The following is a 56,959-nucleotide window of genomic DNA, read 5'->3' on the forward strand; positions in this document are numbered from 1 at the left end:
GCCGCTTTCAAAGCGCTTCACCGCACGTACCGCCGCGCACTGTTCCTCGACGGTCAGATTGCGGTGCAGCACGCCGATGCCGCCCATCTGCGCCATGGCAATCGCCATGTCCGCTTCGGTCACGGTATCCATGGCCGAGGAAATGACCGGAATGTTGAGGGCAATCTCGCGGGTCAGGAAGGTCCGGGTATCCGCCTGAGTCGGCACGATGTCGGACTTGGCCGGACGCAGCAAGACGTCGTCGAAAGTGAGTCCGATCTGGATATCCATATATGCCACCAATGCCTTTGCGGGGAGAATCGTGGCGGCCCATGTAATCAAGCGGAGCGGATTGGGCTAGGGGGGAGTTTTCTTAGGCCACAGGCAGGCTGCAATCGGATGCAGCGGCGTCCGTCATAGCCCCGCTTTGAATGGCACCTTGCGCGGATCGGCAAACCAGCGCCCCAGTGCCGTCAGCATTTTCACGTCGTCCATGGCGCCGCCAAGCTGCAGCGGGTGCGAGAGATGTTCGAGATCGTCGCTCGGCCGGTGATAATCCCCTTCGAAGAAATCGCGCATAAGCTCGATCTTGCCGTAAGCCGTCGTAACCATGACGGCGGGAATGTCGTGCTGCAGCAATGCCCAGCCATCCTGACGCCGCACATATTCGTTGGCCTCGTCGTTTACGAGCAGCTTGAAATGCCCGGCCCTGGCCACTTTGGCGATTTCCGAATCGAGCCCGGTCATGCCACGCCCGACAATGGTGAAAGGTGTGCCGGCCGGAGCGATCGCGTCGGAATCGATATTGAAGGCGGCCACGATATGGTCGAGCGGCAGCGGCGGGTTTTCCGCAAAGGCATGGGCGCCCAGCAGCCCCAGTTCCTCGGCCGTGGTGGACAGGAAATAGACGTCGCGGTCCAGCTGCGGTCCCCTGGCCAGACGGCGGGCGACTTCCGTCAGTGCGGCGACACCGCTGGCATTGTCGATGGCTCCGTTGCAGATCCGGTCCTCGGCCGTCTCGTCGCCGCATTCACCGAAATGGTCCCAATGCGCCAGAAACAGCACAGCTCCTGCCTCGGGATGCTTGCCGGGAAGCTTGGCGATCAGGTTGTGCGTGTGGATTGTCGTTTCGCGCGTGGTCGCCTCCAGCGAAGCGCTCACGTCTAGCGTAAACGGTGCGAAGCCCGGTTCTGCGGCCGCTTTCTCAAGATCATCAAGCGAATGCGCCGTCCCCTTGAGCAGCATTTCCATGGAATCGCGGCTTATGAACGCTTCGAGATCGCCTCCGAGCGAATCGTCGGCCAGAGCATAGCCGGACCGCTGCCGCCGTGCGGCGACTTCCTCCATGTTGCGATCGCCGTCGAGCACGGTCAGCACCGCCGAAGCGCCCATCGCCAGCAGTTCGTTCTGGCGTTTGCTGTCGGGTGTATCCCCATCGAGCAGGACTGCGATCCGGCCTGCCAGTTCGTTGCGGGTAAACTCCGCCCCTTCAGCCCGGCCAAGGAACAGCAGCGGCGCATTGCGCACCAGACTGCGCTTGCCGGAGGTCAGCACCAGCACGTCCTGCGGCGCGATTGGCGTGCGGTAGCCCTTGCGGAGGAACCGCGCCGACGAAGCCGCCGGTTCACGCGCAACCAGCGTCACCGGCGCAAACCATTCGTTCCCCGGGTCGTTGGTCCCTGAAACAAGCCCGATATTGTACCATTCGCGGCCGAGGTAGCGCAGCGTCCTGGCCTCGCCATCCGTACCCGGCTCGCGGCCGTCGAAATCATCGCTGGCGAGAACTTCGATATGCGCGCGCAGCCGCGCCTCGAGCTCGCGGTCCGCACGGTTGGGCCTGGCAGGAGATGGACCGGACAGCGTAATCAGGAGCACGGCGAACGACGCCAGCACCACCTTCCTTCCCATGCCTGCCAATGAACCCGGACCCATCGCGGCCAGTCTATACGAGGAATTTCCCAAGCAGGTGTGAAAATTGCAGCTGAATGCGGGCGTTTTATCGCTTTTTCGGAAACCCTGCGCGGCATGGCTGCTCGCCCCTCGCTTCCGTCTCCACACGATAGGCATTGATCCGCCATTGGCTGCCCGGCTACCCAGATGGCAAGAGGCGCACCTGGCGCCGGCGATCAAGGATGCATTCCCATGCGTTTGAAGAGGTTCGATCCCGCCAACATCCGCGTCAGCCGGGGCGGTGGCGGTGGCCGGATACCCGGCGGCGGCGGCACTTTGGGATGCGGCACACTCGTGATCGTGCTGATCGGTGCGCTCGTGTTCGGCGTCGATCCCGGCCAGATGCTCGGCACGCTGGAGAACGTGCAGCAGCAAGCCCCGGCATCCGCACCGCAGGCGGCGTCCACGGACGCCACGACCATCTGCAGTGAAAACGCCTATTCGCTCGAGGCCTGCAATGCACTCGATTCGCTCAACAGCACATGGGAGCCCCTGTTCCGGCAAGCCAGCATCGCTTACGAACAGCCGGTACTGCACTTCTACAATGGCACCGGCCAATCGGGCTGCGGTGTGGCCCAGAGCGCGATGGGACCGTTCTACTGCCCGGCGGACCAGGGCATCTACATCGACACCAGCTTCTACGACCAGCTCGACAGGCAGCTTGGCGCCAGAGGAGACTTCGCCCGCTACTACGTCGTGGCGCACGAATATGGCCATCACATCCAGCACCTGCTCGGGCTCGACAGTCAGGTCCGAAGCGCCCAGCAGAAAAGCCCGTCGCAGGCCAATGCCCTGCAGGTACGGATGGAACTGCAAGCCGACTGCTACGCCGGCGTCTGGGCCGGCAAGAACCGCGATCTGATCGAGCCGGGCGACATGGAGGAAGGCCTCACCGCCGCCAGCGCCATCGGCGACGATACGCTGATGAAGAACGCCAGGCAGCGTGTCACCCCGGAAAGCTTTACCCACGGCACCAGCGCGCAGCGGATGAAATGGCTGAAAACGGGCCTTGAAACTGGGAACGAGGATGCCTGCGACACGTTCAAGGACATGGGCTGACCCAACAGTGCCGCGCACGGAGAAGTGCGGGCGAGCCATTGAGAGGAAAGGCAATGCGTCAATTGTTGTTGACCGCGGGCACGGCGGCAGCGCTGCTCGCCTCCCCTGTCTTCGCCGAGCAACAGGCCAAACCCGTGACCGATCGCGATCCGGATGTCGAGGATGTCGCCAAGACCCCGATTGACGATCTCAATGTCGGACGAGACGGCGAAATCCCGCCGCTGCTGATAGCAGCGGTGGCCGATCCTTATGCGCTCAAGGGGCTTGGCAAGTGCCGCCAGCTGTCCACTGCCATTACGGATCTGGACGCAGTGCTCGGCCCTGACATAGACTTGCCCAAGGAAGAGCGTGATCGCATCAGCAGCGGCCGGGTGGCCAAATGGCTGGTCTCGTCCTTCATCCCGTTTCGCGGCCTGATCCGCGAAATTTCGGGCGCCAACGATCAGGACCGCAAAGTCAGCGCGGCGATCCAGGCGGGTGTCGCGCGCCGGGGCTTCCTTAAAGGCGTGGGCGAAGCGCGCGGGTGCAAATATCCCGCACGCCCCGCACCTCCCTCGATTGCCGAAGCACACCGCGATGCACTTCAGGCCAGCGACGGCAAAGACAGCAAGCCTGACAAGAAGACCAAAGGCAGCGATACAAAGTTCACGTCAGAGCCGGTCGTGCAGTCCGTCCCATAACGCCAATTGCCCGGCGGAGCTGGCGTGCTAGACCCTCTTCATGCGCCTGTCCGACTGCCATAACATCGCCGATTTCCGCTTGCTGGCCAAACAACGCCTGCCCTGGCCGGTGTTCGACTACATCGACGGCGCGGCTGACGACGAACTGACCAAAGCCCGCAACACGGCCGCGTTCGACAGCGCCGATCTTGTGCCCGACGTGCTCGCAGGTGTGCAAGAGATCGACACCACGATCACGATCATGGGCCGCAAGAGTGCCCTGCCCCTGATCCTGTCGCCCACCGCCCTGCAGCGCGTGTTCCACTGGCAGGGCGAGCGCGCCGTCGCGCGCGCCGCGCAGAAGTTCGGTCTGTGGTTCGGGATATCCAGCCTCGCGACCGTGTCGATCGAGGAGATCGGCGCGATGGGCAGCAATCCCAAGATGTTCCAGCTTTATGTTCACAAGGACAAGGGGCTCAACCGCTCGATGATCGAGCGCTGCCAGGCCGCGAAGTTCGATGCCATCGCGCTGACCGTCGACACCATCGTCGGGGGCAAGCGTGAACGCTGCCTGCGCTCGGGCTTTTCCTCGCCGCCGCGCTTCACGCCATCCTCGCTGCTGTCCTACGCCACGAAACCGCGCTGGACACTGGACTACGTTTTTCGTGAGAAGTTCTCGCTGCCCAACCTCGATACCCACGTCAGCGCGGGCACCGGCGAGGCGATGAGTATCCAGCGCTATTTCACCGAGATGCTCGACCAGTCGATGGACTGGAGGATGGCCGCGCAGATCCGCGAGCAGTGGGGCGGCACCTTCTGCCTCAAGGGCGTGATGAGCGTGGCCGACGCGCGCCGCGCGGTCGAGATCGGCGCCGATGCGATCATGGTCTCCAACCACGGCGGCCGCCAGCTCGACGGCAGCCGCGCGCCTTTCGACCAGATTCGCGAGATCGCCGATACCGTGGGCGGCGAGATCGAGATCATCTGCGACGGCGGCGTGCGGCGCGGCACCCATGTGCTCAAGGCGCTGGCGGCGGGGGCCACCTGCGCCTCGGGCGGGCGGCTCTACCTCTATGCACTCGCCGCAGCCGGACAGCCCGGCGTCGAACGCGCCGTGGGCATCCTCAAGGAAGAGATCGAGCGCAACATGAAGCTGATGGGCGTGACCAGCGTCAGCCAGCTCACCGCTGACCGGCTGCGCTGGCGCTAACCATGGGCCTCGGCACGTCTGCCGGGAACGGCATCACGTCCAGGGAGTCGGGCGCGAACCAGGCTTCGGCAAAACTGGAGGGCGCGCCGGGCTCGCCGATCAGGCGCGCGAACTTCTGCCCTTCGTAAGGCGCCGCCGCCAGCATCCGCGCCGCCAGCGCATCACCGATGGTGAAGAGCTGCGCCACTTTGCCTTCCAACGCCCGTGCCAGAGCGTCCTGCGGCACACGGCCGGTCGCGAGCACCACGGCATCGGCAGGCTCGGTGCGTTCCTCGCCTGTGTGGACATCGTAGAGCGTGACGCTGTCCGGCCCGATCGAGCGCAGCCAAGTCGAGGGCATCAATTCCACCCCGGCCCGTTTCATCCGCGCGACGATATAGCTCTCTTCCCAGTTATCGGTGTTGCGCGCTGAGACCGGCGAACAACCCGCGCTAACGAACCGCACATCGGCCCCGGCATCGGCCAGCATTTCGGCAATGCCTGTACCGGTGTGATAGCCTTCCGCATCGAAGATCCACACGTGTCCACCGGGCTTCGCGCCTCCAGAGAGTACGTCCTCCGGCCGCAGGACATGCGGCTGGTCCCAGCCCGGAATATCACCGTCGAAAGTGATCGAGCGGCCGCCCGGGCTGTACGCGGCTCCTGTGGCGACAATCACCGCATCGGGCGCCTCGGCCAATATGGTGGCCTCATCTGCAGGGGTGCCAAGCCGCACATTGATCTTCAGCCGGTCCATCTCGCGCACCCACCAGTCGATGGCTGCAACATAGTGCCCGCGTCCGGGCAGCCCTGCCCAGAGTGCCAAGGCACCGCCCAGCGCATCGCGCGCTTCGAACAGGGTGACGCGATGCCCCTTTTCCGCCGCGACGCGTGCCGCCTCCATGCCGCCCGGACCGCCGCCCACCACGACGACGTGCTTCGGGTCCTCAGCTGGTTCATAGGAGTGCCGCCCCCACAGGCGATCCCGGTAGGACGCCGGGTTGATCGCGCATCCCTGCGCGCCCTCACCGCCCGCCGCCGTGCACCAGTTACAGGCGATGCAGGTGCGGCTGCGGTCCTCGCGCCCCTCCCGCGCGTTCTGAACAAATTCGGGCTCGGCAATGAGCTGCCGCGCCGAGCCGATCACATCGCACACACCCGCCTGCAATGCCGCCTCGGCATCGGCCATGTCCGTGATATTGCCGAGGACCGAAAGCACCGGCACATGGCCCGCCGCACCGCGCACGGCTTCCACCCAGGGGCGGTAGTACTGTGCCTTCTCGAACCCGGTCGGCATTCCGTGGCGGAACTGCTGCGGTTCCAGCCCGACATCGAGATCAATGTAGTCGATCAGCCCCTGCGCCACGAGCGTGGCCACAACCTCACGCGCCGTGTCGGGGCCATAGCCGCCCGCGAGCTGCTCATCGCAATTGAGCCGCAGCCCCACCGCGAACTGCCCCCCACCGCCCTCGCGGGCCGCGCGCAGGCTCTCGACGAGGAAGCGCATCCGGTTTTCCAGCGAACCGCCGTATTCATCATCGCGCTCGTTGAACCAGGGCGAGAGAAACTGCTGGATCAGCGCCGCGTGGCTGACGTGCAGCATGATCCCGTCGAAACCGGCCGCCGCCATGTTCGCCGCGGTCTCGCGCGTTGCCTCGATCATGCGGGCAATCTCGTCACGCGCCATCGCGCGCGTCGAATGGGCCCGGCCGCCATGTCCGAACTGCCGCACCGACGGCGCCATGGCCGGCGCCGGCGGACTGAAAAGCTGCCAGTACCCTGCCCCGATCCAGTGATAGAACGGCTCGCCGAAGATCTTGCCCCCCGCCTCGTGGATGGCATCGGTCAGCACGCGGAAGGCCGGGATGTTCACCGCCTCGTGCGGACTCGGCTGCCGGGTGCGCCCCCGCTCGTGCATGGCCAGCGCCACCACCACGAGTCCGCATCCTCCCCCGCGCACCCGCTCGGCACTGTAGGCAACCAGATCGTCGGCCGGCTTGGTGCCCGCCGAAAGTGCACTGCCGTGCGGCGCGAAGAAGAACCGGTTCGGCAGTTCCACCGGCCCCAGCCGGATAGATGAGAACACACCGGGGTATTTTTCATGCATCGCCACATCCCTCCCGAATTTTCGGGAACGATATGGCGGCCAAAACACCAGTGCAACCGGTAAAAAGGAAAGCACCGGAGCGATGAAACGCATCCGGTGCTATATTCCCCTTCAACGCAGTAGAATCAGCGACCCTGCTTCATCTCACGAAACGCATCGGCGGTTTCGCGGTCGAGGTCGCCAAGGGCTTCGGCGCGAGTCTGTTCGTCCAGATTGCGGTTTGAAACGATCGCCTGACGGGCCGACTTCAGTGCCGAGACGGTCGCCGTCATCGCCACCCTTGGCACACCCGTGCAGATCACGACCGAGGTGGTCCCGTCCTTGGCCTCCGTCCGCTTTTCGCGGCGCTGGTCGGCGGAGCAATCCTCGTCGAGGATCATTTGCTGTGTGATCCGCGGCTTGCCGCTCTCGTCCTTGCGCGTGATGCGGATGACCTTCTTGCCGTCTCGCGTCACCGATTCCTCGACCTGCGGGGCACGGGCAGCCGCGTCGGCAGCCATGCGCTCAGCCTCTGCGGCGCGGCGTCCAGCTTCTGCTGCGCGGCGCCCGGCTTCAGCGGCCCGACGCTCGGCCTCCTGCTCACGGGCCTTGCTGATCCAGACGTTGCGCTCAATCGCAGGCGGAGCCGGAGGCTCAGGCGGGGCTACAGGGGCCGGGGGAACCGGCGCAACGGCAGCCTCCTCATCACACGTCAACGGCGCCGGTCCGCCATGGACGTGCGGCACTGCAGCCACAGTGCGATGCGCCGCAACTGGCGTCAGCGCCGGAACTGCAGGAACTGCCGGAACCGCAGGCGCGGCCTGCACCGCCCCGGTATCCGTTGCATCTGCATCGTCCATAGCGGCATAGCTGACCGTGGCGGTAGCCGGCACCGCGACCACAGCCATGGCAAACAAGCTCCGGCCCAGCACCCGGCGGGCGGGGCTAATATCGCTGCAAGCCAGTGCCTTGAGCCGGTGGATAATCGGCTTGCCGCCCCTGAGCGGGCCCGCCATCGGCGCGGCGAGGGCAAGCCGGGTTCCCGCCGCGTAGGAAGCGATCAGGCGGCCATAGCGCGCCCTCACGGCACGATCGCGCCCGGCCATGACGCGGGCATCACAGGCAGCTTCCTGGTCGCCGCGCAACGCGCGCCATGCCGCCCATGCCAGCGGATTGAACCAGTGCAGCGCGAAGAGCGGTTGCATGACGATGATCGCCAGCAGGTCGTTGCCCGCGTGGTGCTCCAGTTCATGTGCGATGGCAAAGTCGGAGTTCTCCGAGTCGGTATCAGCCAGAAATCCCGAAGGCAGAGCCACCACCTTGTCGAACACGCCGAATGCGAGCGGCGCGGCGGCCACCGGACTTTCGATTATGCGCACGCCGCCAGCCGTCGCGACCTGCCGCGCCCCCGCAAGCAACTCGCGGCGCATGGTGACGTAGTTCCAGCACCGCCATGCCAGGAAAGCCGCAGCACCAGCCAGCCAGAAGGCGAGGAGCAACTGGGCCCATGGGACCTGTGCCAGAAAACCGGGATCAGCGGCCGCCGACATAACGTCAGTTGCCGGAACATCAGCCGGACCGGTCCGGACCACTGGCGCGATCACTTCGGCCGGAATGTGCGCGGAAGCCGTGATCTGCTGCACGCCGACCTCGAAATGCGGCACCAGACCGCGCGGCAAGGCAAGCGGCGGCAGGACCAGCCGGAGCATCGGCAGCGCCCACAGTGCGTAGGCCGCAGACGGTCCGAACCACCGGCCTACCGGCCTGCGGACAAGCAGCACCAGCGCCATCAGCGCGCCGGTCATCACGAGCGTATCGGTCAGCCATTCGATCATGACTTCAGCTCCTTCAACAGGGCCTCGATTTCGGCGATGTCATCCGGGGTAAGCGCCTCGGCCTGGGCCAGATGCGCAAAGAGCGGCGCCGCACGACCGCCGAACAGCCGGTCGACCAGACGGCGGCTTTCGGTGCCGACATAGTCGGACCGCGCAATACGTGGTGTGTAAAGAAAGCGCTTGCCGTCCGGCTCGGTGGCGACGGCCTGCTTGGCAACGAGGCGCGAAAGCAGCGTCTTGACCGTATTGAGGCTCCAGCCGCGCGGCCCGCAGACTTCCTCGCAGACTTCCTGCGCGGTCAGTGGCGAACGCTGCCAGAGCGCCTCCATGACGGCCTGTTCGGCCTCGGAAATACGCTCCGGCTGATCGGGCTTCTCCGCCACATCCCACTCCATCGTTTACACTCGTAATCGACTACGGTTGTAAACATGAATGCCAAGTGAACGTGGCTGCGGTCAATCCTCCGTTCTGCGGAATGCCACGTCCCGTCCATAGCGCTGGATCATGAAGGCCCCCTCACGCTCGGGCAGGATGGCATGATCGAAGATCTTGAAGCCGAGGGCATTGGGCTGAAACACGAACTCCAGACGCTTCCCCGCTGGCCTAGCGACAAGGACTGTCTCTCCCTGCACTTCGAATATCGGCAGGGCGAGCATGATCGAGACGGGCTCCTTTCCGTTCTCAAGCGGGATGATCAACCCGCCATCGCTGAAGTCCGAGGCAAAAGTGCTGCCGTCGGCCAATGTGACTACGGCGCTGAACAGCGACAGGGGAAGCGCCTCCGGTACTTCCAGTTGGACCGCAAGCGCCCCCTTGGGCGCTGCCCGCGCCTTTTCACCAAGGAAATCGAAGCGAGGCGCTTCCACCGGGTCGCTGGTCAGGACAATCGAACTGCCGGTACTCGTCCATGTCCCCTGCGAATATTCATCGACCGCGCCGTAACTCAGGGCATAGCGATAGCGCCCGTCCTCGCCGAGTTCGAGGTGCGCCGCCATTTCCGTCTGACTGCCGTCATATTGCCCGGCAATCGTGGCCGGCGCCGACTCGGCCACGGCAGAGCCCGGCCAGACGACGCTGGATACAAGAAGGGCGGCAATCCCGAGTTTCCGGATCGCCGCCCTCTTTGTCATCGGATCAAGCCGCCGCGCTTAGTACACGCGGGCCTTGGGCTTGATGTACTCGACATCGTCGGTGAGCGTGTATTCGTGCACCGGGCGGTAGTCGAGGCGAACCTCGCCGCCCTGGCCGCCCCAGCCGTTGAACCAGGCTGCGGTGTGCTTCATCCAGTTCGCGTCGTCGCGGTTGGGGAAGTCCTCGTGCGCGTGGGCGCCGCGGCTTTCCTTGCGCGCGTGGGCGCCGTGCAAGGTGACGGTGGCCGCACCGATCAGGTTGTCCAGTTCCATCGTCTCGACGAGGTCGGAGTTCCAGATCAGGCCGCGGTCCGAAACCTTGATGTCCTGCATCTTCTTGTAGACTTCGGCCATGGCAACCTTGCCTTCGGCCATGACTTCGTCGGTGCGGAACACGGCGGCGTGGCCCGACATGGTCTGCTGCATCTCGGTGCGGATCTGCGCGGTCGGCGTGCTGCCGTCGGCGTTGCGGAAGTGATCGAGACGGGTCAGCGCGAGGTCGGCCGAGTCCTTCGGCAGCTCGGGCTGCTTGGCCATCGGCGTCAGCAGTTCCTTGAGGCGGTGGCCGGTCGCGCGGCCGAACACGACAAGGTCGGTCAACGAGTTGGAGCCAAGGCGGTTCGCGCCGTGGACCGACACGCAGGCCGCCTCGCCCACCGCGAACAGGCCGGGGACGACCGTTTCGGGGTTGCCATCGGCACCGATGGTCATGACTTCGCCGTGGTAGTTCGTCGGAATGCCGCCCATGTTGTAGTGGACGGTGGGAACCACCGGCAGCGGCTGACGGGTCAGGTCGACGCCCGCGAAGATCTTGCCCGATTCGGTGATGCCCGGCAGGCGCTGCGCCAGCACCTTGGGATCGATGTGATCGAGGTGCAGGTAGATGTGGTCCTTGTTCGGGCCCACGCCGCGGCCTTCGCGGATTTCGAGCGCCATCGAACGCGAGACGACGTCACGCGAGGCAAGGTCCTTCGCCGACGGGGCATAGCGTTCCATGAAACGCTCACCCTCGGAGTTGGTGAGGTAACCACCCTCGCCGCGCGCGCCCTCGGTGATGAGCACGCCCGCACCGTAGATGCCGGTGGGGTGGAACTGCACGAATTCCATGTCCTGCAGCGGCAGGCCGGCGCGCAGGACCATGCCCGCGCCGTCGCCGGTGCAGGTGTGCGCGGACGTCGCGGTGAAGTAGCTGCGACCGTAACCGCCGGTCGCCAGCACCACGGCCTGCGCGCGGAAGCGGTGGATCGAACCGTCATCGAGGCACAGCGCGATCACGCCGACGCACTTGCCGCCGTCCATGATCAGGTCGATGGCGAAGTATTCGATGAAGAAGTCCGCGTCGTACTTCAGCGACTGCTGGTACAGCGTGTGCAGCATGGCGTGGCCGGTACGGTCGGCCGCGGCGCAGGTGCGCTGCACCGGCGGACCGTCGCCCATGTTCTGCATGTGGCCGCCGAACGGACGCTGGTAGATCGTCCCGTCCTCGTTGCGGCTGAAGGGCATGCCCGCGTGCTCAAGCTCAAGGATCGCGTCGGGCGCTTCGCGCACCATGTATTCGATGGCGTCCTGGTCACCCAGCCAGTCCGACCCCTTGACGGTGTCGTACATGTGCCAGGTCCAGTGGTCCGGCGTATTGTTCTGCAGCGAAGCGGCGATGCCGCCCTGTGCCGCAACGGTGTGCGAGCGGGTCGGGAACACCTTGGTGATGCACGCGGTCTTGAGGCCGGCTTCGGCCGAGCCCATCGTGGCGCGCAGGCCCGAACCGCCGGCGCCGACGACGACGGTGTCATAAGTGTGGTCGATGATCTTGTAAGCAGGGGCGGACATCAATGGGCTCCCAGCGCGAGGCGGACGACGCAGAAGACGCCGAAAGCGGCGCCAGCGAATGCGGCGAAGTTGAGGGCGACGAGGCAGGCGAACTTGCTGCCGTCTTCATGCACGTAGTCCTCGACCACCACCTGCATGCCGAGGCGGGCGTGCCAGAAGGTCGAGACGGCGAGCAGGATCATGGCGACCGCCGGGACCGGCTTCGACAGCCATTCCGCGACCGAGGCGTAGCTGTAGTCCTGCAGCAGCACCAGCGAGACCGCCAGCCACAGCAGCAGGAAGAGGTTGCCGATGGCGGTGAAGCGCTGCACCAGCCAGTGGTGCGAGCCGCTCTTGGCCGAGCCGAGACCGCGAACGCGGCCGATGGAAGTTCCGTTACCCATTGTGCCTGTCCCTCAGCGAAGCAGCAGGAGCGCCCAGAAGGCGGCGGTGAAGACGACACCCAGGACCGGCGAGAGAATCGACCAGGTCCGGTTGGTCTTGAGCTCGAAGCCAGCGCCGACATCGAGGAAGAAGTGGCGGATGCCGCTCATCATGTGGGTGATGACCGACCAGGAGACGCCTACCATGACGATGTAGCCGATGGGGGTCGTCATCGCCCACGAGAAGGTCTCGTAGGCCTTGGGGCCGCTGGCCAGAGCACCCAGGAACCACAGCAGCATGCCAAGCCCGGCGACGGCTGCGCCATTGCCCGTGACACGGTGCATGATCGAAACGAACATGTGCGGGCCCCAGCGCCAGATCTGGAGATGGGGCGATAGCGGTCGGTTTCTGGTGCCGGCGTTGGCCATGGCGTAACGAATCCCCTTGCCTTCGGCAGCGCAGCACGCTGCCCTCTTGCAAGTCCCCTTAGCCAAATCGCGGGCCGGTGCAAGTTCTGCAACGCAAGATCGCGTGCGGTTCTGGCATATCGGACAGGTGCAGCCTAAAGCACGGGCATGACTCGCCTGCTCAAGACCATGCTGTCCACCGCCCTGCTCGCGGCTGCTCCCGCAACCGTCCACGCGGCTCCGGCCGCCCCCGCGCCGCGCACGATGGCCGCGCTGGCTGAGGCTTGTGCCGGGCACGATGGCTGGACCGACCCGGCTCCGCCCGCGCATGTCTTCGGCAATACCTGGTATGTCGGCACGTGCGGCATTGCAGCGATCCTGATCACCGGCCCCGATGGCCACGTGCTGATCGACGGCGGCATGGCCGAAGCCGCACCGCTCGTCCTCGCCAACATCGCTACACTGGGGTTTGAGCCGAAGGATGTGCGCTGGATCATGATCAGCCACGAGCATTTCGACCATGCGGGTGCGCTGGCGGCCCTGCAGCGCGCAACCGGCGCCAAAGTGGCTGCTATTGCCCCGGCCGCGATGGTGCTGGAATCAGGCGAACCGGCCGCCGACGACCCGCAGTTTGGCGACCTGAAGGGCATGCCCCATGTCAAAGTGGATCGCGTGCTGGCCGATGGAGACAGCATCGTAGCCGGCAACATCGCGGCGACAGCCCACGCCACCCCTGCCCATTCGCCCGGCTCAACCAGCTGGACCTGGCAATCCTGCGACGAGGCTTTCACTTGCCGCATGATCGCCTATGCCGACAGCGCAACCGCAATTTCGGCGGACGGTTACCGCTTCACCGCTCACCCGGACCGCGTGGCGCAGGTTCGCGAGGGACTGACCCGAATCGCGACCCTGCCCTGCGATATCCTGCTGACCCCGCATCCGGCCGCGAGCGCGATGATGGCGCGTTTTGCAGGTAACGCCCCGCTTGCCGATCCGGCAGCTTGCCGTGTCTATGCTGACGCAGCGATGCAGCGGTTCGAAAATCGGCTTGCCAGCGAAGCCAAGGACTGACCTCCGTGAGCTGGAAATTGACCGCATTCGCACCCCGACTGGTGATCGAGGCGGCGCTGGTCGCCCACGAAGATGCCTTCGACTGGGATCCGGACATCGTCCTGTCCGGCAGCGAAGTGGCCGAGGACAAGCCCGACGACTGGCAACTCGAAGCCTGGCTGCCGCGCAAACCGGGCCGCACCGAAAAGGCCGCACTTGCGGCGCTGTTCGCGGGAACAGCCCCCAAATTCGCAGTCGAGAAGCTACCCGACACAGACTGGCTCGTCGCCAGCCAGCAGGATCTCCAGCCGATCCGCGCCGGGCGTTTTCATGTCCATACACCCGATCATCCGGCAATCCGCGAACCGGGCCTTTTGGATTTCACGATTCCCGCAAGCCAGGCTTTCGGCACCGGCCAGCACGCGACGACGGCCGGGTGCCTTGCCATGCTCACGCACATGAAGGCGCAAGGGCTCGTCGTGCGCAATTGCGCCGACATCGGCACCGGAACCGGCCTCCTTGCCTTCGCCGCGTTGTCGCTGTGGCCCGGTGCGCTGGCGACTGCCAGCGATATCGACGCCGTGTGCGTGGACGTGGTGGAAGCCAATGCGCGGACCAACGATATGCCGATGGGGCCGGGCCCGGGCGAACTGACGATGACAGTAGCGGACGGCATGAACCACCGGCTGCTCGCCGCCCGCGGACCCTATGATCTCATCATGGCGAATATCCTGGCCGGCCCGCTCGTGTCACTCGCGCCGGATTTCGGCACTGCGCTCGTGCCCGGCGGCCATCTGCTGCTGGCAGGACTGCTGGAAACCCAAGAGCGGGCCGTGAGAGCCGCCTGCCGCAAGGCCGGGCTGCGACTGGCAGCAAGGCTCGTCAACGGCGACTGGTCGATTCTCTGGATGCGCAAGCGCCGGCGCTAGGTCGGCCTCGCGTCAGGCGAGAAAGAGATCCAGCCCCAGCACGGAGCGGCAATAGCCGGTCAGCACGTCCTGGCTCCCGCGGGACAGCGGCCGGTCGAACGCAAAACCTACACGGTCCCCCACAACCCACCGTACACTGCCGATCACCGGATCAAGGCCTTCGAGATTGAACCGAAAACGCTGGCCCGCCTCGATGTTGTCGGGGCGCACGATGAACTGGCAACCTTCAGCCGAGACATGCTTTGCCACAGCCTTGCAGGCAGCGCGCTTGTGCGCAGACGAAACCATGTCCCTGACCGATACCCCCTAGCCGTCGCGGCGTTCCCCAGCAGAAGTAATTAGGACAGGTTAACGCTGTCTAAATAAATCTGAATCTTTTGATTTCCAATTTTCCACATGTTTTTCAAACAATTGACGGATATCCTCTAAATTCACATTAACTATCTTCGGATATTGGACATTAACGGTTTTCGCCAAGAATTGAGCATCAAGGGGGGTTGGTACTGATACAAAGGACCAGCCATGCTTCAATCTGATCTCGACCGGCCCGAGAAGGTTATCGGTCCACTGGGAGAGGCGCTTGGGAAGGAAAACCTGCCTCCACCCAACACGTCCCGGTGGGTCGTGAGACGCAAAGCCGAAGTTGTCGCGGCCGTCAATGGCGGGCTTCTGACCATCGCCGAAGCCTGCGAGCGCTACAATCTCACTCTGGAAGAACTTGCATCCTGGCAACGTGCCATCGACCGCGAGGGCATGGCCGGCCTGCGCGCCACCCGCGTGCAGCACTACCGCCAGGTTCACGAGCGGCAAGGACGCTATTCCTGACCTTTCCCGAAGAGGAGAGAACGGGCGGAAATTGCAGGAAGGCGGCTGAAGGCTCCCGTCAGCCAGCAGCCTTCACGATTTCCGCCCAAGCCGCTTCGTCGATCACCGCGATGCCGAGTTCCGCCGCCTTCTTGAGCTTCGATCCGGCGCCCGGCCCGGCCACGACCAGATCGGTTTTTGGCGAGACGGAGCCGGCAGCCTTGGCACCCAGCCGTTCGGCCTGCGCCTTGGCCTCGTCGCGGCTCATCGTTTCGAGCTTTCCGGTGAAGACCACCGTCTTGCCCGCCACCTCACTGTCCTTCGTCTCCACGACATAGGGCGGTGGCGTCACTTCCGAGAGCAGGTCGTCCCAGACGCGCTTATTGTGATCCTCGTGGAAGAAGTCGCCGAGCGCTTCCACCACGACCGGACCGATCCCGTCTATCGAGATCAGTTCGGCATAGGCATCGCTGGCGGCTTTGGCCTCTTCCTCGCCATGCTTCTGGTGCGCGAGTTCGGCAATCTGGCGGAGCGCGGGAAGCGTCTCGAACCGCTTCATCAGATCACGCGCAGTGACTGCGCCGACATGGCGAATGCCAAGGCCGAACAGCAGCCGTGCCGCATCGGGCGCGCGCTTGCTTTCCACAGCACTCAACAGGTTTTCCACAGACTTGTCCTTCCAGCCTTCGAGCGCGAGAATCTCGTCTTTTCGGGCTTTCAGGCGGAAGATATCGGCAGGGCTTTCGAGCCAGCCCTTGGCGAAGAACTCGTCGATGGTCTTCTCGCCCAGCCCCTCGATGTCGAGCGCTGCGCGGCTGACGAAATGCTTGAGGCGCTCGGTGCGCTGGGCCGGGCAGATCAGGCCGCCGGTGCAGCGAACATCGACTTCGCCTTCCTCGGCCACGGCCTCGGAATGGCATTCGGGGCAGTGATCGGGGAAGACGAACGCGGGACGCTCTTCCTCGCGCGAGAGGTTGTTGACGACCTGGGGAATCACGTCCCCGGCCCGCTGCAAAACCACCCGGTCGCCCGGCCGCACGCCGAGGCGCGCAATCTCGTCACGGTTGTGCAGCGTGACATTGGTGACGGTGACGCCGCCCACCAGGACAGGCTTGAGGCGTCCCACGGGCGTCAGCTTGCCGGTACGGCCGACCTGTATGTCGATCGATTCGAGCACGGTCTCGGCCTGTTCGGCCGGGAACTTGTGCGCCAGCGCCCAGCGCGGCGCCTTGGCGACGAAGCCCAGCCGCTGCTGCCAGTCGAGCCGGTCAACCTTGTAGACCACGCCGTCGATCTCGAACGGAAGCCCCGGCCGCCCGTCGCGGATGGCGCGGTAGGCTTCCAGCATCTCCTCCACCGAGCCGCACTGACGGAACTGCGGCGAGACCGGCAGGCCCCAGCTCTCGATCCGCCGGATCACCTCGTGCTGCGTCTCGCCCGGCACATGCGAGGCGGCGCCCCAACCATGCGCCCAAAACCGCAGCGGGCGCTTCGCGGTAACGCTCGCATCCTTCTGACGCAGCGATCCGGCGGCGGCATTGCGCGGATTGGCGAACTGGCGGACCTTGCTGTCATCGAAAGCCTCGCCCTTCGCCTCGGCCTGCGCGCGTGCCTCGTCCATCAGGTGGGCGTTGAGCGCATGGAACGCCGCCTTCTCCATGTAGACTTCGCCGCGCACCTCGAAGACTTCGGGCACATCGTCACCACGCAATTCCTGCACGATATCGGCGATATGCGCGACATTGGGCGTGACATCCTCGCCCACCTGCCCGTCGCCGCGCGTGGCCGCCCGCACCAGCTTGCCGTTCTCGTAGCGCAGCGAGCAGGACAGACCGTCGATCTTGTCCTCGGCGGTCATCACCACCGGCTCGTCCGCCGCAAGCGAGAGGAACCGGCGGATGCGCGCGATGAACTCGGCCACTTCCTCGTCAGAAAAGGCATTGTCGAGGCTCATCATGCGAACCTCGTGCGTCACCTTGCCGAGCGGCGAGGCGGCAACTTCGTGCCCCACCGCCTGCGACGGACTGTCGGGGCGGATCAGGTGCGGAAACGCCGCTTCCAGCTCCGCGTTGCGCCGCATCAGCGCATCGTATTCCGCATCGGAGATCTCCGGTGCGTCCTCTGCGTGGTAGAGACGGTTGTGATGCGCGATGGCCTTGGCGAGGCGCATCAGTTCATTGGCGGCGTCAGCTTCACTGATGGGTTCGATGTCAGAGGCCACGTCGAGGTCCGTTTCCTTGTTCGCGCCTGCCCATGTTACCCTCTGGACGGGCAACAGGGAGATAATCGTGATCGACAGGCTTCTGAAAGCGCTAGTCGCGCTTGTTCTGGGCGCAATGGCTATTCTCTACGTCATCCACAACATAGCCAATTTCGGGGCAGCACAGGCGTTCTTCGCCTACGTTACCAGCCACGCCGATCAGGAGGCCTATCCGGTCACGCTGCTGCCGATCCCGCCCTCGCCTCTGGTCCTTGCCGCCATGGCGCTGGTCTTCGCGCTGGAGATCGCAACCGGCGTGCTGCTGCTTTGGGCCGGAGCCAGCATGATCAAGGGGCGTGACGGAACGGCCCCTTTCGAAAAGGGCGTGTGTCTTGCCAAGATCGGCATCGGCTGCGCGCTGGCGAACTGGTGGGGGCTGTTTCAGGCCATTGCCGGCGCCGGATACCAGATGTGGCAGATCGAGGCCGGGCGCGATCCGTTTTACAGCTCGCTGCTGTTCGGCACCATGTACATGCTGTTTCTGATCGTCCTCAATCAGCGATCCGAGCCCGCCGGGGGCTGACAGGTCACGCGCGTCAGGCGCGCTGCAGAATCGTCGCCATCATTTCGCTGCGAATCTCGAAGCCCAGCGACTGGTAAAGCCGGATCGCCCCTTCATTGGCGGCGTAGCTGTGCAGGAAGGGCACCTCGCCCTGCGCGGTGATGCCCGCCATGACGCGACGAATCAGCGTGGCGGCCATGCCCTGCCCGCGATACTCCGGCCAGGTGCACACCCCGCTGACTTCACAAAAGCCGGGTGCCGGGCGCATTCGCACGCCCGCCATGGCCGCCAGCCTGCCCTCGCGGAGAATTCCGTAGTAGGCGCCGTAGCTCTGGGTGTTCGTGCTCCACGGGCCGGGCTGCGTAGCCAGGGCCAGATCGGACATCTGTGCAACGTAGTCGTCGCCCAGCAGCACTACCGGTTCGTCACCGGGATGCACCGGCGCCGGGTTGGCCGCAACCATCTGCACCAGTGCTGCCTTCTTCACCACCCGCGTTCCGGGCGGCACCGGCCAATCGAGACTATCGACGAGCCAGATCTGGTCGTCAGGTCCGGTCAGAAGGGCCGCCAGCGCCGCCTGTGCCTCATCGCTGATGTCGCGCGCAGCGGCGAAGGGGCCATAGCCCGGATCGATCCGCACCGCCGCGCCGCTGGCCACCGCCAGAGAAGCCTGCCGTCCATTGAGCATGTTCCAGACCGGCCGGTCGAGCGGGTGCGCGCTCACACGCCCTCCAGCAGCCGGTTCGCCTGCGCGCGCGCCTCGTCGGTCACTTCGGCACCCGAGAGCATGCGTGCGATCTCTTCCTTGCGTTCGGCAGAATCGAGCGGCGTCACCGAAGTGCGCGTGACCGTTCCTTCGCTGGACTTGGCGATCATGTAATGCCGGTTCCCCCGCGCCGCGACTTGCGGGCTATGCGTGACAGCCAGCAATTGCCCGGCGCTGGCTAGCCGCGCCAGACGTTCACCGATGGCGCTGGCGACCGCACCGCCCACGCCCCGGTCGATCTCGTCGAAGATCACGGTTGCGGCGCCTCCCTCTTCGGCGAGGGCCACCTTGAGCGCGAGGATGAAGCGCGAAAGCTCGCCGCCCGAGGCGATCTTGGCGAGCGGGGCGAAATCGGCGCCGGGATTGGTGCTGATGAGGAATTCCACCGCATCCATGCCCTGCGCGCCCCAGCGCTCCTCGGGCAGGCGCACCATAGACGTCTGGAAACGCGCGGCATCGAGCTTGAGCGGTGCCAGTTCGCCCGCCACGGCCGCATCAAGCCGCCTGGCTGCGGCCCGCCGAAGGTCGTGCAGCGCCTCGGCCTGCTCCCGATAGACCAGCGCCGCCTTGTCTGCTGCCTTTTCCAGCGCGGCGAGGTGCTCGGTTCCGCCCTCGATCGCATCGAGCGCAGCGCGCATCTCGTGCATTTTCGCGGGCAGATCGTCGACCTGGCAGCCGTGCTTGCGCGCCGCCGCGCGCAGATCGAACAGGCGCGTTTCAATACGGTCGAGTTCGGACGGATCGAAGGCCAGCGCCTCGGCGGCACGTTCCAGCTTGTCCTCGGCCTCGCTCGCCTCGATCACCGCGCGGTCCAGCGCAGCCAGCGCCTCGGCCAGCAATTCATGCTCGCCCGCGATCCGGTCGAGACGCCGCGCAGCACTGCGCAGATTCGCCAGCGCCGAATCGGAACCGGTCCACACGTGCTGCAGTGCGGAGAGATCGTCGGCGAGCTTCTCCCCCTTCTGCATCGCCGCACGGGCGAGCGCGAGTTGCTCTTCCTCGCCCTCCTCCGGCGCCAGCGTGGTGAGTTCGGCCAGATGCGCCAGCAGAAGGTCCTGATCCTCGGCCGCCCTGGCAACTTGCGCGCGTGCGGCGTCAAGCTCGTCGCGCGCTGCGCGCCAAGCTTTCCATGCCGTTTCCACGCCAGCAACGTCACCGCCCGCGAACCGGTCGAGCAAAGCCCGGTGCCCGCGCGAATTCACGAGACCGCGATCGTCGTGCTGGCCATGGATCTCGACCAGTGCCGGGGCAATTTCACGCAACAGCGCCACGCCCACCGGCTGATCGTTGAGGAAGGCCTTCGAGCCGCCATCGGCCTTGAGCTGGCGCTTGAGAATCAGCGCTTCGCCCGGCTCGATCTCAAGCTCAGCCGCCTCTATGACGCCGCGTACGGCATCCGGCAGCGCGGAAAAATCGAAGCTGGCGGTCACGCTCGCACGGTCCTCGCCGCCGCGCACGAGACCACTATCGGCCCGGTTTCCAAGCACGAGTCCCAGAGCGTCGAGCAGGATCGACTTGCCCGCGCCGGTCTCACCGGTGAGGACGCCCAGTCCCCCGGCAAAATCAAGGTCGAGCGCCTCGATCAGAACAATGTTTCGGATGGAAAGACGGCTGAGCATGTTCGCGAAGCGTTCTAGCGAAGAGCAAGGCCGCCGTCACCCCGCTTCGCACGCTTCCTTTTGCCGCCCGGCACCGGGCGGCAGGGTCGTTCAGATCAAGTAATCGGCAAACCGGACTACGCCAGCACCATGACAGCGCCAGTCGTAACCAGGCCCTGATCCATCAGATCCCGGTGCACCTCGGGAGGCGAGCCTCGATTTCAGGTCAGGCCGCGGCAGCTTCCGGTGCGTACTTCTTCATGAGCTTGTACGCGCGGGCATACCACTTGCTGCCCGGATAGTTCCTTTCCAGCACCGCCGCCGCTTTCTGGGCTTCCTCGGGAACGCCCAGCGAGAGATAGCTTTCGACCAGCCGGAACAGCGCCTCGGGCGTGTGGCTGGTCGTCTGGAAGTTATCGACCACGTTGCGGAATCGCAGCGTCGCCGCCAGCCACTTGCCACTGTTCTCGTAGGAGCGGCCGATGGTCATTTCCTTGCCGGCCAGGTGATCGTTCACAAGGTCGAGCTTCAGCTTGGCATCGGAGGCATAGCTGGTGGTGGGGTAACGGCGGATGATGTCGGTCAGCGCCTGCTTGGCCTGCTCTGTCGTCTTCTGGTCGCGCGTAACGTCGCTGATCTGCTCGTAATAGCACATCGCGACGAGGTAATAGGCGTAAGGCGCATCCTTGTTGCCCGGATGGATCGACAGAAAACGCTGCGCGGACTGGATCGCCTTGTTGTAATCGCGCGCGGCGTAATAGCTGAACGCGCTCATCAGCTGCGCACGGCGGGCCCAGGGCGAATAGGGATGCTGGCGCTCGACCTCGTCGAACAGCGCGGCTGCCTGCTTGGTCCGTCCCTGGTTCAGGCGCTCCTTCGCGGCCGCATAAAGCGTATCAACGTCGCGCGCGACGTAGGCAGTATCCTTGTTCTTCCCTCCCGCTCCGGCACAGCCGGCGGTAAGAACGAGTGCCCCGGTAGCGGCGGCAAGCAGGGCGGTCTTCAATCGCGAACGTTCGAGCATGGCGGGGTCTATAGCCAGCAGGATGCTGAACGCCAAGTGAAGTTCGGCACCCTCTCCGCCGCTATCTCATGCGGACACCGGCCCGGCGACACGATTTGAAAGACTATTGGGCATTGTCTGTCCGACTCGCCATGCCATAGTGGCAGGACATGGCCGGCAGCACTGATCTCTATTCTCCCGTCCTGTCAGACGCCCTGGTGATTCTGGGCGCTGCGGGAATCGTCATCCCGGTGTTCAACCGGTACCGCATCACCCCGGTTATCGGGTTCATCCTGGTGGGGCTTCTGGTGGGGCCGTTCGGTCTGGGCCGGCACGTGTTCGACCATCCCTGGCTGTCCTATGTGACGATCACCGATCCGGACGGGCTGGAAGTCTTTGCCGAGTTCGGCATCATACTGCTGCTGTTCTCGATCGGACTGGAACTGTCCTTCGCGCGCCTGTGGCAGATGCGGCGCATGGTATTCGGGCTCGGTTCGCTGGAACTGATCGTCATCGGCGCCTCGCTGACCTTCATTCTCGCAGCAATCGGCCAGGGCTTCGCCGGTGCCATGGCACTGGGTCTCGCGCTGGCGCTGTCGTCGACCGCGCTGGTGCTGAAAATCACCAATACCGCCACGCCTGTCGGCCGCGCCGCGCTCGCCATGCTGCTGTTCGAGGATATCGCGCTGGTGCCGATCATTTTCCTGCTCGGCGCTCTCGCCCCCCATGCCGACAGCAACAGCATGGGCAACCTGCTCCATACCCTGCTGTGGGGCAGCGGCGCGGTGATCGCCCTGCTGGTCTTCGGCCGCTACCTCCTGCCCCCGCTTTTCGCACAGGCCGCGCGCACCAAGAGCCCCGAACTGTTCCTCGCCGCCAGCCTGCTGGTGGTCATCCTCGCTTCGCTGGCCACCGCCGCCACCGGCCTTTCACCCATCGTCGGCGCGCTGGTGGCAGGCCTGCTGATCGCCGAGACCGAATACCATTCGGAAGTCGAGCAGATCACCGAGCCGTTCAAGGGTCTCGCCCTCGGGGTATTCCTGATCACCATCGGCATGAGCATCGATATCGAGGTCGTCTGGGAGAACCTCGGCTCGATCCTCGTCGCCACGGTGGGCGTGATCTGCCTCAAGGCAGTCGTCACCGGCGTGCTGCTGCGGCTGATGGGCGCGCGGCGCGGCACCGCGACCGAAACCGGCATCCTGATGTCGAGCCCGTCCGAAACGACGCTGATCGTGCTCAGTGCAGCCGCTTCGGCGCAGTTGATCCAGCCGGGCACCGCGCAGTTCTGGCAGATCGTCACTGCCATAGGGCTCACCGTCACGCCCCTCCTCTCGCTGACAGGCAAGATCATGGCGCGCCGCGTGGATACGGTGGAAGCGCCGCACCAGCCCGCCGGAGACGACAGCCAGCCGCGTACCATCATCGTCGGTTTCGGGCGTGTCGGCCGTCTCGTCGCGGACATGCTCACCAAGCACGGCCGCCCCTACGTGGCCGTCGACAGCGACACGGATTTCGTCAGCGAAGGACGGCGGCAGGGCTACGCCGTCACCTTCGGCGATGCCGGGCGCGGCGACGCCATGCTGCGAATGGGTGCAGCCCATGCCGCCGCCGTGATCCTGACCATGGACGAACCCGTCACCGCCCAGCGCATCGTGCGCAAGCTGCGCGTGCAGTTCCCGGACCTGCCGATCATCACCCGCGCCCGCGACGCCAGCCACGCCGCGCAGCTCTACCGCGCCGGAGCTACCCATGCCGTGCCCGAAACGCTGGAAAGTTCGCTGCAACTGTCCGAGGCCGTGCTGGTGGAAACCGGCGTGGCGATGGGCCCGGTAATCGCCTCGATCCACGAAAAGCGCGACGAATTCCGCGAGATGATCATGCAGGAAGGTGGATTGAAGGAAAAACCGGCGCTGCGCTCAGGCCAGTTGCGGGAGCCGGAACGGACGTAATCCGGCTGCGTGCAGCTAGCCGTAGCGCGGCTCGAACACCGACCAGCCGGTCTTGTGCACCAGCCGCTCCAGCGCGAGCTGCCCGAGATGCGAATTGCCGCTGGGATTGAGCCCCGGTGACCACACCGCAATGCTCGCAATCCCCGGCGCGACAGCCAGGATGCCGCCGCCCACGCCCGATTTTCCCGGCAGGCCTGTGCGATAGGCGAAATCGCCCGAATTGTCGTAGTGCCCGCAGCTCATCATCAGCGCATTGATACGCCGCGCCCGCCGGGGCGAGACGACCGAATGCCCATCCGAGCGCCCGCCATCCATCAGGTAACGCCCGGCCATGGCCAGCTGGCGGCAACTCATCGCCAGCGCGCAGAAATGAAAATAGGTGCCCAGCACCAGTTCCACCGGCGCATGGACATTTCCAAAGGCCCGCATGTAATTGGCGAGCGCCATGTTGCGAAAGCCGGTATCCTGCTCTGCGCGCGCCACGGCCTCGTCGATGACCACGTCCTCGTCTCCCGCCACCATGCGCACGAAGCGCAACAGCTGCCCGATCGCCTCGCGCGGCTGCGAGCGGCCAAGCAGCACGTCGCACACGACGATGGCCCCGGCATTGATGAAGGGATTGCGCGGAATACCGTGCTCACTTTCGAGCTGGACGATCGAATTGAACGCAGAGCCCGAAGGCTCGCGACCGACCCGCTGCCAGAGTTGATCCCCCACTGCCCCCAGCGCCAGCGTCAGTGCGAAGACCTTGGAGATCGACTGGATCGAGAACGGCTCTTCGGCGTCACCGGCGGTGTGGACCGTGCCATCGTGCAGCACGACGGCGAGACCGAACTTGGTATCCGGCACGGCGGCCAGAGGCGGGATGTAGTCCGCCACCTTGCCGCGATGCTCATGTGTGCGCATCTCTTCGGCGATTTCGGCGACGATGGTGGCGATGCCCGTCATTCATCACCTCGGGCAACAGCCTGCCAGGCTGACCAGCCTCCCATGACAAACCACAAAGCAAAGATGAGCCAAAATGCAAGAAATGGCAGAGTTACGACATCCAAAGGATAGAGGCCTGCTCGCCAAAGCGCCCAACCGGTCCCAAAAGCTGCAAGAACTGGCATGTTAGGGTGATAGACGGCTACCCCCGCGCGTGCTGCCAAGCGCCGGCGCATGCGCCTTTCGCTCGGCTCCGGAGCCCACAACGAAAATGCAAATCTGGCGAAAAAATACAGCAAGCACAGCGCGACAAGCGGTGCCAAAAGTTCCAAGAGTGGAATGTAGTCGTTGAAGCAGTCGTCGAAGTTCCCGGCAAACACACGCCCTCGACAGACCACCGCGTGCTTTGCCGCCCCTCCGAACAAGGGCATGAACGAGGACACCAGCCAGAGGACGCAGCCCGTCAGAGCTCCGGCCTTCCGAGCGCCCTCGCCCAACCTCATCCCGCCAGCACGCCCTTCACCGCCGCAATAGCCTCAGCGGCCTTGTCGCCGTCCGGCCCGCCGCCCTGCGCCATGTCAGGACGGCCACCGCCGCCCTTGCCGCCGAGCGCAGCCACGCCCGCACGGACCAGATCGACGGCGCTGGCCTTGTCCTTCAGGTCGTCGGTCACGGCAACCGCGATCGAGGCCTTGCCTTCGTTCACCGCGACGATCGCCGCGACGCCCGAACCCATGCGCTGCTTGGCCTGATCGAGCAACCCGCGCAGGTCCTTGGGATCCAGGCCGTCGAGCACCTGACCGGAGAAGGTCATGCCGTTCACCGTCTCGTCCGCCGGGCCGGAGGCGGCGCTGCCGCCGCCCAACGCCAGCGCTTTCTTCGCCTCGGCCAGTTCACGTTCGAGCTTCTTGCGCTCGTCCAGCAGTGCGGCGATGCGAGCTTCGACCTCTTCGGGATTGGTGCGCAGCAGGCCCGCGGCGTTCTTGAGCGCATCCTCGCGGCCGGTGAGCCACTGGCGCGCACCTTCGCCGGTCAGCGCCTCGACGCGGCGCACGCCCGAACTGACCGCGCTTTCCGAGACGATGCGGAACACGCCAATGTCACCCGTGGCGCGCACGTGAGTGCCGCCGCACAGTTCGACCGAATAGGCGTGATCGCCTGCCTGACGGCCCATCGACAACACGCGGACTTCGTCGCCGTACTTCTCGCCGAAAAGCGCCATGGCGCCTGCCGCGATGGCGTCTTCCGGCGTCATCAGACGAGTGAGCACCGGCTCGTTGGCGCGCACTTCGGCGTTCACTTCCGCCTCGATCGCGGCGATATCCTCGGCGGAAAGCGCGGTGGGCTGAGAGAAGTCGAAGCGCAGGCGATCGGCCGAGACCATCGAGCCCTTCTGGGTGACGTGATCGCCCAGCCGGTTGCGCAGCGCCGCGTGCAGCAGGTGCGTAGCCGAGTGGTTGGCGCGGATCGCATCGCGGCGTTCGACGTCAACCACCAGATTGACCACATCGCCCGTCTTGATCGTGCCCTCTTCGACCGTGCCGCTCATTGCGTGCAGGCGGCCGAGCGGCTTGGCGGTGTCGGCAATGGTGATTTTGAGGCCCTTGCCGGTAATCGTGCCGGCATCGCCGACCTGACCGCCCGATTCGCCATAGAACGGGGTCTGGTTGGTAAGCACGGTCACGGCGTCGCCAGCCTTGGCGCTCTCGACTTCCTTGCCGTCCACGACCAGCGCCACGACGCGACCTTCGCCGCTGGTCGAGGTGTAGCCGGTGAACTCGCTGGCACCTTCGCGCTCGGCGATGTCGAACCAGACTTCGCTGTCGGCGGCCTGCCCCGACCCCTTCCACGCGGCGCGCGCGGCAGCCTTCTGCTGAGCCATGGCAGCGTCGAAGCCGTCCTTGTCGACCGAAATGCCGCGCGGGCGCAGGGCATCTTCGGTGAGGTCGTAAGGGAACCCGTAAGTGTCGTAGAGCTTGAACGCGGTCTCGCCGGGAAGCCGGGCGCCCTCGCCCATCTCGGCGGTCGCTTCATCAAGCAGTTTGAGGCCATTCGAGAGTGTGCGGCGGAACTGAACTTCCTCGCGCTCCAGCGTTTCCTCGATCAGCGGCTGCGCGCGGCCGAGCTCGGGATAGGCCTGCCCCATCTCGGCGACCAGCGCGGGCACCAGGCGGTGCATCAGCGGGTCCTTCGCGCCCAAGAGGTGCGCGTGGCGCATCGCGCGGCGCATGATGCGGCGCAGGACGTAGCCGCGGCCCTCGTTCGAGGGGAGCACGCCATCGGCGAGCAGGAAGCTGGTCGAGCGCAAATGGTCGGCAATGACACGGTGGCTGGCCTGCGTCGCACCCTCGGCCTTGACGCCGGTGAGGCTTTCCGAGGCCGCGATCAGCGCCTTGAAGGTGTCGATGTCGTAGTTTTCATGCACGCCCTGCATGACTGCCGAGATACGCTCGAGGCCCATTCCGGTATCGATCGAGGGCTTGGGCAGTTCGCCGATAATCTCGCCCGCGGCCTGCTCGAACTGCATGAACACGAGGTTCCAGATCTCGATGAAGCGGTCGCCGTCCTCTTCCGGCGATCCCGGAGGGCCGCCCCAGATGTGATCCCCGTGATCGAAGAAGATTTCCGAGCACGGGCCGCACGGGCCGTCATCACCCATCGCCCAGAAGTTGTCCTTGGTCGGAATGCGGATGATCTTCTCGTCGGGGAGCCCCGCGATCTTCTTCCACAGGTCGAAGGCTTCATCATCGGTGTGATAGACGGTGACGAGCAGCTTTTCGACCGGGAGCGCCCACTCCTTCGTCAGCAGGGTCCAGGCATGGGTGATCGCCTGTTCCTTGAAGTAGTCGCCGAAGGAGAAATTCCCCAGCATCTCGAAGAAGGTGTGGTGGCGCGCGGTATAGCCGACGTTGTCGAGATCGTTATGCTTGCCGCCCGCGCGCACGCACTTCTGCGAGGAGGTGGCGCGCGGTGTGGCAGGGGTCTCGAGGCCCGTGAAGACGTTCTTGAACGGGACCATCCCCGCGTTCACGAACATCAGCGTCGGATCGTTATAGGGCACGAGCGGCGCGGACTGCACCACGTCATGGCCCTGCGAGCCGAAGTAATCGAGGAAGGACCGGCGGATCTCGTTCGTCGTCTGCATTCTGGCGCCGATAAGGCACGCGCGCGAGGTCGGCAAGCTACAAGCTGCGGTCAGAGTGTTCGGGAATTGCGATGGATCGTGTCACGCCCGCACGAGCTGCGACATTTCGGCACTGGCATGTCATCCCAACCTCATGCACGACGACCATCATGAGGGGAGCGCGCGCTTGAGTACGGACATCATCCTGTGGTCCCGCAGAGACCTGATCGGCGCTGTCGCACTGGCCCTGGCCGGATCACCCGCCGCTGCTGCCGACAGTCTTGAAGGGCTGGAACAGCGGCACGGCATTCGGCTCGGCGCGATGATGCGTGCCGCGGACGGTCGGGTCGTCATGGCCCATCGTGCGGACGAGCGGTTCCTGTTCTGCTCCACCTTCAAGGTTTTTCTGGCTGCCGCCCTGTTCAGGAAGGCGCGGACACAGCCCGGCCTGATGGATCGCCGGATCGCAATGGGCGGCATCCCGAAGGTCGGAAATTCGCCCGTTACCGGGTCCCTCCCGGCGGGCTCCATGCTGTCCGTCAGGGAACTCTGCGCAGCGGTCGTCGAATACAGCGACAACATAGCCGCCAATCATCTCCTCAGCGTAGCCGGCGGTCCGAAGGCTGTGACGCAGGTCTTCCGGGACCTGGGGGACCGCGTGTCCCGGCTGGACCGCATCGAACCCGCGCTCAACACTGGCTCGCCGGCGGACCTGCGCGATACGACGACGCCCTCTGCGATAACCGCGTCACTCGGCGGCTTGCTTCTGGGGAACGGGTATCTGGACTGGAAGGACCGCCAGCAGTTGCTCGGTTGGATGGCGCAGGAACGCAATGGAACACGGCGCATTCGTGCAGGGATGCCCGCGGGATGGACCGTATCCAACAAGCCGGGGACGAACATGACCGGTGCCGTCAACGACATCGCTGTCGTGCGCACACCAAACGGAAAGGCCTTTCTCCTGGCGGTGTATGTCGATTCGCCTTCGGCGGACATTGCCGGAAACGAAGCCATCATTGCCCGAACGGCGCACATGGGAGCCGTGGCTGCCACAAGAACAGCAAGCCGATAACACAAAACAAAAACCCCGGCGCAAGGGCCGGGGTTCTGTCATCGCGAACAGCGCGCGCTTATTCGTCGTCTTCCGCCGAAGGGCCGACCATCATTTCCTCTGCAAGGCCTTCGGTCTGCGCACGGATCGCCTTTTCGAGACGGTCGCAGACTTCGGGGTTTTCCTTCAGGTAGGTCTTGGCGTTCTCACGCCCCTGCCCGATGCGGATCGAATCGTAGCTGAACCAGGCGCCCGACTTCTCGACAATGCCCGCCTTGACGCCGAGATCGAGGATTTCGCCGATCTTGGAAATGCCTTCGCCATACATGATGTCGAATTCGACCTGCTTGAACGGCGGGGCTACCTTGTTCTTTACCACCTTCACACGCGTGGCGTTGCCGATGATGTCGTCACGGTCCTTGATCTGGCCAGTGCGACGAATGTCGAGGCGGACCGAGGCGTAGAACTTGAGTGCGTTGCCGCCCGTGGTCGTCTCCGGGTTGCCGTACATCACGCCGATCTTCATGCGCAGCTGGTTGATGAAGATCACCATGCACTTGGAACGGTTGATCGAGCCGGTCAGTTTGCGCAGCGACTGGCTCATCAGACGGGCCTGAAGGCCGACGTGGCTGTCGCCCATCTCGCCCTCGATCTCGGCCCGGGGCACCAGCGCGGCAACCGAGTCCACCACCAGCACGTCGATCGCGTTCGAACGAACCAGTGTGTCGGTGATTTCCAGCGCCTGCTCGCCGGTATCGGGCTGCGAGACGATCAGTTCGTCAATGTCTACGCCCAGCTTCTTGGCGTAAACCGGATCGAGCGCGTGCTCGGCGTCGATGAAGGCAGCCGTGCCTCCCTTCTTCTGCGCCTCGGCGATAACGTGAAGCGCGAGCGTGGTCTTGCCCGAGCTTTCCGGACCGTAGACCTCGATCACGCGCCCCTTGGGAAGACCGCCAACGCCGAGCGCGATGTCGAGCCCGAGCGAACCGGTGGAGATCGCCTCGACCTGCATCGTCTCCTTGGAGCCCAGCTTCATCGCGCTGCCCTTGCCGAACGCGCGGTCAATCTGGGCGAGCGCCGCCTCGAGCGCCTTTTGACGGTCCATCGAATCCTTGTCCTTGCCTTCCTGGATCAGCTTGAGCTGAGCAGCCATTACACTTCCCCTTTGCTACCGGTCTGACCGGAAAGGTCAACGTCACGGGGAACGATGTATCGCATTTGTTCACGGTGAACAAGAGGGGAACAACGGGAGTTTTCCCAAATTTAATGCCAAGAGCTACTTCGCCGTGCGCGCCAGCACTTCGCCCACCTTCTCGCCCAGTTGCTGGACCGAGAACGGCTTGGGCATGAACCAGGCATTGGCGAGGCCGATTTCCTTGCGCAGCTGTTCCTCGGCGTAGCCGGACATGAACAGCACTGGCAGGTGCGGGGCAATCTTGCGGATTTCGCGCGCCATGGCCGGGCCGTCCATCGAGGGCATCACCACGTCCGACACGACGAGGTCGAACTCTCCGCCCTCTTCCACCAGAACCAGGCCTTCCTCGCCATCGCGCGCACTGGTCACTTCATAACCCTGCCGCGTGAGCGAGCGCTCCGCGACGAGACGCACGGGGTCCTCATCCTCGACGAGCAGGATGCGTCCGCCGCCCGCCCACTGGCTGACCGGCGCCTCTTCCTTCGCGGGCGCGGCATCGGACAGACTGCCGGGGACCATATGGTAGACCGGCAGGTAGACGATGAAGCGCGTGCCCCTGCCCACTTCGCTTTCGGCAAAGATGAAGCCGCCCGACTGCTTGACGATGCCGTAGACAGTCGAGAGGCCAAGGCCGGTGCCCTTGCCTTGCTCCTTGGTGGTAAAGAAGGGCTCGAAGATCTTGCCGAGGTGCTCGGGCGCGATGCCGCCACCGGTGTCCTCGACGATCAGCGCGGTATACTCGCCTGCCGGGATAATCTCGCTGCGCATGGCGCGCACATCGGTCGTGCTGACCTTGCGCGTGGCGAGCGTCAGCTTGCCTGCACCGTCCCCCCGAGACTGCATCGCGTCGCGCGCGTTCACCGCAAGATTGACGATGACCTGTTCGAGCTGGGTCGGGTCGGCGCGTACCGGGCCGAGATCACGGTCGTGGCTGACCACGAACTGGATCTTCTCGCCGATCAGGCGGCGCAGCATCTGCGAGACGTCGGCGACGACATCGGGAAGCTGCAGCACTTCAGGGCGCAATGTCTGCTGGCGCGAAAAAGCGAGAAGCTGACGGGTCAGCGAGGCCGCACGATTCGAATTGGCGCGGATCTGCTGGATATCGTCATAGTCCGAATCGCCCGGCGTATGGCGCATCAGCATGAGATCGCAGGTGCCGAGAATCGCGGTCAGCACATTGTTGAAATCGTGCGCGACGCCGCCCGCAAGCTGGCCGACTGCCTGCATCTTGGTAGCTTGTGCCACCTGCCGCTTGAGGCGTGTTTCCTCGGACGTATCAGTCAGGCCCAGCAGCACCGCCGCCTCGCCGAGCCCGCGCACCCCGGCGAGACTGAGAGAAACCGGATCATCAGGCTGGGCAGTGAGACGGATGGCGATGTCACCCGCAGTGGCAGGGCCTTGCGCGAAGCGGCGGATCGCCTCGGAAAGGGCACGCTTGTCCTCGCGCACGACGAGATCAGTCGGATAAGTCGGCGGATCCTGCCTTTCCCGTCCTGCCGCACGCATGAAGGCGGGGTTGGCGAACAACAGGCGCCCGTCGCGATCACCCATGGCAAGGCCCAGCGGCAGCTGGCTGAGCAGCGCCTCGAGATGCGGCACGGCGGCGTTACCGCCTGCGCTGGCTCCGATGCCCTGCCCGGCTTCCACCACCAGCATCAGCGAAGGGGTAGTGTTGGGATCCGGTTCGACTGCCAGATCGGGATCGGCGACCGGCAGGTGGTAGAGCACCAGCGCACCGCCGCGCCCGCCTTCGCGCGCCCAGCCGATGCGCTCGCCCTCGTCCTGGCTGAGCAGCGAGACGAAGTCCTGCCCGGTCATGTCGGCCAGCGCATCGCCCGCCGCACGTTCGGCAAGACCGGTGCTGGCGGCGCGGATCATGCCGTCGGGATCGACCAGTGCAGCGACAATGCCTGCCTTGGCCAGCGCACGGCCGAGCTTGCCGTCGAGCTGACGAACGAGATCGCCAACCAGATCGGCCGCGCTCATCGGCGTTATGCGCCAGACGAGAAAATCGTCCCCACGACCGGCCCGGCGAGCTTCCACCCACCAGCGTTCGCCGTGGCGTCCGGCAATCTCGGCCTCCGCCGCCCCGTCGCGCCAGACGAGCCGCGTGGCGTCCGCCAGACATTCGAGCGAAGCATCGTCCACCGGCAGGCGCGGCGGCGCACTGGCGGCACCGAACCAGGCTTCGTGACAGGCATTGGCGCACACCAGCCGTCCGGCCCGGTCGGTCACCGAAACCGCCGTGTCGGGCCGATCGATCGCCGCCACTGTCACCGACCAGTCGGGCTGCGCGAACTCCGGCTCGGCGGCCGGGGTCGGACGGTGTGAGATCATCCAGGCCAGCGCAGCGAACACCGCCATCGCGGCAACGAAAACCGCCACCAGAACCCCATCACCGGAAACCAGCCAGACCAGTCCGGCGCTCAGGATCAGGGCCAGAGCGACGATCAGCGCATCAGGCAGACGCCGGGTCCGGTCCGGCATGGACTTCATGCAGAGGGATCCGGCGTCACGGGGGTTTTCGGAGAGTCCGGCGCGGTCCCGTGCATCCGGTGGTGCCAGCGCATCCGGCGGGCATGGTGCTTGCGACCGATCCAGAAGCGCCAGAACCACGCCGAGGCCACGTAGCCGATCGAGGCCGCCACGGTGGAAATCACGAAAAGCCCCACCAGCAGCGCGGGCGCTGCATCGGACACCAGCCAGTGCGTCCAGTCACCGATCCCGGCGCCGCGTTCATAGAGCGCATAGAAAGTCGAAACATCGGCGTGATAGCCCAGCAGGTTCCCGATCCAGATCGAACCCGCAAGGATCAGCGGTGTCGTGGCCGGATTGGACAGGAACGTCATCGCGGCGGCGAGCGGGATGTTCCCCCGGCACGGCACACACATCAGCGCCGCCCCGACGATCTGCACGCCGGGAATCAGCGCAAAGATGCCCACCAGCAAGCCCACTGCCACGCCGCGAGGGACGGAGCGGCGGGTGAACCGGAACAGTTCCTGGCGGCGCGCGAAGGGCGCGGTGAAGCGATTCGCTTCAAGCTGCTCGTGCGTCGGCATCTGACTGTGCAGCCAGCGGCCCATGCGGGAGAAAAAGGTGCTCATCGGTTGTCCCGCAAAATCCTGGCCTGATCGCGCTTCCAGTCGCGTTCCTTGATCGTATGGCGCTTGTCCGCCGCGTTCTTGCCCTTGGCAAGCGCCAGTTCGACTTTCGCCCGCCCGCGACTGTTGAAATAGACCGAGAGCGGCACCAGCGTCATGCCCTTGCGCTCGACCGCGCCCTGCAGGCGGGCAATCTCGCGTTCGTGCAACAGCAGTTTGCGCGGGCGCTTGGGCTCGTGATTGAAGCGGTTGCCGTGGCTGAATTCGGGCACATTGGCATTCACCAGCCAGCATTCGCCGTTCCTGATCTCGGCATAGGATTCGGCGATCGAGCCCTCGCCGAAGCGCAGGCTCTTCACCTCGGTTCCGGTGAGCGCGATGCCGGCCTCGAACTTGTCCTCGATATGATAGTCGAACCGCGCCTTGCGGTTCTCCGCTACGGTCTTGACCTTGTCGAATGTGGAATGCTGCGGACGTGCCATGGTGGAGCGCCATGTAGGGATATGCGCACAAAAAGAAAACGGGCCATTCGGCGAATACTGCCTGCAACGAGCCGCCGTGTCACTCGCCCTGCAGATAGACCCCGAGATGCACCAGCCTGTCCGCCTCGTCGAACTCATAGGCCGTGCAGGTCCTGACTATCGTTTCCGAGCCGCCGCGCGGGTGATTGTACTCGGTCAGTTCCATGTAGACGTGATTGCCCGCTTGGCTGATGCGATGGAATTCAGCCCGGAAATCCGACGATGTTGCCCACATCGTCAGCAGATTGCGGTAGATGTCCCAGTCCATCACCCCCATGTCATGGCCAGTGCGGCGGAACTTGTCCGTATCGAGCATGGCGGCCAGTTCATCCCAGTCCGACTTGTCGAGCCCGCCTTCCCGCGCCTGCCTGGCAATGCGCATCAGGCAGTCGCCGTAGTCCAGCACCTTGCGCGCAAATTTGCCCGTCACGGCATCACGGTCCGTCCACGTCAGTGCCGCATCCGAGTTCGCCATGCCGCTTCGTTCCCCTGTGGTTCTACTCTTTTCGATTCACTTCTTTCTGCGAGGGCGCGCACGGGAGCAAGTCTGGAAAGCTTCCGTGTCCAAACATGTACAGGAAATAGATTAAATCCCTGTAACCGGAAGCAAAAAACTGACACACACTGCCTGGATGCGCTACCGCGAAAATCGCGGCTACGCTTCGGGGGACATGGAAAGTGTTGAAATTCATGCGGCCGGTCTCGGCGCTACTGGCGCTTGGGCTGGCATCTTATGCGGCCCCGTCGAATGCGCAGAGCGCGGCGAAAATTCCGCTGGAGGCATACGGCGATCTGCCGAAAGTGGAAGACATGGCGCTTTCGCCGGGCGGCACGAAGGCGGCCGCAATCCGCAACATCAACGGCGAGATGCGGCTCCTCGTAGTGGACGACAAGGGCAAAGTATTGGTCAATGCCTCCGCCGGCACGACCAAGGTGCGCGGCGTGCGCTGGGCTGACGATACGACGGTCCTCGTCACCAACAGTGCTACCATCTCGCTTGGCCCCTATTTCACGGCCTCCAAGTACGAAATGACCGGCACGATCATTGTTGCACTTGATTCTTCGTACAAACCCCGGCTGGTCTTCTCCGGCCGCCGCGACGTTGCCGACACCACGCGCGGCTTTTACGGCATCCGCCACATGGGCGGGCGGACCATCGGCTATTTCGGCGGGATTGCTCTCGATACGGATGTGATGGGCGCCCATTTTCGCCATGGCCGCACGACGCTTTATGCCGTCGACCTGCCCAGCAACAAGGCGCGGATCGCAGCCGGACCGCCAGCCGAAAATCACGGCCGCGACTGGCTGATCGATGCCGCCGGCAGTGTCGCAGCAACGCTCGACATCGAAGATCACTCGGGCAAGTGGACGATCAAGAATGCCCAGGACACCGTGCTCGCAAGCGGCACCGACCCGTCCGGCGACATTAGCCTGATCTGCTTCGGGAAAGACAGTGCGACCGTCCTTTATTCCATTGAAGACGGCGAAGATGTCATTCACTGGTATGAAGTACCGCTAGCTGGCGGGGACCCCGTCGAGTTCCTGCCTGATACCGCAATCGAACGCCTCTATATCGACAGCGAGACCGGCCGGCTTCTGGGCTACCGGACCGCGGGTGAAGATAACCGGACAGTGATGTTCGATCCGGGCGACCAGGCCGCGTTGAACCGGATATTCAAGGCATTCCCCGGAAAGAACGTCCACCTGATGGACTGGACCAGCCGGTTCGCAAAAGTCCTGCTACGCACCGATGGCGAAGAGGACAGCGGCACCTGGTTCCTCGTCGACATGGCCAACCGGAGCGCAGTGCCCGTGGGCGATGAGCGTCCGGCGATATGGGGCAAGGATGTCGGACCAGTTTCCAGCGTCAAATACACCGCCACTGACGGCCTCGAACTGGACGGCGTATTGACCCTGCCCCCGGGCCGCGAGCCGAAGAACCTGCCGATCGTCTTGCTGCCGCACGGCGGTCCACATGCTTCGGACGAGGTCGGGTTCGACTGGTGGGCGCAGGCCTTCGCCTCGCGCGGCTATGCCGTGTTCCAGCCAAATTTCCGCGGCTCCACCGGCCGCGGCGATGCCTTGCGCAATGCCAGCATTGGCGAATGGGGCCGAAAGATGCAGACCGACATCTCCGATGGCCTTGCCGAACTTGCAAAGCGCGGGATTGCCGATCCCAAACGGGCTTGCATCGTGGGCGGCAGTTATGGCGGCTATGCCGCGCTGGCCGGGGTTACCCTACAGCACGGGATTTACCGTTGCTCGGTTGCCGTGGCGCCCGTCGCCGATGTCGATCTGTTCTTTGACACCAAAGTCATCGAAAGCGGCGATTCGCGCATGACAATGCGCTACTGGCGCAGTGAATTGGGCAGCCCCAAGCAGTATGACGAAATCTCGCCCCGCAAGCATGCGCGCGAGGCCGATGCACCGGTCCTGCTGATCCACGGCAAGGACGACACCGTTGTGCCCTTCCAGCAAAGCGCTGTCATGGCAGATTCCCTCAAGGATGCAGGCAAGCCTTACGAACTCTTCACACTCAAGGAAGAGGACCACTGGCTGTCGCGTGCAGAAACCCGCAAGGAGATGCTGAACGCAGCCATGGCTTTTGTGCAGAAGTACAACCCGGCGGACTGATCCGCCGGGCCATCAGGTCACAGCAGCCCGGCGTGCTCCAGCGCCGCATCAACCGCGTCGCGGGCCTTGTCGTTGCAGGCAACCACCGGCAGCCGCACTTCGGGAACCATCCAGTCGAGCACACGCGACATCGCATACTTGACCGGCCCCGGCGAGCAATCCGTGAACATCGCCCGGTGCAGCGGGTGCAGCTTGTCGTTGAGGGCGCGCGCCGCGGTCATGTCGCCCGAGGCACAAGCGGCCTGAAAATCCGCACACAGGCGGGGCGCGACATTGGCCGTGACCGAAATACACCCCACTCCGCCATGAGCGAAATGCGCCAGCGCGCTCTCGTCGTTGCCGGAAAGCTGGCAGAAGTCTTCGCCGATCGCCCGCCGGTAGTCGGAGACGCGGCCGATATCCCCCGTCGCATCCTTGATACCGGCGATCCGCGGCAAGTCAGCCAGCCGGACCATCGTCTCCAGCGAGAGATCCACGATCGAGCGACCCGGAATGTTGTAAAGCACGACCGGGATGCCGATGGCATCATGAATATGCCGGAAGTGCTGGAACAGGCCTTCCTGGTTCGGCTTGTTGTAGTAAGGCGTGACGACCAGCACGGCATCGGCGCCGGCTTCTTCGGCATGGCGGGCGAGCATGACCGCCTCGGTCGTTGAATTCGATCCCGCTCCGGCGATCACGGGAACCCGGCCTGCAGCCACTTCGATACACACGTCGGTAATGCGCATGTGCTCTTCATAGCTGATGGTCGGCGATTCGCCGGTGGTGCCGCAGGGGACCAGCGCAGACGATCCGTTCTCGATCTGCCACTCTACCAGGCGGCGGAAAGCCGGCTCATCAAACGACCCGTCGCGAAACGGTGTGACAAGTGCCGGAATGGAACCGGAGAACATGGACTTTACCCCTGCTGACGTTCAATTATCAGGCCCGTCGGGGATCATCCCCTCCACGTCGGCCGTAACGTTCAGCGCCTGATAAGGAGCCTTCTTCGAAAATGTCCAGCATGTTGCGTCACTCCCCCCTGCTTCTGACGCTTTCGCTAGCGGCGTTCGGAACGCCTGCGCTGGGCGACGAGGGCCGCGAATGGGATGTTGCGCGGGCTCGCTCGATGCAATCGCACGACATGGCGGTGCACCAGTCGATCGACCGCTGGCGCCAGCTCGTGGCCAGCGGCCAGATGGGTTTTTCCGCCTATGCCAGCTTCCTGCTGACTTATCCCGGCTATCCGCAGGAAGCGAAGATCCGCGGATACGCCGAAAACGCGCTGCTGGCCGAATTGCCCGATCCGGGCACGGTGATCGCCTTCTTCGACCGCTATCCGCCACTGACCAGCGAAGCGGCCGGGCGCTATGCCACTGCACTCGCCGCCGTGCGCCGCTTCGATGCGCGCGACAAGGCGGTGGCCGCCTGGCGCCGCGGCGGGCTGACTGCGAACGCGGAAGCCACCCTGCTTTCGCTCTACCGCGACGTGTTCACTCCTGCCGACCACGACGCACGCATGAACGCACTGCTGTGGCAGGGTGAGACCGCGCAGGCGGAACGGCAGATCTCCTTCGTGTCGGCAGCCAGTCGCGCCCTCTTCATGGAACGGCTGGCGCTGCTGCAGGGCTCCGCGCCCGGCAGCCTGGGTCTTGCCCTGCCTGCCAACGCGGCATCGGACCCCGGCTATGTCTACAACCGCGCAGTGCAGGCCCGCAAATCCGGCAACCTGCCGGGCGAGATTACCATGCTGGCCAACCGTCCGCTGCTGGCCGACACTGCGCTCGATCCCGAAAAGTGGGTGAAGGAGCTGCTCACGGCCGCACGCGCGGCCGGCGCCGACAGCGCGGTGAAGATCGCCAGTTCTATCGACGATGCCTTCGCGCCGGGCACCGACATCAGCCGCATGTCGTACCGCCTGCGTGACGACTACACCTCGCTGGTCTGGCTGGGCGGCACCAAGGCCCTGTGGACCCTGGGCGACGCGCGCCGCGCCGCGCCGCTGTTCTACCGTTACGGCGCGGCGGCGCAGACGCCGGGGACCCGCTCCAAGGGCTTCTACTGGGCCGGCCGTGCTCTGGCAAAGGGCGGCGACACGCAGGGGGCCAACCGCTATTTCGAGATGGCGGCGCAATATCCGCAGTATTTCTACGGCCAGCTCGCACTCGAACGCCTTGGCCGCCCGCTGCCGAATCTCGATACCGCACCGCAGGCGGTCCCGACAGCAGCCGAGCGCAAGGCCTTCCTTGCCCGTCCGATCGTCGATGCCGTTCGCGATGTTGCTCGCGACGGGGACTGGCGCACGACCGTCCAGTTCTTCCGTGAAATCGCCGACGATGCCGAAAGCGAAGCCGATCACGTGCTTGTTGCCGACCTCGCGAAGGAAATAGGGCGGCGTGATCTGGCCGTAATCCTCGGACAGCAGGCGCACGCCGACGGCTTCGGCGAGTTCGGCGAGATTGCATTCCCGCTCGTGCCGACGCCGCCGGGCAGCAACTGGACCATGGTCCACGCCCTCACCCGGCAGGAAAGCCAGTTCGCCCAGAATGCCCTGAGCCACGCAGGTGCGCGCGGGTTGATGCAGCTGATGCCCGCCACCGCGCGCGAGCAGGCAGGCAAGATGGGCATGGGCTACAGCGCCGACATGCTGATGAGCGATGCGACGTACAACATCCGGCTTGGCGACGGCTATTTCGGGCGGATGATGGACTACTACGGCGGCGCCACCCCGCTGGCCGTCGGTGCCTACAACGCAGGGGCAGGCAACGTGAACAAGTGGCTGCGCGCCAATGGCGATCCGCGTACCGGTGCGATCGACTGGATCGACTGGATCGAGCAGATCCCGATCTACGAAACCAAGAACTACATCCAGCGCGTGCTGGAAAACGCCGTGGTCTATGAAGCGATGTATCCCGACAAGTCCGACTACAACGGCCCGAACAAGCTCAGCCACCTGATGCCGGGCAAACGCACGCCGGGGTAAGGACCGGCTGCGTGCGGACAAGTTCAGGCACGCCTTTCAATGGCAGCTTTTGCCGACATTGCTGCCATTGAGCCTTGACCTGCAATCACTGGGCTTGGGAACATGTGGAGCATAATTCGAAGACCGTGGTTTGGGCTTGCAGCAGCAGCGATAGTCGCGGTTTTAGCCATCTTCCTGCCTACTGAAAGGCAATGGCTTCTCGGGCTGGCAGCGTTCGGGGCATTGTGCGGCACCATCGATTGGGTTTTCCAAACGCCGGAAGGCCCAGACAGCTAGCCCCGAACTTTCCCCTTGCTCAACCAACGGGTCCATGCGTCCGGGAAGCAGCCGGCCACTCAGGCAGGAATGCCCAAGCCTCAGGTATAGGACCGGTGAACTTGCGCTTGCCGTGCCGTAATACGCTTTGCGAGGTAGCGCCCCATGGCGATCCCCGGCAGTTCCACCCAACGATACATCGCAAAACTGGCGCAAAGCGTCAGCACCAGCGCGGCCAATATCCGCAGAAGGGCGTTTTCGACCCACCAGGTCAAAACGATCGCGGGCCCGTGAAGCATGTAGATCGAGAAACTCACCTTGCCCAAACGCGCCAGGAACGCCGTGACGCGTCCGGTGCTCCGGCCGCGAGCCAGCGCAACGGCCGTAAAGTAAATCGCCGGGGCAATGAGCCAGGGCCAGAACGATTGGGCCAAGGTAATGTCGGGATGCGTGAAGTATCCAAATGCGACGAGATTCGCGATCATCATCGCGACAAGGAACACCGCAATCCAGGCCACCATCCGCCGCGACGAGATCTCCCCGACTATCCAGCGGTAGCTCTGGGCCCCGATCGTGGCGGCATAGAGCATTCCCAGCCGGCCCAGCGGCGCGCGGTGCCCGCTTGCCAGCGAAGCAACCGTGACGACAATGATCAGGACGGTTGCGGCCTTGCACAGCATGTCGATCGAGCGTTCGCGGCGCCACCACCAGCAAAGGGCGAATGCTCCGTACCAGGCGAATTCCAGACTGAGAGTCCAGGTCACACCCAGAAAGGGCTCAACCTTCACATAGTCCTGAATCAGGAGAAGATTGGCCGCCCAGGCTTTCCATCCCGCCGTCCACATCCACGACAAGTGATAGGGAGGAACAATCGAGGGCAGGAGCAGCATCACGGCATAGCAGAACAGCACGCCGGGAAAGATCCGGAAGATCCGGCGCAGCGCGAATTTCCGCAAGTCGAAATGTCCGCGCACGGACAAGGGCATGACAAAGCCGCTGATCACGAAGAACAGCACAACGCCAAAAACACCGGGTGAAATAGCCGGTGGAATAGCTTGGAAAAAGGCCGAATTGGCACTTTCAAAAGAATGCTGCACGAACACCGCCAGCGCCGCGATGAGCCGCAGCGCGTCCACCCACTCGTAGCGGCCGCCATCATCCGGACGAACCGGTCTCTCAGCCTCAGTTATTGAAGGCAATGACTCACTCCTGCGCCAGCCCGAGCAAGCTGCTTTGCCCCCAATTTCGGCAGCACTGCAAGGGTGCCGTTTGAGGTAATCAGGAATCCCCATCACCACAGCTGGGTACACCGGGCGGGGCTTGGCCGCCTGCGCCTCGCCGCGTAAGAGGCCGGGATGAAACCCGCCGGTCCCCCCATCACTCCCGCAGGCATGGCCGCCCTGCGCACCCGCTACGACCACTTGCTTGGCAAGGAACGGCCGGAAATCGTCGAGATCGTCTCGTGGGCTGCGGGCAATGGCGACCGGTCGGAGAACGGCGACTACCTCTATGGCCGCAAGCGGATGCGCGAGATCGACCGCGAACTCGCCCACCTCGCGCGGCGGATGAAGGCGCTGCGCGTGGTCGATCCGGCGCGGCAGGAAGAGCGCGACAAGGTCTTCTTCGGCGCCACCGTCGAATTGGCGGACGAGGACGACGCGCGCATGACCGTCACGCTGGTCGGTGACGACGAACAGGACGCGTCGGCCGGAAAGATCGGCTGGAGCGCGCCCCTCGCCCGCGCGCTGCGGGGCGCCGGGATCGGCGACCTGCGCACAGTCCGGCTTCCCTCCGGCGAGAAGGAATGGGAAGTCATGACGATCGAATATCCGCCCATCTGACGGTTTTGCGTTCAATCAAAGTTCAATGCGTCATCACCGCGGTACACCACCCCCCCAGTGAACAGTACTGTTGATTAACAGCTTGTGATGGGAGCGGAGCAGTGAACGAACTGAGCAAGGTCAAAACGGCCGCGGACACGGCCCCCGAGCCGGTCGTCATTCCGGTTGAAGCCTATATTTCAGAGGAATACGCCCGCGCCGAGCGCGACAAGCTGTGGCGCAAATGCTGGCTGCAGGCCGGCCGCGTGGAGGATCTGCCCGAGGTCGGCAGCTACATCACATACGAGATCCTCGACGACTCGGTGCTGATCGTGCGCGTCGCCGAAGGCGAGGCCGCCAATGGCGCGGATGGCAGGATCAAGGCCTACCGCAACGTTTGCACCCACCGCGGCCGCCGCCTTGTCGACACGCCCAAGGGCGAGCGCAATGCCCACGGCAAGCGCATGAACTTCGTCTGCGGCTTCCACGCCTGGACTTTCGAGCTGGACGGCTCGTGCAGCTATATCCAGTCGAAGCAGGACTGGGGCACGAAGCTGTGCGACGAAGTGACGCGGCTGGGCGAAGTGAAGATCGACACCTGGGGCGGCTTCGTGTGGATCAACCTCGATCCCGGGGCCGAGCCGCTCCGCGACTACCTAGAACCCGCCGCAACCATGCTCGATCCCTTCCAGCTCCAGAACATGCGCCCGCGCTGGCGCAACTGGACGGTGTTCGACTGCAACTGGAAGGTCGCGCTCGAGGCCTTCAACGAGACCTACCACGTCCCCGGCACGCACCCCGAATTCACTGAGTTCGGTGACTTCACCGGCTGGGGCCGCCCGCAAGGCAAGCATAGCCACATCGGCTACGACACCGGCGAAGGACCGAAGGAGAACGCCTCCAAGCTGCGCCTCGGCGCGGGCGATCCTCGCACTACGACCGCGCAGATGCAGAAGTACACCTGGGAAGGCGTCAACACCAACACCACAAAGACGCTGGTGGACGTGGCCCAGACGCTGCCCGACGTGCTGCCCGAAGGCACCTCGGCCGCCGAAGTTCTGCGCTACTGGCTGGATACGGCGCGCGAGATCGACGCCGGGCGCGGCGTAATCTGGCCGGATGTCAATCCGTCCCACGTCGCCGCCAGCGGCACGTCATGGCAGATCTTCCCGAACCAGCAGATCGGCCACGCGGTGAACAACATGCTCTGCTATCAGGCCCGGCCCTACGGCTACGATCCCGGCAAGTGCATCTTCGAAGTGGCCGTTTACGAACTTTACCCCGAAGGCGAGGAGTCGGACACGCAATGGCAATACGCGGATCCGGCCGACTTCCCGCACGTGCTGCTGCAGGACTTTTCCAACATGGCCGCCGTGCAGCAGGGCATGAAGATGGCGGGCTATGCCGGTAACATTCCCAACCCCAAGGCCGAAGGCGCGGTGATCAGCCTGCACCGCAATCTGGCGCGCTACATGGGCACGGGCGAGCCGAAGGATCTCGAATGAGAACGGGAAAGCCCCGTGCCGCCATCAGCCCACGGGGCTTTCCCGTTCAAGCGGCCGCGACATGGCGCCCTGCGCGTTGCGGCAGAATCAGGATCAGCACGATCATCGTGGCGCCGAGCGCTGCGGACGCCATCGGGCGGCTGAGGTCGAGCCCGCCATGGGCAAAAGGCTTGTCGAGAAAATCGCCGACCGTCGCCCCCAGCGGACGAGTGAGGATGAAGGCGCTCCAGAACAACAGCACGGGGCTCATGCGCGTCTTCTTCCACAGCACCACGAGGGCAAGAAGCAGCCCCCCGAACAGCATGGCCCCGCCCAGATAGCCGAAACCGCCATCGTCGGCCGCCCAGTCACCCACCGCGGTACCCAGCGTCTGGGAAAACGTGATCGTCAGCCAGTAGAACACCTCGGACCGGGGCGTGCCCACCGTTTCCACCGAGACGGACCCGAGCACCGCCTTCCAAGCTGCCAGCGAAACCGCCACGCATCCGGCCAGCAGCAATGCGCCGCCCGGATAGCCGATGCCCAGCGAACGCGTCGCGAAATCGGCCATCGTCGTCCCCGCCGTCGTTGAAGCGACGATGGCCGCCCAATAGAGAAAGGGGTGATACTGGCGCGCACGGATTTGCGCCGACACCAGCGCGAGCAGGGGCACCACGAAAATCGCCGTGCTGACAAGGTATCCCATGTCGTAGCTCATCGACAGGGTGTCGCCAGCGGTCTCCCCCAGCGTGGTCGCAAGAATCTTGATCACCCAGAACCCCAGCGTCACCGCGGGAACCTTGGCCAAGGCACAAGAGGGGCTTTCGTTCATCATCAACCTTCCGATCGTCGCATCGCCGCCCCGGCCGTGCCTGACGGCGGCGTCCGGCCGCAGCGCAGGCCCGGACCGGGGCCGCTTCAGACAGCAAGACGCCGCCGTCAGGCGCGGCCCCCAGCCATCAGCGCGCCATCCGGTTCCATGCGTCGAGCGCAGCGATCTTGTAGGCTTCGGCGAGCGTCGGGTAATTGAACGTGTTCTCGATGAAATAGTCGATCGTGCCCTTCAGGTTGAGCACGGCCTGCCCGATGTGGATCAGCTCGGTCGCGCCCTCGCCGATGATGTGGACGCCCAGCAGGCGGCGGGTCTTGTTCGAGAAGATCATCTTCATCAGCCCCTGCTCCAGACCCATGATGTGCCCGCGCGAGGTTTCGCGGAAACGGGCGATGCCGGTCTCGTAATTGATCCCGCGTTCGCGCACTTCCTGCTCGCTCATGCCCACGGTCGAGATTTCGGGGACGGCGTAGATGCCATAGGGGAAGAACGCGGGGGCGGGCGGCAGCGGCAGGCCGAAAGCGTGGCAGGCGGCGATGCGGCCCTGCTCCATCGAGGTCGATGCAAGACTGGGAAAGCCGATAACGTCGCCCGCCGCGTATATGTGCGGCACATCGGTCTGGTAAGTCTTCGGATCGATCGTGAGCCGCCCTCGCCCGTCGGTTGTGAGGCCGCAGGCATCCAGCCCCAGATCGCCCGTCGCGCCCATGCGGCCCGCGCAGTAGAGCAACATTTCGGTGCGCACCGCGCGCCCGTCCTTGAGCGTGGTGAGAATGCGCCCATCCGTGCCCTTCTCCACCGTGTCCACCGGCACGCCGAGGCGGAAGGTCACGCCGCGGTCGCGCAGCTGATGGACGAATTCGTCGATGATCTCCCGGTCGACGAAATCGAGGAACGTGCTGCGCGGCTCGATCACCGTCACCGCCACGTCGAGTGCCGAGAAGATCGTGGCATATTCGATGCCGATCACCCCGGCCCCCACGACAGTCAGCGAGCGCGGCAGGCGGGGAATGTCGACTACCTGGTCGCTGTCCATGATCGCCGGATCGTCAAAGTCGATGCCCTCGGGGTGGAACGGCACCGTGCCCACCGCAATCAGGAAGCGTTCGCCCTCCACGATCAGTTCGCTGCCGTCGGGCGAGGTCACCACCACCTTGTTCGGATCGATGAAGCGCGCGAAACCCGCCATGGTAGACACGCCGTTGCGCAGGAACTGGTGCTCCAGTACATCAACTTCATAGGTAAGCGTCTTACCGAGGCGGATCGACAGATCCTCGCTGCCGATCTCCTTCTTCACGCGGTAGGAGCGTCCATAGAAGCCCCGCTCGCGCCAGCCGGACAGGTTCAGCGCGGTCTCGCGCAGGGTCTTCGACGGGATCGTGCCCGTGTGCACCGACACCCCGCCCACTTTCAGCCGCCCCTCGATGACGAGGACGGACTTGCCCAGCTTCGCAGCCTGAATCGCTGCACGCCGGCCTGACGGCCCGCTGCCGATAACGACGAACTCGTAACGCCCCACCATGTCTGCCTCCGGAAGCCGTGCCGGCCGGTCAGCCGGGCCCGTTCCCTCTCCTCCGTAAGCGGTTGGAGTGTGCGTTGCCCGGCGCTGCATGGCAACATGCATTTGCGTGCACTGCCCATTTTGAGTTTGGATGGCTCACAAGAAGAATGGCATAGTGATGAGCGTGCTTATCTTTGACTGCAGGATGCGCACCGCCAGTGGCTGGCAAGGTGCGTCCGCAATGGGAATGGGATGACGAGAATGACAGGCATTACCGTGAGCAATCTGGCCGAGGATCTCAGCTTCGGAGCGCAAGTCGAAGGCATCGACTGGGATACGCTCGCAGACGAAGGCGTTCGCCAGCAGTTACGCGACCTGTTCGTCGATCGCGGCATGATCGTGTTCCGCGACGTCGAACCCAGCGCCAAGATGCAGGTGGCGCTCAGCAAGGTGTTCGGACCGCTCAAGGACCATCCCACCACTGTCACCCCGCGCGATGAAGAGACCGGCGACCATGCCGAGGGTGTTATCGACATGCACTACGTGCCCAGCGATGACCTCGCCAAGGGTCAAGGCCTTGTCGAGATGAATGGCGAGGTGATCGCCCGCTTCTCGCCCTGGCATTTCGATCATTGCTACAACGACGAACTGAACTACGCCGGCGTCCTGCGCGCACCGGTAAACGCCCCCGTGGGCGGCCGCACCGGGTTCATGGACGGCATCGAGCTTTACCGGCAGTTCCCCAAGGCCCTGCTGGACCGGGTCGAGGGCAAGAACGTGATCTACACGCTCGACACCCGTCTTTCGACGATGAAGTTCGGGGTCAACTTCACCCCGCTGACCGAATACGCAACCACCCCGCAATTGCTCAAGGAAGCGGCAAAGTTCCCGCGCGCGATGCATCCCGCTGTCTGGACCCGTGAGACGGGCGAGAAGGTCATGCACTACGGTCCCTGGATGGCGGTAGGCCTCGAAGGTGAGGAAAGCCCGGAAAGCGACCGGCTGCTTGACGACGTCGCTCACGAGATCAACCGTCTCGGCGAAGGCACCAGCGCTTACTGGCACGCGTGGAAGCCCACCGACATGGTGATCTGGGACAACCTGCGGATGCTCCATGCGGTCGAAGGTTGCGATGCCAAGTACGAACGGCAGACCTTGCGCACCACGATCAAGGGCGACTACGGCCTCGGCTATTTCGAGGATGGCAAGAAGGTGGGCGAAGTCGAGCGCGAAATCGCCTGAGGCCTCTTCCCCGGCAGGGCATGGGCGGCCTATAGACCAGCCCATGTCGCGCATTCTGGCCACAGCCTCTGCCATCGCCTGCACTCTCGCTGCGTTCGCAAGCCCGGCGCAAGCCCGCGAAAGCCTTGGCCTCTATGGCACCTGGGGCGCCTTTCGCGATCCGCTGGTGCCCCGCTGCTATGCCATTGCCATGGCCGAACCGAGCGCGAAACGGCGCGACTACCAGCCCTTTGTCGCGGTCGGCACATGGCCCAAGCGCTCGGCGCGCAATCAGGTGCATTTCCGGCTTTCGCGCAAGATGGCGGAAGGCACGAAGATCACGCTGCGCATCGGCAGCCAACGCATCGAACTCACCGGCGGCGGCGGCGATGCCTGGCCCCGCGACAACGGCGACAATGCCGCTATCATTGCCGCCATGCGCTCGGCGCCGCGCATGACCGTCTATGCCCGAGGCGAAGTACGCGGCGGTTTTTCCAACACCTGGCAGCTCGCCGGAGCCGCCTCGGCCATGGATGCTGCGGCGATCGGCTGCGCCCAGCTACGCTGAGCACGACACGCCCCGCTGGCGCAAGAATCGTGCGCTCTTTCGGAATCGCGGAACTTGCACTATATGGCCGCCAATCATGACAGCCACGAAACTCATGCCGATCCCGGGGCACATCGACCCGGTTCCCGTCCCGCGTGACGTCACCCCGCGCGAGGATGGCCGCGTCGATCTTATCGGCCTGCCCAGGAAGCGCATCGCCGAACTGTTCGAGACCGCCGGACTCGATGCCAAGGCGGCCAAGCTGCGCGCCAAGCAAGTGTTCCACTGGCTCTACCACCGCGGCGTCACCGATTTCGAGGCGATGACAGACATTGCCAAGACCATGCGACCCTGGCTCGCCGAACGCTTCGTGATCGGCCGCCCCGACATCGTCGAGGCCCAGCATTCGAGCGACGGCACCCGCAAGTGGCTGCTGCGCACCGCCGATGGGCACGATTTCGAGATGGTGTTCATTCCCGATGCGGACCGCGGCACGCTCTGCGTCTCCTCGCAGGTAGGCTGCACGCTCAACTGCCGTTTCTGCCACACCGGCACCATGCGCCTCGTGCGCAACCTAACGGCGGGCGAGATCGTCGGACAGGTCATGCTGGCACGGGACTCGCTGGGCGAGTGGCCCAAGTCCGGTCAGGCCGACCTTGCCGCGCTGGACGACGATCTGGTCGATGAAGACGGCGGCTATTCGGCCGACGGGCGCCTGCTCACCAATATCGTGATGATGGGCATGGGCGAGCCGCTCTATAATTTCGACAACGTGCGCGATGCACTCAAGCTCGTCATGGACGGCGACGGCCTTGCCCTGTCCAAGCGCCGCATCACCCTGTCCACCTCGGGCGTGGTCCCCCAGATGGACCGGTGTGCTGAGGAAATCGGCGTCAATCTGGCCGTCTCGCTCCACGCCGTGACCAAGGAAGTGCGCGACGAGATCGTGCCGATCAACAAGAAGTACGGCATCGAGGAACTGCTGCAGGCCTGCGCCGACTACAAGGGCGCCAGCAATGCCCGCCGCATCACGTTCGAATACGTGATGCTGAAGGACAAGAACGACAGCGACGAAGACGCGCACGAACTCGTCCGTCTGATCAAGCACTACAAGCTGCCCGCCAAGGTCAATCTGATCCCGTTCAACCCCTGGCCCGGCGCGCCTTACGACTGCTCGACGCCAGAGCGGATCAGGGCATTCTCCAACATCGTGTTCGAGGCGGGCATTTCCGCCCCGGTACGCACCCCGCGCGGGCGCGACATCGATGCCGCCTGCGGCCAGCTCAAGACCGCTGCCGAGAAGAAGAGCCGCGCTGAACTCGAGCGCCTCTACGCCGAGAAGGAGAAGGCGCTGGGCTGACCGCCCGGCCCTTCCTGCGCATCGCTCAACGGCATTCAGTCTCAACGCATCGCTATCGCGGTGCATTGACGCTTGTCCAGTCCATCTGCAGGATTGCGGACACACACCCGAATTGACTAGACAAGTGTCAATAAAGATTCGGGGGTGAGGACATGGCAGAGGCGGACGTGCTGACGCAGGCGCGCGGCGGCGTGATGACGATCACGATGAACCGGCCGCAGAAGCTCAATGCGATGACTGCGGGAATGCACGCGGCCATGCATCAAGCCTTCGAGCGCTTCGCTGCAGCCCCGGAACTCCGCTTATGCCTGCTGCGCAGTGCATGCGGCCCGGCGTTCTGCGCCGGCAGCGATCTGGCCGCTTTCGATCCCGAACGCGGCCTGCCCTATGCCGAAACCGGCTATGCAGGCCTTGCCGAAAGGTACGATCTCGACAAGCCGGTCATCGCGGTGATCGACGGACTGTGCCTCGGCGGCGGGTTCGAACTTGCGCTAGCCTGCGATCTCATCATCGCCTCCACCCAGGCCAGCTTCGGGCTGCCCGAACCGCGGCGCGGGATGATCGCGCTCGCAGGCGGCATTCACCGGCTGGTCCGCCAGTCCGGCATGAAGCAGGCGATGCTGCCGCTCCTCACCGGAGAACCGGTCAGCGCGCAGGAAGCCTATGCCATGGGGCTTATCAGCAAGCTGGTGGCACCGTCGGATCTCGACGCCACGGTGGAGGACATCTGCGCCCAGATCCTCGCCAACGCGCCGCTCGCGGTTCGCGCGACCAAGGCGCTGGCGGAATGGAGCCTCGACCAGCCCGGCCTTGCTGCCGCGATGGCCGGGCAGCAGGATCACCCTGCTTTCCGGCGGTGGATCGGTTCGGAAGACGGATGGGAAGGCATCCGCGCCTTTGTCGAGAAGCGGCCACCCGTGTGGAAGGGGCAATAAGTCCCCGGGCACGGGCGCAACCGGGTGATGGTCCGGGCTGCGGAAATGGCTTAATCCCGGCCGCTCAGGGCCCCTTGCCCGAAAGCTTCGTGTGGTCCCACGAGACCACCTTTTCCGGCACGACCGCCACCACGACGCGCTTTTCAGCCATTCGCGCGGCCATGTGACGCAATTCCTCAGGCGCCAGATCCGGAAAGTGGTGCCCGATCAGCACTTCCATCAGTTCCCCGCGCCGGGGCTGGGCCTCGATAATCTCTGCGGTACCGTTGATCGAGACGCCGCGCAGGCTGTCATTTGTGGTACCGTCCTCGGCCAGCACCGCCAGACGCGGATCGCGCTTCAGATTCACGATCTTCTGCGACTTGCCGTAAGTCTCGAACAGGATGCGATCTTCGTGCACAGTAAACCAGACGGTCGTGAGATGCGGCGCTCCGTCCGCACCGATGGTCGCAACCTGCAGGTTCTGCCCGGCTTTGAGGAACGCGGCGATCTCTGCATCCGACATGCGGATCACATCGCGTTGCCTGGCCATCAGGCGATCGCTTTCAGGAAGTTGAGCCTCTCCTCCCGCGCTTCAGTGTGCAGGGCTACAAGGTCAAGCTGGAACACCATGTCTTCCATCGGCGTCTGCACCTTCGGGTTGCCTGTCCAGAACACCACCCGGCAGGTGCGTTTGGCAATGCGCCAGCCTGCCGGCGTCCGCACAAGCTGATCGTCGTAGTAGCCCGTACCATCCCACACGGGAGGATCACCCGCCGCATAGCGGATGAGCCGCCAGCTCCCGTAAGTATGCGATGAGGCCCGGTCGCCGTCGACCTGCACCAGATGGTTGGTCATCACATGCTGCGTGGCATCGAACAGTTCGTGGAACGTCCCGAAGTCGGCCTTGAACTGCTCGCGCCCACGCCAGCTGGACGTGGGGCCATAGTCGACATCACAGTCGAGCGTGAAGATGCGGTCGAACAGGTCCCAGCGCCGGGTATCCATGGCGAACCCGTAGAGGTTCAGCACTTCGATAATGTCTTCCCGCTCCGCCATCTGTTCTCTCCCGGTGCTTTAGCCGGTCCATGACAGCACACCGGGCCGCAACTTCAACCCGGATTCTCGACGTAGCCTCGCAGACCGCGCAGGAAACGGTGCACGCCGCCCTCGATTTCCGACATGAGCTCAAACGAAGTGCCCGCCCGGTCAACCGCTTGCTGCAGTGCCCCCAGTTCGCACCTGTCGTCTTCCGAAAGATCGAGCTTGCCGGCCGCCCTCAGCAGGAACAGCAACTTGTGCGCGCGAACGGTCACGCGGAACGCGTCGCACATGGGATCGAGCAGAGAAGGATCATCCTGCCAGCTACGGCCCTGAAAGAAGTCCTGCGTCACGCGCGGCCCGGCGCCAAGGCAGTCGTAGACGGTACAGCCCCTAAAACCCCGCTGGACAAGTTCGCCATGGATCCGGCAACCGCACCCCGCATCGAGATTGGGGCAAGGCTCTCCGGCCTCCTTGCGGACCGCGAACATTTCGGAATCGTTGAGCGCAAAGGCCACACAGCACAGGGCTGCACAGCGCGCGCAGTCGGCCTGGAAATCAGTCCCGACCATGTCGGATACCGGCACGCGGGAAGTGGCGCCCCTGGTCACGATGACAATTGCCGTTCCTGCTGTTGGGAAATCTCGGACATACGCTCCGAATGCGACGCTCCTAAGCCGCCACAGCGCGGATGTCCAGATCAGCGGGGTCAGGCGGCACGAGTCCGCCTGACCCCGCCTGCATCAGAACGGCAGCGAAACCGTCGCCGTACCCTTGAGGATCGTGCCGCCGTCCTGCGTGGTCATCCTGGTTTCCACGGTGACGACCCGCATGCCGAACTCGCTCGTCTCCTGCTTGTCGACAATGGTGCCGTCGACATAGGTCACGTCGCCCTCGAAAGCCGGGCTGCGGAACTGCGTCTTGGAGTGCCAGATGTAACCATCGTGACCGGCCCAATAAGCCACCGTGTCGAGATGCCAGGCGTTCATCGACGAGCCGTAGCCATAGACGCCGCCCATGCCGACCTTCTGGCCCTTTTCGTCGCTGATGTGGCCCGAGCTGGGGCCATGGAACAGGCCGTCACCATGGCGCGGGTCGATCTTGCGGGCTTCGAAGTCGTACGTCATGTCCGACGCAAAACCGGCATCCTCGGTCGCGGGATCGTACACGCCTTCGGGCACGTTCCAGCGCCAGGTGCCCCAGATGTTCTGACGGTGCGCGCGGCATTCCAGGGCGAAAGACACGCGGCTATGCGGACCGATCACGCGGCGCGGCAGTTTGTCCCCCACGTTCACCGACGACCAGCCGGGCGAAACGCCCATGCGGTTCGACTTGATCCATTCCAGACGGACGCGCGCCACTTCATCCATCTCGGCCTTCGTCCACAATTTGGGCGGCACGTTGCCCTTGTCGTAGACCTTCCGCTTGGCCGCTTCCTCTACGAGATAGCGGATCGAGGTGGCCCGTTCCTTGGCGACCAGCCCGCCGTGCTGGTTACGGTGCACGGTATCGCCGTCGGCGAACATCGTCGGCCCGGCAAAGGCGGTGTCGGCCACCTTGTATCCGGCAAAGGTGCGCTCCTGAGTCAGCTTGTCGCCGGGGCGCACGGGATTGCCGTAGAACCACCATTCCTCGCCCGCGAAGATCAGGTGCGACCCGGGGATCTTGCCGACGCAAGACGGGTGGCAGCCATGGCCATAGTCCATCGCGACGGTAAAGCTCTGCGGCGCGACGATGCCGCCGAACTTGCTGGCGCGAGCGAAATTTTCGTCCCAGTGCAGCGGGTTCGCATAGTCCATCGCCTGTACCCAGCGGCGGATATCGGTTGCATTGCACGGGTCCCAGAACTCGGCAAAAATGACCGGCTTGCCGATCCACTTGTCGACATCGCTGGTATCCAGAACTGCGTCACCTTCGGCCATGCTACTCTCCAAATCTCGCGCCTGCCGGCCCTGGCGCCGGTTGGCATCGTATCTGACAATGCCGCGCTGTTTCGCCGCAGCATCCAAGGCGCGCCTGCCCGAAGGCGCAAGCCCATCGTCAATCGGTGCAAGCCGGATTGCCGCCTTGGACCAATGCGCGCGTGAGCAGGTCCGCTCGGGCGATACTTGCACCCTGCAAGCAATCGCCCGCGACAAATCCGACACGATCTGCGCTAGCCAGACCGCCAACTTGATTCGCCACACGCGGGAGATATGCCAGTGAAGATCGACAACACCATTGCCGCAATCGTGACGGGCGGCGCCTCCGGCCTCGGCCGCGCCAGCGCTCAGGCCCTAGCCGACGCGGGCGTCAAGGTCGCCATCTTCGACATCAGCGAGGAAGCGGGTGAAGCCTTCGCAGCCGAAATCGGCGGCGTGTTCTGCAACGTCAACATCATGGACGAGGAAAGCGTCGAGGCCGGCTTCGCCAAGGCCCGCGCCGCCCACGGCCAGGAACGCATCGTCGTGCACTGCGCGGTTGTCGCCGGCGGCGGCAAGACCGTCTCGTGGGACAAGAAGAACAACTGCTACAAGCGCACCGCGACCGAACAGATCGCCAGGTCGGCCGAAGGCATCTTCACCGCCTCGTACCGTGTCGCCTCGATCGCCGCGCTGGGCATGGCCAACGCCGAGCCGCTCAACGACGACATGGAACGCGGCTGCATCATCTTCACCTCTTCTGCTGCCTCGCAGGACGGCCAGATCGGCCAGGTCGCCTACGGTGGCGGCAAGGGCGCGGTCAATTCGATGGTCCTGCCGATGGCACGCGACCTGATGGATCTGGGCATCCGCGTCAACGCGATCCTGCCCGGCACCTTCGCTACGCCGCCGATGCTCAAGGTCAAGGACATGGCGCCGGAAGTCTTCGAAGGCCTGGGCAAGGCCGTGCCGTTCCCGCGCCGTCTCGGCAAGCCTGAAGAATTTGCCTCGCTTGTGATGGAACTTTCGCGTAACACCTATTTCAACGGGCAATGCATCCGCCTCGACGGCGCGATCCGCATGCCACCGAAATAAGCACCGGGGGGACTTATCCCAGTGCGGGGGGTCGTGTCGGGGGGCACGACCCCTTTTTCGTGCCAGCAGACGGCGGGCCGCTCATATCCTGTCACGCGTCCATCACCGGAATCTCCGCGCCAGTTCCGGGAAGGCCGCCCCTTCACAGTCACCCATCCTTGCCATGATCTGCGCGGCGACCTCTTCAGGCGCATGACGCTCGGTATCGATAACCAGATCGAACACATCGTGCGCGAAGATCTGTTCGTAGAGCGATTGCGCCACCCGCTTCTTAGCCTCGCTGTTGCGGACTGCGTGTTCGCGCCCCAGCGAGGCGACGATGCTTTCCAGCCGCGCGTCGATGCGCAGCGGGCTGACTTCCGGCGGCGGCTTAAGCGCCACGAAGAACACCGGAAGCCCGGCGAATGCGGCCACGCAGTGCTGCAACAAAGGCGGGTCGACAGTGGCAATGTGGTCGATCACAAGGTTCTGCCCGTCGCGGACAGCGGCAGCGGCCATACGGTGGAAGCTGTGGATCACCGGCACACCATGAAGCCCCATGTCGAGATGCCATGGCCCCTCGGGATCATTCGGGTCGTCAGGCGCGCCGTGCACGCCCTCGTCCGAACAGCGACCGCCGTCGACGAACTTGCGCGGCATCACCCGGCCAAGAAACAGGTCAATCCCGAAATGCAGCCAGAGCCCGTCCAGCTGGTCCACCAGCAGGTTGCAGGTGGTGGTCTTGCCCGCCCCGGTCGAGCCGGTGAGCAGGAGGATCTTGCCCGTCCCTGCCATTACCGCTTCGCCCAGCCTTCCGGCCCGGCGCGGTGCCATTTGCGGAATTCGTGGATGCCGTAATATTCCTGATCCTCGCCGGGAGCCCCGCTGGCGCCGTCGTAATCCCACTTGAACAGCGTCCACCACTGCCCGCGTTCAGGGAACAGCATGAATTCAGCCGGGACCTGCGCGCGGCCGACAGCGTGCAGGTCCCGTCCCAGTTCATCACGCGCGATCACTTCGATCACCTCGGGGCGCGGACCTTTGCGCTCGACGACGCGGCGTACGCCGTCGACCGTGGGCGACAGAACCCCGTCGCGCAGGATGTAGCCGCCGATCACTTTCGACTGTGGCCCCTCGCCCGATCCCGGCGCGAGGACATGGAAGCCGGTCTTCTCGTCCGCCGTCGACCACGCATAGCCGCCCGGCGGGCTCATCTCCATGAAGCGCGGCCCATGCCCGCCGTCGCGGATCGAGAACGTATCGACCTCGTGCCGTACACCGTCGAGTTCGACATAACCGCGAATGCGCCCGGGCTGCTCGAAATGCGTCTTGAACGCGCTCTTGAGCTGCTCGGTGCTCGGCTTGTTCATGATGTTCGGCGGCGCGATGGCGTTGAATTCCAGTTCCAGCCGGAAACCGGCGCGGTCGTAGGAGACGCGGTAAGTCTGCAGCGGCTCGATCATCTTCACCGACAGCGACCATGGCGTGGTGAAATCGTACTTGTCGTAATCGGCGCCATAGCGTCCCTCGGGCAGGCGCCGCATGGTCTGGAAGTCAAAGAACGGGAATTCCCAGACGTGCTGGCCCGACAGGTCCCACATCGCCGGGCCGCCGCACAGGCAGTTCATGTTGGGCCGGAAATGCGTCCAGATCAGGCCGCAAATGTTCTTTTCCGGAATCGCCCAGGAAAACCACGAGCTGTCCGTCCAGTAGAGGTCGTCACTCTCGCCCCGGTAGAAGTGATCGAGGCTCTCGGACAATTCGGCGTTCATGCTCTCTCCCGCGTTTAGGCGGAAGAGAGGCTAGAAACGGCGCCTGCGATTGGCAAAGCCCAGCATTAGAACACGGTCAATGTCCACACTGCTTCAGGCAAACGCCTCCTCGCCCACCAGCGTGGTCCGGTGCATCATCCGACCGCTGTCGAGCGGATAGGGCGTCGCGCGGTGGAGCACGCCGGTATTGTCCCAGATCAGCATGTCGCCCGGGGTCCAGCCGTGCCAGTAGAGGAACTGCGGCTGCGTCACCCAGTCGAGCAGTTCGGCCAGCAGTGCGTCACTCTCGGCCCGGTCCATGCCCACCACGTGCGAGGCGTGGCAGCCAACGACCAGCGACTTGCGGCCGCACTTGTGCGTCCACACGAGGCTGTGGGTCTTGTCGGCCACGCCGTTCCAGTAGGCAACATTGGCATCGGTCGGCGTCACGCCGGCGCGCTCCATCGAAGTCTTGAAACTGTGCACCACCTTCAGGCCTTCCAGCCGCGCCTTCATCTCCGGCGAGAGCGCCTCGTAAGCGGCATAGGAATTGGCGAAGCCGGTCTGGCCGCCCTCCTTTGACAGCACACGCCCGGTCAGCAGCGAGCCGAACACCGGAATATCGTCATGCGTGCCGTCCATGTGCCAAAGCCAGGAGCCCTTGAGATATTCGGCCCTGGCGTTCGCCTCCTCGTCGAGCGTGACCTTGAAGATCCCCTTCTTGCCCTCGTCGCGCACGGTGCCCATCAGCCCTGCAAGCTCAACCTGCTGCTCGTCGGTCAGGTTCAGTTCGGGGAACACCAGCACGCCGCGTTCGACCAGCAGCTTGCGCAGTTCGGCCGCCGTTTCCGGATTCAGGATATCCCCGGGCGTGCCCTCCACGCGCGATCCGATTGCCGGGGTCAGGTTGGTCACCTGGATCATCGTTCGTCCTCTCCCCGCCGCCCGATGATGCCGGACGGCTTAAAAATACCATGTGGACTATTTTTAGTGCCAGCGTGAGGATCGTGTCAAGCACGCGCGATCAGCGACGATCAGGAGACTTGGCGGCGCCGGCTCACCAGCTCGCGCGGCCGGCCACGAGCAGGTCGACCATGGCATCGACCCAGCTCTCGCGTTCGGCGGCGGGAACCGCTGTCTCGCGCAGGAACGCCCGGCCATACCAGCCGCGCAGCATCAGGATGAAACCCTCGGCGGGAATTTCCGGGTGACGGCAGGGGATACCATCGGCTTCCGCACAACGCGCGATGAAGCGGGTTATCTGCTCGATGCCGGTGCGCGTGCTTTCCAGCGCGGCGCGGGCAACTTCGGGAAACTGGTGCGAGGCGCCATAGATCAGCCGGTTGACGTGCAGGTAGTCGCTCTCGAGGCTGTAGAACAGCGCCCGCTTGGCATAGGCCCTGAGCCCGGCCTTGAGGTCCGCCGCCCCGTCGGAATCGAGCGACGCGGCGGCCGACATCCGCGCGATCTGCTGCGTCATGATCGCCTGGAACAGCGCCTCCTTGGAATCGAAACGCGCCTGCAGCGTGGTGCGCGCGACATTGGCGGCCTTGGCAATGCCGCGCATCGACGCGCCGCCATAGCCCTCGCGGATGAACTCGGCGAGCGCGGCATCGATCAGGGCATTGTCGATCTCGGCGGCGTCCTCGCTGGTCGGCCGCCCGCGCGGGCGCGACGGTCGCACGGGCACCTTCGCCCCCCGCTTCGCCCCCGCTGCCTGCTTCGCCCCGCTCATCCGGCCTCCCTAGCAACAAACCCGGCCAACGCGAACCCGTCCGGCGAAGGACGAAAGAGTGGCTTGCAAATAAATAGTCCAGATGGCAGTTTATTCATCCCGAAAGCAACGAGTCCGAATGATCGGAACACCGGAGGGAGAGAGCAGACATGCAGCAGGAAAAGCCCGGCGCGGTGGTCGATGACGGGCCGCGTATCGCCGATATCGACTTCTCCGGCTTCCTTATGCGCGTGCCGACCGACCGTTACTGGTCGCAGGACTACGCGGACCGCGAGCGCGAGGCGCTGTGGCTGCGCGTCTGGCAAGTCACCGGCCGCGCTGACGACATTCCCGAAGCGGGCGACTGGTTCGAATACAAACTGTTCGACCAGTCGTGGATTCTCGTGCGCGGGCGCGACGGCCAGATCCGCGGCTTCGTCAATGCCTGCCGCCATCGGGGCAACGCCTTTTGCGAGGGCAAGGGCCACTCGGCGCGCTTCACCTGCCCCTATCACAACTGGTCCTACGGCCTCGACGGCAAGCTGCTCGCCGTTGCGCGACCGGATTTTGAAGGCACGCTGGAGGATTTTGTCGGTGCCAAGGAAGAGCTTGGCCTGATCGAAGTGCCGGTGGAGACTTTCGCGGGCTTCGTGTTCCTCAATCCCGACCGCAATGCCG

Annotated in this window: 52 protein-coding genes (2 of these 52 cut by a window edge); 19 read left to right on the forward strand and 33 right to left on the reverse strand. The window is 64.5% G+C overall.

All coding sequences use genetic code 11. The annotated features are described in order from the left end of the window. Both guaB and MTR64_RS00885 read right to left on the reverse strand, forming a co-directional pair. A protein-coding gene (gene guaB / locus MTR64_RS00880) for an IMP dehydrogenase (RefSeq protein ID WP_243989841.1) crosses the window boundary here: on the reverse strand, positions 1-270 show its 5' portion. Its footprint begins 1,188 nt before the window's first position; 270 of the gene's 1,458 nt are visible here — the first part of the coding sequence; it begins with the start codon at positions 268-270; the stop codon falls past the left edge of the window. 123 nt (positions 271-393) lie between these two features. Continuing rightward, positions 394-1,887, reverse strand: a complete 1,494-nt coding sequence (locus MTR64_RS00885) for a M28 family peptidase (RefSeq protein WP_243989842.1) — start codon at positions 1,885-1,887, stop codon at positions 394-396. Positions 1,888-2,121: 234 nt separating this feature from the next. Between MTR64_RS00885 and MTR64_RS00890 the strand changes: the two genes are divergently transcribed. Genes MTR64_RS00890 through MTR64_RS00900 form a run of 3 tightly spaced genes read left to right on the forward strand, consistent with a single transcriptional unit; the run spans position 2,122 to position 4,857 of the window. Next, on the forward strand, positions 2,122-2,988 hold the full coding sequence (locus tag MTR64_RS00890; protein WP_243989843.1) for a neutral zinc metallopeptidase: 867 nt from the start codon (positions 2,122-2,124) through the stop codon (positions 2,986-2,988). A gap of 53 nt (positions 2,989-3,041) precedes the next feature. Next, the gene (locus MTR64_RS00895) at positions 3,042-3,668 is read left to right on the forward strand and encodes a hypothetical protein (protein WP_243989844.1); all 627 of its coding nucleotides are present in this window, start codon (positions 3,042-3,044) and stop codon (positions 3,666-3,668) included. Positions 3,669-3,708: 40 nt separating this feature from the next. After that, positions 3,709-4,857: an alpha-hydroxy acid oxidase gene (locus MTR64_RS00900; RefSeq protein WP_243989845.1), complete on the forward strand. Its 1,149-nt coding sequence runs from the start codon at positions 3,709-3,711 to the stop codon at positions 4,855-4,857. On the opposite strand, the gene MTR64_RS00905 is transcribed toward MTR64_RS00900, so the two are convergent. The 7 genes from MTR64_RS00905 to sdhC all read right to left on the reverse strand — a co-directional run bounded on the left by MTR64_RS00905 (position 4,829) and on the right by sdhC (position 12,505). After that, on the reverse strand, positions 4,829-6,943 hold the full coding sequence (locus MTR64_RS00905) for an FAD-dependent oxidoreductase (protein ID WP_243989846.1): 2,115 nt from the start codon (positions 6,941-6,943) through the stop codon (positions 4,829-4,831). The two genes, MTR64_RS00900 and MTR64_RS00905, sit on opposite strands and share 29 nt — an antisense overlap. Positions 6,944-7,068: 125 nt before the next feature. After that, positions 7,069-8,757: a M56 family metallopeptidase gene (locus tag MTR64_RS00910; protein ID WP_243989848.1), complete on the reverse strand. Its 1,689-nt coding sequence runs from the start codon at positions 8,755-8,757 to the stop codon at positions 7,069-7,071. Then, positions 8,754-9,152: a BlaI/MecI/CopY family transcriptional regulator gene (locus MTR64_RS00915; protein WP_243989850.1), complete on the reverse strand. Its 399-nt coding sequence runs from the start codon at positions 9,150-9,152 to the stop codon at positions 8,754-8,756. The genes MTR64_RS00910 and MTR64_RS00915 overlap by 4 nt, the downstream gene beginning before the upstream one ends. A 60-nt stretch (positions 9,153-9,212) precedes the next feature. Next, positions 9,213-9,809 carry a hypothetical protein gene (locus MTR64_RS00920; protein ID WP_243989851.1) on the reverse strand — a complete coding sequence of 199 codons (597 nt, stop codon included), beginning with the start codon at positions 9,807-9,809 and terminating at the stop codon, positions 9,213-9,215. A 96-nt stretch (positions 9,810-9,905) separates the two neighbouring features. Then, entirely contained in the window at positions 9,906-11,714 is a 1,809-nt protein-coding gene (gene sdhA / locus MTR64_RS00925) for a succinate dehydrogenase flavoprotein subunit (protein WP_243989852.1), read from the reverse strand. Then, the gene (gene sdhD, locus MTR64_RS00930; protein ID WP_243989853.1) at positions 11,714-12,097 is read right to left on the reverse strand and encodes a succinate dehydrogenase, hydrophobic membrane anchor protein; all 384 of its coding nucleotides are present in this window, start codon (positions 12,095-12,097) and stop codon (positions 11,714-11,716) included. The genes sdhA and sdhD overlap by 1 nt, the downstream gene beginning before the upstream one ends. A 12-nt stretch (positions 12,098-12,109) precedes the next feature. Next, the gene (gene sdhC / locus MTR64_RS00935) at positions 12,110-12,505 is read right to left on the reverse strand and encodes a succinate dehydrogenase, cytochrome b556 subunit (RefSeq protein WP_243989854.1); all 396 of its coding nucleotides are present in this window, start codon (positions 12,503-12,505) and stop codon (positions 12,110-12,112) included. A 147-nt stretch (positions 12,506-12,652) separates the two neighbouring features. On the opposite strand from sdhC, the gene bla (MTR64_RS00940) reads away from it, so the two are divergent. Next, positions 12,653-13,555, forward strand: a complete 903-nt coding sequence (gene bla / locus MTR64_RS00940; RefSeq protein ID WP_243989855.1) for a subclass B3 metallo-beta-lactamase — start codon at positions 12,653-12,655, stop codon at positions 13,553-13,555. Between the two features lie 5 nt (positions 13,556-13,560). After that, positions 13,561-14,463, forward strand: a complete 903-nt coding sequence (locus MTR64_RS00945) for a 50S ribosomal protein L11 methyltransferase (RefSeq protein WP_243989856.1) — start codon at positions 13,561-13,563, stop codon at positions 14,461-14,463. A 12-nt stretch (positions 14,464-14,475) separates the two neighbouring features. Here MTR64_RS00945 and MTR64_RS00950 read toward each other — a convergent pair whose 3' ends face one another. Next, a complete protein-coding gene (locus MTR64_RS00950) occupies positions 14,476-14,751 on the reverse strand; it encodes a PilZ domain-containing protein (protein ID WP_243989857.1) in 276 nt (91 codons plus the stop codon). Between the two features lie 234 nt (positions 14,752-14,985). Between MTR64_RS00950 and MTR64_RS00955 the strand changes: the two genes are divergently transcribed. After that, positions 14,986-15,288, forward strand: a complete 303-nt coding sequence (locus MTR64_RS00955) for a DUF1153 domain-containing protein (protein WP_243989858.1) — start codon at positions 14,986-14,988, stop codon at positions 15,286-15,288. A 58-nt stretch (positions 15,289-15,346) separates the two neighbouring features. On the opposite strand, the gene ligA is transcribed toward MTR64_RS00955, so the two are convergent. Continuing rightward, complete coding sequence (ligA, locus tag MTR64_RS00960; RefSeq protein ID WP_243989959.1) at positions 15,347-17,437, reverse strand: NAD-dependent DNA ligase LigA; 2,091 nt, start codon at positions 17,435-17,437, stop codon at positions 15,347-15,349. A 118-nt stretch (positions 17,438-17,555) separates the two neighbouring features. On the opposite strand from ligA, the gene MTR64_RS00965 reads away from it, so the two are divergent. Continuing rightward, a complete protein-coding gene (locus MTR64_RS00965) occupies positions 17,556-18,050 on the forward strand; it encodes a DUF2165 family protein (protein ID WP_243989859.1) in 495 nt (164 codons plus the stop codon). A gap of 13 nt (positions 18,051-18,063) precedes the next feature. On the opposite strand, the gene MTR64_RS00970 is transcribed toward MTR64_RS00965, so the two are convergent. The 3 genes from MTR64_RS00970 to MTR64_RS00980 all read right to left on the reverse strand — a co-directional run bounded on the left by MTR64_RS00970 (position 18,064) and on the right by MTR64_RS00980 (position 21,417). Further along, entirely contained in the window at positions 18,064-18,753 is a 690-nt protein-coding gene (locus tag MTR64_RS00970; protein WP_243989861.1) for a GNAT family N-acetyltransferase, read from the reverse strand. Beyond that, positions 18,750-20,414: a DNA repair protein RecN gene (gene recN, locus MTR64_RS00975; protein WP_243989862.1), complete on the reverse strand. Its 1,665-nt coding sequence runs from the start codon at positions 20,412-20,414 to the stop codon at positions 18,750-18,752. Before recN ends, MTR64_RS00970 begins: the two co-directional genes overlap by 4 nt. Before the next feature lie 205 nt (positions 20,415-20,619). After that, positions 20,620-21,417 carry an outer membrane protein assembly factor BamD gene (locus MTR64_RS00980; protein WP_243989960.1) on the reverse strand — a complete coding sequence of 266 codons (798 nt, stop codon included), beginning with the start codon at positions 21,415-21,417 and terminating at the stop codon, positions 20,620-20,622. 149 nt (positions 21,418-21,566) lie between these two features. Between MTR64_RS00980 and MTR64_RS00985 the strand changes: the two genes are divergently transcribed. Continuing rightward, positions 21,567-23,348 (forward strand): cation:proton antiporter, encoded by a 1,782-nt coding sequence (locus MTR64_RS00985; protein ID WP_243989863.1) that lies wholly within the window; start codon positions 21,567-21,569, stop codon positions 23,346-23,348. 15 nt (positions 23,349-23,363) lie between these two features. Here MTR64_RS00985 and MTR64_RS00990 read toward each other — a convergent pair whose 3' ends face one another. Together MTR64_RS00990 and alaS are read right to left on the reverse strand one after the other, a co-directional pair. Then, positions 23,364-24,296, reverse strand: coding sequence for a glutaminase (locus tag MTR64_RS00990; protein ID WP_243989864.1), 933 nt, complete (start codon positions 24,294-24,296; stop codon positions 23,364-23,366). A 478-nt stretch (positions 24,297-24,774) separates the two neighbouring features. Continuing rightward, the gene (gene alaS / locus MTR64_RS00995) at positions 24,775-27,420 is read right to left on the reverse strand and encodes an alanine--tRNA ligase (RefSeq protein ID WP_243989865.1); all 2,646 of its coding nucleotides are present in this window, start codon (positions 27,418-27,420) and stop codon (positions 24,775-24,777) included. 166 nt (positions 27,421-27,586) lie between these two features. Between alaS and bla (MTR64_RS01000) the strand changes: the two genes are divergently transcribed. Further along, positions 27,587-28,471: a class A beta-lactamase gene (gene bla / locus MTR64_RS01000; RefSeq protein WP_243989866.1), complete on the forward strand. Its 885-nt coding sequence runs from the start codon at positions 27,587-27,589 to the stop codon at positions 28,469-28,471. 58 nt (positions 28,472-28,529) lie between these two features. Here bla (MTR64_RS01000) and recA read toward each other — a convergent pair whose 3' ends face one another. From recA to MTR64_RS01025, 5 genes are all read right to left on the reverse strand, one after another. Next, positions 28,530-29,603, reverse strand: coding sequence for a recombinase RecA (recA, locus tag MTR64_RS01005; RefSeq protein WP_243989867.1), 1,074 nt, complete (start codon positions 29,601-29,603; stop codon positions 28,530-28,532). 123 nt (positions 29,604-29,726) lie between these two features. After that, positions 29,727-32,144, reverse strand: coding sequence for a PAS domain-containing sensor histidine kinase (locus MTR64_RS01010; RefSeq protein ID WP_243989868.1), 2,418 nt, complete (start codon positions 32,142-32,144; stop codon positions 29,727-29,729). Continuing rightward, positions 32,141-32,752 carry a DUF2062 domain-containing protein gene (locus MTR64_RS01015; RefSeq protein ID WP_243989870.1) on the reverse strand — a complete coding sequence of 204 codons (612 nt, stop codon included), beginning with the start codon at positions 32,750-32,752 and terminating at the stop codon, positions 32,141-32,143. Before MTR64_RS01015 ends, MTR64_RS01010 begins: the two co-directional genes overlap by 4 nt. Further along, on the reverse strand, positions 32,749-33,231 hold the full coding sequence (gene smpB / locus MTR64_RS01020) for an SsrA-binding protein SmpB (protein ID WP_243989872.1): 483 nt from the start codon (positions 33,229-33,231) through the stop codon (positions 32,749-32,751). The genes MTR64_RS01015 and smpB overlap by 4 nt, the downstream gene beginning before the upstream one ends. Positions 33,232-33,310: 79 nt before the next feature. Continuing rightward, the gene (locus MTR64_RS01025) at positions 33,311-33,745 is read right to left on the reverse strand and encodes a nuclear transport factor 2 family protein (protein ID WP_243989874.1); all 435 of its coding nucleotides are present in this window, start codon (positions 33,743-33,745) and stop codon (positions 33,311-33,313) included. A gap of 203 nt (positions 33,746-33,948) precedes the next feature. On the opposite strand from MTR64_RS01025, the gene MTR64_RS01030 reads away from it, so the two are divergent. Next, a complete protein-coding gene (locus MTR64_RS01030; protein WP_243989875.1) occupies positions 33,949-35,904 on the forward strand; it encodes an alpha/beta hydrolase family protein in 1,956 nt (651 codons plus the stop codon). 17 nt (positions 35,905-35,921) lie between these two features. Here MTR64_RS01030 and dapA read toward each other — a convergent pair whose 3' ends face one another. Beyond that, complete coding sequence (gene dapA / locus MTR64_RS01035) at positions 35,922-36,797, reverse strand: 4-hydroxy-tetrahydrodipicolinate synthase (RefSeq protein ID WP_243989876.1); 876 nt, start codon at positions 36,795-36,797, stop codon at positions 35,922-35,924. Positions 36,798-36,898: 101 nt separating this feature from the next. Here dapA and MTR64_RS01040 point away from each other — a divergent pair, with 101 nt between their 5' ends. After that, a complete protein-coding gene (locus MTR64_RS01040) occupies positions 36,899-38,866 on the forward strand; it encodes a lytic transglycosylase domain-containing protein (RefSeq protein WP_243989877.1) in 1,968 nt (655 codons plus the stop codon). Between the two features lie 356 nt (positions 38,867-39,222). Here MTR64_RS01040 and MTR64_RS01045 read toward each other — a convergent pair whose 3' ends face one another. Beyond that, positions 39,223-40,542, reverse strand: coding sequence for an acyltransferase family protein (locus tag MTR64_RS01045; protein WP_243989880.1), 1,320 nt, complete (start codon positions 40,540-40,542; stop codon positions 39,223-39,225). Between MTR64_RS01045 and greB the strand changes: the two genes are divergently transcribed. Beyond that, the gene (gene greB / locus MTR64_RS01050) at positions 40,477-40,962 is read left to right on the forward strand and encodes a transcription elongation factor GreB (RefSeq protein ID WP_243989882.1); all 486 of its coding nucleotides are present in this window, start codon (positions 40,477-40,479) and stop codon (positions 40,960-40,962) included. The two genes, MTR64_RS01045 and greB, sit on opposite strands and share 66 nt — an antisense overlap. 101 nt (positions 40,963-41,063) lie before the next feature. Next, entirely contained in the window at positions 41,064-42,446 is a 1,383-nt protein-coding gene (locus MTR64_RS01055) for an aromatic ring-hydroxylating oxygenase subunit alpha (RefSeq protein ID WP_243989884.1), read from the forward strand. A 46-nt stretch (positions 42,447-42,492) separates the two neighbouring features. Here MTR64_RS01055 and MTR64_RS01060 read toward each other — a convergent pair whose 3' ends face one another. Together MTR64_RS01060 and sthA are read right to left on the reverse strand one after the other, a co-directional pair. Further along, positions 42,493-43,257, reverse strand: a complete 765-nt coding sequence (locus MTR64_RS01060) for a hypothetical protein (protein WP_419144902.1) — start codon at positions 43,255-43,257, stop codon at positions 42,493-42,495. 127 nt (positions 43,258-43,384) lie between these two features. Beyond that, positions 43,385-44,779: a Si-specific NAD(P)(+) transhydrogenase gene (gene sthA, locus MTR64_RS01065; protein WP_243989888.1), complete on the reverse strand. Its 1,395-nt coding sequence runs from the start codon at positions 44,777-44,779 to the stop codon at positions 43,385-43,387. Between the two features lie 240 nt (positions 44,780-45,019). On the opposite strand from sthA, the gene MTR64_RS01070 reads away from it, so the two are divergent. The 4 genes from MTR64_RS01070 to MTR64_RS01085 all read left to right on the forward strand — a co-directional run bounded on the left by MTR64_RS01070 (position 45,020) and on the right by MTR64_RS01085 (position 48,821). After that, the gene (locus tag MTR64_RS01070) at positions 45,020-46,000 is read left to right on the forward strand and encodes a TauD/TfdA dioxygenase family protein (RefSeq protein WP_243989889.1); all 981 of its coding nucleotides are present in this window, start codon (positions 45,020-45,022) and stop codon (positions 45,998-46,000) included. A 43-nt stretch (positions 46,001-46,043) separates the two neighbouring features. Then, complete coding sequence (locus tag MTR64_RS01075) at positions 46,044-46,547, forward strand: hypothetical protein (protein WP_243989890.1); 504 nt, start codon at positions 46,044-46,046, stop codon at positions 46,545-46,547. A gap of 76 nt (positions 46,548-46,623) precedes the next feature. Next, positions 46,624-47,886, forward strand: a complete 1,263-nt coding sequence (gene rlmN, locus MTR64_RS01080; RefSeq protein WP_243989891.1) for a 23S rRNA (adenine(2503)-C(2))-methyltransferase RlmN — start codon at positions 46,624-46,626, stop codon at positions 47,884-47,886. A gap of 152 nt (positions 47,887-48,038) precedes the next feature. After that, the gene (locus MTR64_RS01085; protein ID WP_243989892.1) at positions 48,039-48,821 is read left to right on the forward strand and encodes an enoyl-CoA hydratase-related protein; all 783 of its coding nucleotides are present in this window, start codon (positions 48,039-48,041) and stop codon (positions 48,819-48,821) included. A 64-nt stretch (positions 48,822-48,885) separates the two neighbouring features. Here the strand turns inward: MTR64_RS01085 and MTR64_RS01090 are convergent, their stop codons facing one another. From MTR64_RS01090 to MTR64_RS01105, 4 genes are all read right to left on the reverse strand, one after another. Continuing rightward, complete coding sequence (locus MTR64_RS01090; RefSeq protein WP_243989894.1) at positions 48,886-49,353, reverse strand: pyridoxamine 5'-phosphate oxidase family protein; 468 nt, start codon at positions 49,351-49,353, stop codon at positions 48,886-48,888. Further along, entirely contained in the window at positions 49,353-49,859 is a 507-nt protein-coding gene (locus MTR64_RS01095) for a nuclear transport factor 2 family protein (protein WP_243989896.1), read from the reverse strand. Before MTR64_RS01095 ends, MTR64_RS01090 begins: the two co-directional genes overlap by 1 nt. A gap of 53 nt (positions 49,860-49,912) precedes the next feature. Then, a complete protein-coding gene (locus tag MTR64_RS01100; protein WP_243989898.1) occupies positions 49,913-50,452 on the reverse strand; it encodes a hypothetical protein in 540 nt (179 codons plus the stop codon). Positions 50,453-50,584: 132 nt separating this feature from the next. Next, positions 50,585-51,763 (reverse strand): FAS1-like dehydratase domain-containing protein, encoded by a 1,179-nt coding sequence (locus MTR64_RS01105; protein WP_243989900.1) that lies wholly within the window; start codon positions 51,761-51,763, stop codon positions 50,585-50,587. 279 nt (positions 51,764-52,042) lie between these two features. On the opposite strand from MTR64_RS01105, the gene MTR64_RS01110 reads away from it, so the two are divergent. Then, positions 52,043-52,837 carry an SDR family oxidoreductase gene (locus MTR64_RS01110; protein ID WP_243989902.1) on the forward strand — a complete coding sequence of 265 codons (795 nt, stop codon included), beginning with the start codon at positions 52,043-52,045 and terminating at the stop codon, positions 52,835-52,837. Between the two features lie 102 nt (positions 52,838-52,939). On the opposite strand, the gene MTR64_RS01115 is transcribed toward MTR64_RS01110, so the two are convergent. The 4 genes from MTR64_RS01115 to MTR64_RS01130 form a co-directional block, all read right to left on the reverse strand. Continuing rightward, positions 52,940-53,611, reverse strand: coding sequence for a chloramphenicol phosphotransferase CPT family protein (locus MTR64_RS01115; RefSeq protein WP_243989904.1), 672 nt, complete (start codon positions 53,609-53,611; stop codon positions 52,940-52,942). Beyond that, positions 53,611-54,588 carry a DUF7065 domain-containing protein gene (locus MTR64_RS01120; RefSeq protein ID WP_243989906.1) on the reverse strand — a complete coding sequence of 326 codons (978 nt, stop codon included), beginning with the start codon at positions 54,586-54,588 and terminating at the stop codon, positions 53,611-53,613. Before MTR64_RS01120 ends, MTR64_RS01115 begins: the two co-directional genes overlap by 1 nt. A gap of 93 nt (positions 54,589-54,681) precedes the next feature. Further along, on the reverse strand, positions 54,682-55,491 hold the full coding sequence (locus MTR64_RS01125; protein WP_243989908.1) for a TauD/TfdA dioxygenase family protein: 810 nt from the start codon (positions 55,489-55,491) through the stop codon (positions 54,682-54,684). A gap of 133 nt (positions 55,492-55,624) precedes the next feature. Continuing rightward, the gene (locus tag MTR64_RS01130; RefSeq protein WP_243989910.1) at positions 55,625-56,302 is read right to left on the reverse strand and encodes a TetR/AcrR family transcriptional regulator; all 678 of its coding nucleotides are present in this window, start codon (positions 56,300-56,302) and stop codon (positions 55,625-55,627) included. Between the two features lie 149 nt (positions 56,303-56,451). On the opposite strand from MTR64_RS01130, the gene MTR64_RS01135 reads away from it, so the two are divergent. Next, on the forward strand, positions 56,452-56,959 hold the 5' end (the start) of the coding sequence (locus MTR64_RS01135; RefSeq protein ID WP_243989912.1) for an aromatic ring-hydroxylating oxygenase subunit alpha. 860 nt of this gene lie beyond the right edge of the window; only the first 508 of its 1,368 coding nucleotides appear in the window; it begins with the start codon at positions 56,452-56,454; the stop codon falls past the right edge of the window.

Origin of the sequence: Novosphingobium album (ex Hu et al. 2023) (genome assembly GCF_022832385.1) — a bacterium.
Taxonomy (GTDB): domain Bacteria; phylum Pseudomonadota; class Alphaproteobacteria; order Sphingomonadales; family Sphingomonadaceae; genus Novosphingobium; species Novosphingobium album.

Excerpts from the sequence above, each read along its gene's own strand:
- MTR64_RS01095 (WP_243989896.1), bottom strand. The coding sequence starts at position 49,859 with ATGGCGGAGCGGGAAGACATTATCGAAGTGCTGAACCTCTACGGGTTC.
- sdhD (WP_243989853.1), bottom strand. The coding sequence starts at position 12,097 with ATGGGTAACGGAACTTCCATCGGCCGCGTTCGCGGTCTCGGCTCGGCC.
- rlmN (WP_243989891.1), top strand. The coding sequence starts at position 46,624 with ATGACAGCCACGAAACTCATGCCGATCCCGGGGCACATCGACCCGGTT.
- recN (WP_243989862.1), bottom strand. The coding sequence starts at position 20,414 with ATGCTCAGCCGTCTTTCCATCCGAAACATTGTTCTGATCGAGGCGCTC.
- MTR64_RS01105 (WP_243989900.1), bottom strand. The coding sequence starts at position 51,763 with ATGGCCGAAGGTGACGCAGTTCTGGATACCAGCGATGTCGACAAGTGG.
- MTR64_RS01025 (WP_243989874.1), bottom strand. The coding sequence starts at position 33,745 with ATGGCGAACTCGGATGCGGCACTGACGTGGACGGACCGTGATGCCGTG.
- recA (WP_243989867.1), bottom strand. The coding sequence starts at position 29,603 with ATGGCTGCTCAGCTCAAGCTGATCCAGGAAGGCAAGGACAAGGATTCG.
- MTR64_RS00905 (WP_243989846.1), bottom strand. The coding sequence starts at position 6,943 with ATGCATGAAAAATACCCCGGTGTGTTCTCATCTATCCGGCTGGGGCCG.
- MTR64_RS01125 (WP_243989908.1), bottom strand. The coding sequence starts at position 55,491 with ATGATCCAGGTGACCAACCTGACCCCGGCAATCGGATCGCGCGTGGAG.
- greB (WP_243989882.1), top strand. The coding sequence starts at position 40,477 with ATGAAACCCGCCGGTCCCCCCATCACTCCCGCAGGCATGGCCGCCCTG.
- dapA (WP_243989876.1), bottom strand. The coding sequence starts at position 36,797 with ATGTTCTCCGGTTCCATTCCGGCACTTGTCACACCGTTTCGCGACGGG.
- MTR64_RS00985 (WP_243989863.1), top strand. The coding sequence starts at position 21,567 with ATGGCCGGCAGCACTGATCTCTATTCTCCCGTCCTGTCAGACGCCCTG.
- alaS (WP_243989865.1), bottom strand. The coding sequence starts at position 27,420 with ATGCAGACGACGAACGAGATCCGCCGGTCCTTCCTCGATTACTTCGGC.
- MTR64_RS00910 (WP_243989848.1), bottom strand. The coding sequence starts at position 8,757 with ATGATCGAATGGCTGACCGATACGCTCGTGATGACCGGCGCGCTGATG.
- MTR64_RS01010 (WP_243989868.1), bottom strand. The coding sequence starts at position 32,144 with ATGAAGTCCATGCCGGACCGGACCCGGCGTCTGCCTGATGCGCTGATC.
- MTR64_RS00950 (WP_243989857.1), bottom strand. The coding sequence starts at position 14,751 with ATGGTTTCGTCTGCGCACAAGCGCGCTGCCTGCAAGGCTGTGGCAAAG.
- ligA (WP_243989959.1), bottom strand. The coding sequence starts at position 17,437 with ATGCGCCTCGCCAAGGCCATCGCGCATCACAACCGTCTCTACCACGCA.
- MTR64_RS01130 (WP_243989910.1), bottom strand. The coding sequence starts at position 56,302 with ATGAGCGGGGCGAAGCAGGCAGCGGGGGCGAAGCGGGGGGCGAAGGTG.
- MTR64_RS01090 (WP_243989894.1), bottom strand. The coding sequence starts at position 49,353 with ATGGCCAGGCAACGCGATGTGATCCGCATGTCGGATGCAGAGATCGCC.
- MTR64_RS01040 (WP_243989877.1), top strand. The coding sequence starts at position 36,899 with ATGTCCAGCATGTTGCGTCACTCCCCCCTGCTTCTGACGCTTTCGCTA.
- MTR64_RS01120 (WP_243989906.1), bottom strand. The coding sequence starts at position 54,588 with ATGAACGCCGAATTGTCCGAGAGCCTCGATCACTTCTACCGGGGCGAG.
- MTR64_RS01075 (WP_243989890.1), top strand. The coding sequence starts at position 46,044 with ATGTCGCGCATTCTGGCCACAGCCTCTGCCATCGCCTGCACTCTCGCT.
- MTR64_RS01115 (WP_243989904.1), bottom strand. The coding sequence starts at position 53,611 with ATGGCAGGGACGGGCAAGATCCTCCTGCTCACCGGCTCGACCGGGGCG.
- MTR64_RS01015 (WP_243989870.1), bottom strand. The coding sequence starts at position 32,752 with ATGAGCACCTTTTTCTCCCGCATGGGCCGCTGGCTGCACAGTCAGATG.
- sthA (WP_243989888.1), bottom strand. The coding sequence starts at position 44,779 with ATGGTGGGGCGTTACGAGTTCGTCGTTATCGGCAGCGGGCCGTCAGGC.
- MTR64_RS01070 (WP_243989889.1), top strand. The coding sequence starts at position 45,020 with ATGACAGGCATTACCGTGAGCAATCTGGCCGAGGATCTCAGCTTCGGA.
- MTR64_RS00980 (WP_243989960.1), bottom strand. The coding sequence starts at position 21,417 with ATGCTCGAACGTTCGCGATTGAAGACCGCCCTGCTTGCCGCCGCTACC.
- MTR64_RS00955 (WP_243989858.1), top strand. The coding sequence starts at position 14,986 with ATGCTTCAATCTGATCTCGACCGGCCCGAGAAGGTTATCGGTCCACTG.
- MTR64_RS00895 (WP_243989844.1), top strand. The coding sequence starts at position 3,042 with ATGCGTCAATTGTTGTTGACCGCGGGCACGGCGGCAGCGCTGCTCGCC.
- MTR64_RS00990 (WP_243989864.1), bottom strand. The coding sequence starts at position 24,296 with ATGACGGGCATCGCCACCATCGTCGCCGAAATCGCCGAAGAGATGCGC.
- sdhA (WP_243989852.1), bottom strand. The coding sequence starts at position 11,714 with ATGTCCGCCCCTGCTTACAAGATCATCGACCACACTTATGACACCGTC.
- MTR64_RS00890 (WP_243989843.1), top strand. The coding sequence starts at position 2,122 with ATGCGTTTGAAGAGGTTCGATCCCGCCAACATCCGCGTCAGCCGGGGC.
- MTR64_RS00885 (WP_243989842.1), bottom strand. The coding sequence starts at position 1,887 with ATGGGAAGGAAGGTGGTGCTGGCGTCGTTCGCCGTGCTCCTGATTACG.
- MTR64_RS01085 (WP_243989892.1), top strand. The coding sequence starts at position 48,039 with ATGGCAGAGGCGGACGTGCTGACGCAGGCGCGCGGCGGCGTGATGACG.
- bla (WP_243989855.1), top strand. The coding sequence starts at position 12,653 with ATGACTCGCCTGCTCAAGACCATGCTGTCCACCGCCCTGCTCGCGGCT.
- MTR64_RS00915 (WP_243989850.1), bottom strand. The coding sequence starts at position 9,152 with ATGGAGTGGGATGTGGCGGAGAAGCCCGATCAGCCGGAGCGTATTTCC.
- smpB (WP_243989872.1), bottom strand. The coding sequence starts at position 33,231 with ATGGCACGTCCGCAGCATTCCACATTCGACAAGGTCAAGACCGTAGCG.
- MTR64_RS01060 (WP_419144902.1), bottom strand. The coding sequence starts at position 43,257 with ATGAACGAAAGCCCCTCTTGTGCCTTGGCCAAGGTTCCCGCGGTGACG.
- MTR64_RS00900 (WP_243989845.1), top strand. The coding sequence starts at position 3,709 with ATGCGCCTGTCCGACTGCCATAACATCGCCGATTTCCGCTTGCTGGCC.
- sdhC (WP_243989854.1), bottom strand. The coding sequence starts at position 12,505 with ATGGCCAACGCCGGCACCAGAAACCGACCGCTATCGCCCCATCTCCAG.